Source organism: Mesorhizobium sp. M1252, assembly GCF_040318265.1.
GTDB lineage: Bacteria > Pseudomonadota > Alphaproteobacteria > Rhizobiales > Rhizobiaceae > Mesorhizobium.
This window is the reverse complement of sequence record NZ_JAMYLX010000002.1, coordinates 56,529-113,621: the sequence shown is the minus strand read 5'-3', so window position 1 is coordinate 113,621 and position 57,093 is coordinate 56,529. Positions and strand designations below refer to the sequence as shown.

General features: G+C 63.0%; 50 protein-coding genes and 1 pseudogene (2 of these 51 running past the window's edge). 30 read left to right on the top strand and 21 right to left on the bottom strand.

Annotation, left to right across the window (positions count from 1 at the left end):
• From dnaA to NKH22_RS04090, 5 genes are all read right to left on the bottom strand, one after another.
• Positions 1–62: the 5' portion of a chromosomal replication initiator protein DnaA gene (gene dnaA, locus NKH22_RS04110; protein WP_031198220.1), read on the bottom strand. The gene continues 1,483 nt to the left of window position 1, outside the view; only the first 62 of its 1,545 coding nucleotides appear in the window; the start codon lies at positions 60–62; its stop codon lies off the left edge, out of view.
• A gap of 843 nt (positions 63–905) precedes the next feature.
• Positions 906–1,172, bottom strand: coding sequence for a 30S ribosomal protein S20 (gene rpsT / locus NKH22_RS04105; RefSeq protein WP_023681995.1), 267 nt, complete (start codon positions 1,170–1,172; stop codon positions 906–908).
• 159 nt (positions 1,173–1,331) lie between these two features.
• Positions 1,332–2,105 (bottom strand): enoyl-CoA hydratase, encoded by a 774-nt coding sequence (locus NKH22_RS04100; RefSeq protein ID WP_023745278.1) that lies wholly within the window; start codon positions 2,103–2,105, stop codon positions 1,332–1,334.
• Between the two features lie 40 nt (positions 2,106–2,145).
• Complete coding sequence (mutM, locus tag NKH22_RS04095; protein ID WP_023821534.1) at positions 2,146–3,036, bottom strand: bifunctional DNA-formamidopyrimidine glycosylase/DNA-(apurinic or apyrimidinic site) lyase; 891 nt, start codon at positions 3,034–3,036, stop codon at positions 2,146–2,148.
• Positions 3,029–4,267 (bottom strand): phosphopentomutase, encoded by a 1,239-nt coding sequence (locus NKH22_RS04090; RefSeq protein WP_023821535.1) that lies wholly within the window; start codon positions 4,265–4,267, stop codon positions 3,029–3,031. Before NKH22_RS04090 ends, mutM begins: the two co-directional genes overlap by 8 nt.
• A gap of 176 nt (positions 4,268–4,443) precedes the next feature.
• Between NKH22_RS04090 and NKH22_RS04085 the strand changes: the two genes are divergently transcribed.
• A complete protein-coding gene (locus NKH22_RS04085) occupies positions 4,444–5,397 on the top strand; it encodes a PhnD/SsuA/transferrin family substrate-binding protein (protein ID WP_023821536.1) in 954 nt (317 codons plus the stop codon).
• Positions 5,398–5,422: 25 nt separating this feature from the next.
• On the opposite strand, the gene NKH22_RS04080 is transcribed toward NKH22_RS04085, so the two are convergent.
• The 3 genes from NKH22_RS04080 to NKH22_RS04070 form a co-directional block, all read right to left on the bottom strand.
• Positions 5,423–6,058 carry a TadE/TadG family type IV pilus assembly protein gene (locus NKH22_RS04080; protein ID WP_023821537.1) on the bottom strand — a complete coding sequence of 212 codons (636 nt, stop codon included), beginning with the start codon at positions 6,056–6,058 and terminating at the stop codon, positions 5,423–5,425.
• A 30-nt stretch (positions 6,059–6,088) separates the two neighbouring features.
• Positions 6,089–6,706 carry a TadE/TadG family type IV pilus assembly protein gene (locus NKH22_RS04075; protein ID WP_050587055.1) on the bottom strand — a complete coding sequence of 206 codons (618 nt, stop codon included), beginning with the start codon at positions 6,704–6,706 and terminating at the stop codon, positions 6,089–6,091.
• 154 nt (positions 6,707–6,860) lie between these two features.
• A complete protein-coding gene (locus NKH22_RS04070; RefSeq protein ID WP_023681988.1) occupies positions 6,861–7,283 on the bottom strand; it encodes a pilus assembly protein N-terminal domain-containing protein in 423 nt (140 codons plus the stop codon).
• 347 nt (positions 7,284–7,630) lie between these two features.
• On the opposite strand from NKH22_RS04070, the gene NKH22_RS04065 reads away from it, so the two are divergent.
• The 9 genes from NKH22_RS04065 (at position 7,631) to NKH22_RS04025 (ending at position 16,983) form a co-directional block, all read left to right on the top strand.
• Positions 7,631–7,819 (top strand): Flp family type IVb pilin, encoded by a 189-nt coding sequence (locus NKH22_RS04065; RefSeq protein WP_023688723.1) that lies wholly within the window; start codon positions 7,631–7,633, stop codon positions 7,817–7,819.
• Positions 7,820–8,030: 211 nt separating this feature from the next.
• On the top strand, positions 8,031–8,549 hold the full coding sequence (locus NKH22_RS04060) for an A24 family peptidase (protein ID WP_023699481.1): 519 nt from the start codon (positions 8,031–8,033) through the stop codon (positions 8,547–8,549).
• Positions 8,550–8,752: 203 nt separating this feature from the next.
• The gene (gene cpaB, locus NKH22_RS04055; protein ID WP_023688721.1) at positions 8,753–9,565 is read left to right on the top strand and encodes a Flp pilus assembly protein CpaB; all 813 of its coding nucleotides are present in this window, start codon (positions 8,753–8,755) and stop codon (positions 9,563–9,565) included.
• Complete coding sequence (locus NKH22_RS04050; protein WP_023726848.1) at positions 9,562–11,073, top strand: type II and III secretion system protein family protein; 1,512 nt, start codon at positions 9,562–9,564, stop codon at positions 11,071–11,073. Before cpaB ends, NKH22_RS04050 begins: the two co-directional genes overlap by 4 nt.
• A 13-nt stretch (positions 11,074–11,086) precedes the next feature.
• On the top strand, positions 11,087–11,824 hold the full coding sequence (locus NKH22_RS04045; RefSeq protein ID WP_352597476.1) for a CpaD family pilus assembly protein: 738 nt from the start codon (positions 11,087–11,089) through the stop codon (positions 11,822–11,824).
• Between the two features lie 54 nt (positions 11,825–11,878).
• Positions 11,879–13,162 carry a CpaE/TadZ family protein gene (locus tag NKH22_RS04040; RefSeq protein WP_352805263.1) on the top strand — a complete coding sequence of 428 codons (1,284 nt, stop codon included), beginning with the start codon at positions 11,879–11,881 and terminating at the stop codon, positions 13,160–13,162.
• Positions 13,163–13,248: 86 nt separating this feature from the next.
• Positions 13,249–14,757 carry a TadA family conjugal transfer-associated ATPase gene (locus NKH22_RS04035; protein ID WP_352805194.1) on the top strand — a complete coding sequence of 503 codons (1,509 nt, stop codon included), beginning with the start codon at positions 13,249–13,251 and terminating at the stop codon, positions 14,755–14,757.
• Positions 14,758–14,912: 155 nt separating this feature from the next.
• Positions 14,913–15,926 (top strand): type II secretion system F family protein, encoded by a 1,014-nt coding sequence (locus NKH22_RS04030; protein ID WP_023669592.1) that lies wholly within the window; start codon positions 14,913–14,915, stop codon positions 15,924–15,926.
• 40 nt (positions 15,927–15,966) lie between these two features.
• On the top strand, positions 15,967–16,983 hold the full coding sequence (locus tag NKH22_RS04025; RefSeq protein WP_023696714.1) for a type II secretion system F family protein: 1,017 nt from the start codon (positions 15,967–15,969) through the stop codon (positions 16,981–16,983).
• Positions 16,984–17,097: 114 nt separating this feature from the next.
• Here NKH22_RS04025 and NKH22_RS04020 read toward each other — a convergent pair whose 3' ends face one another.
• Positions 17,098–17,919 carry a tetratricopeptide repeat protein gene (locus NKH22_RS04020; protein WP_023669594.1) on the bottom strand — a complete coding sequence of 274 codons (822 nt, stop codon included), beginning with the start codon at positions 17,917–17,919 and terminating at the stop codon, positions 17,098–17,100.
• A gap of 237 nt (positions 17,920–18,156) precedes the next feature.
• Here NKH22_RS04020 and NKH22_RS04015 point away from each other — a divergent pair, with 237 nt between their 5' ends.
• The 3 genes from NKH22_RS04015 (at position 18,157) to NKH22_RS04005 (ending at position 20,821) form a co-directional block, all read left to right on the top strand.
• Complete coding sequence (locus NKH22_RS04015; protein ID WP_352909004.1) at positions 18,157–19,518, top strand: leucyl aminopeptidase family protein; 1,362 nt, start codon at positions 18,157–18,159, stop codon at positions 19,516–19,518.
• Between the two features lie 62 nt (positions 19,519–19,580).
• Positions 19,581–19,931, top strand: coding sequence for a MarR family winged helix-turn-helix transcriptional regulator (locus NKH22_RS04010; RefSeq protein WP_023669596.1), 351 nt, complete (start codon positions 19,581–19,583; stop codon positions 19,929–19,931).
• Between the two features lie 29 nt (positions 19,932–19,960).
• Positions 19,961–20,821: a C40 family peptidase gene (locus NKH22_RS04005; protein WP_023688713.1), complete on the top strand. Its 861-nt coding sequence runs from the start codon at positions 19,961–19,963 to the stop codon at positions 20,819–20,821.
• Between the two features lie 141 nt (positions 20,822–20,962).
• Here NKH22_RS04005 and NKH22_RS04000 read toward each other — a convergent pair whose 3' ends face one another.
• Entirely contained in the window at positions 20,963–21,157 is a 195-nt protein-coding gene (locus tag NKH22_RS04000) for a hypothetical protein (protein ID WP_245260071.1), read from the bottom strand.
• On the opposite strand from NKH22_RS04000, the gene NKH22_RS03995 reads away from it, so the two are divergent.
• Positions 21,065–23,569 (top strand): ligase-associated DNA damage response DEXH box helicase, encoded by a 2,505-nt coding sequence (locus NKH22_RS03995; protein ID WP_245262675.1) that lies wholly within the window; start codon positions 21,065–21,067, stop codon positions 23,567–23,569. The genes NKH22_RS04000 and NKH22_RS03995 overlap by 93 nt on opposite strands.
• Positions 23,566–24,282, top strand: coding sequence for a ligase-associated DNA damage response endonuclease PdeM (pdeM, locus tag NKH22_RS03990; protein ID WP_023669598.1), 717 nt, complete (start codon positions 23,566–23,568; stop codon positions 24,280–24,282). The genes NKH22_RS03995 and pdeM overlap by 4 nt, the downstream gene beginning before the upstream one ends.
• A 4-nt stretch (positions 24,283–24,286) precedes the next feature.
• Here pdeM and NKH22_RS03985 read toward each other — a convergent pair whose 3' ends face one another.
• On the bottom strand, positions 24,287–25,258 hold the full coding sequence (locus NKH22_RS03985; protein ID WP_352909003.1) for a quinone oxidoreductase family protein: 972 nt from the start codon (positions 25,256–25,258) through the stop codon (positions 24,287–24,289).
• Positions 25,259–25,352: 94 nt separating this feature from the next.
• Here NKH22_RS03985 and NKH22_RS03980 point away from each other — a divergent pair, with 94 nt between their 5' ends.
• Entirely contained in the window at positions 25,353–26,231 is an 879-nt protein-coding gene (locus NKH22_RS03980; protein ID WP_023821543.1) for a LysR substrate-binding domain-containing protein, read from the top strand.
• 12 nt (positions 26,232–26,243) lie between these two features.
• On the opposite strand, the gene NKH22_RS03975 is transcribed toward NKH22_RS03980, so the two are convergent.
• From NKH22_RS03975 to NKH22_RS03965, 3 genes are read right to left on the bottom strand one after another with little or no spacing between them, the layout of a single operon-like run.
• Complete coding sequence (locus NKH22_RS03975; RefSeq protein ID WP_023821544.1) at positions 26,244–27,179, bottom strand: dimethyl sulfoxide reductase anchor subunit family protein; 936 nt, start codon at positions 27,177–27,179, stop codon at positions 26,244–26,246.
• Positions 27,180–27,182: 3 nt separating this feature from the next.
• On the bottom strand, positions 27,183–27,911 hold the full coding sequence (locus NKH22_RS03970) for a 4Fe-4S dicluster domain-containing protein (RefSeq protein ID WP_023821545.1): 729 nt from the start codon (positions 27,909–27,911) through the stop codon (positions 27,183–27,185).
• On the bottom strand, positions 27,908–30,838 hold the full coding sequence (locus NKH22_RS03965; protein WP_023821546.1) for a molybdopterin oxidoreductase family protein: 2,931 nt from the start codon (positions 30,836–30,838) through the stop codon (positions 27,908–27,910). Before NKH22_RS03965 ends, NKH22_RS03970 begins: the two co-directional genes overlap by 4 nt.
• A 278-nt stretch (positions 30,839–31,116) precedes the next feature.
• On the opposite strand from NKH22_RS03965, the gene NKH22_RS03960 reads away from it, so the two are divergent.
• On the top strand, positions 31,117–32,016 hold the full coding sequence (locus NKH22_RS03960; RefSeq protein ID WP_023711418.1) for a LysR substrate-binding domain-containing protein: 900 nt from the start codon (positions 31,117–31,119) through the stop codon (positions 32,014–32,016).
• Positions 32,017–32,020: 4 nt separating this feature from the next.
• Here the strand turns inward: NKH22_RS03960 and NKH22_RS03955 are convergent, their stop codons facing one another.
• The 4 genes from NKH22_RS03955 to NKH22_RS03940 form a co-directional block, all read right to left on the bottom strand.
• Positions 32,021–33,277: an Hsp70 family protein gene (locus NKH22_RS03955; protein ID WP_023821547.1), complete on the bottom strand. Its 1,257-nt coding sequence runs from the start codon at positions 33,275–33,277 to the stop codon at positions 32,021–32,023.
• Between the two features lie 175 nt (positions 33,278–33,452).
• A complete protein-coding gene (locus NKH22_RS03950; RefSeq protein WP_023821548.1) occupies positions 33,453–34,244 on the bottom strand; it encodes a TIGR02186 family protein in 792 nt (263 codons plus the stop codon).
• Positions 34,244–35,167 carry a sulfite exporter TauE/SafE family protein gene (locus NKH22_RS03945; RefSeq protein WP_023669608.1) on the bottom strand — a complete coding sequence of 308 codons (924 nt, stop codon included), beginning with the start codon at positions 35,165–35,167 and terminating at the stop codon, positions 34,244–34,246. Before NKH22_RS03945 ends, NKH22_RS03950 begins: the two co-directional genes overlap by 1 nt.
• A 193-nt stretch (positions 35,168–35,360) precedes the next feature.
• Positions 35,361–39,335, bottom strand: coding sequence for an SEL1-like repeat protein (locus NKH22_RS03940; RefSeq protein WP_023821549.1), 3,975 nt, complete (start codon positions 39,333–39,335; stop codon positions 35,361–35,363).
• 482 nt (positions 39,336–39,817) lie between these two features.
• On the opposite strand from NKH22_RS03940, the gene NKH22_RS03935 reads away from it, so the two are divergent.
• The 8 genes and pseudogenes from NKH22_RS03935 (at position 39,818) to NKH22_RS03900 (ending at position 49,247) form a co-directional block, all read left to right on the top strand.
• Positions 39,818–40,276 (top strand): MerR family transcriptional regulator, encoded by a 459-nt coding sequence (locus NKH22_RS03935; RefSeq protein ID WP_023669610.1) that lies wholly within the window; start codon positions 39,818–39,820, stop codon positions 40,274–40,276.
• A gap of 272 nt (positions 40,277–40,548) precedes the next feature.
• Complete coding sequence (locus NKH22_RS03930; protein WP_023821550.1) at positions 40,549–42,357, top strand: acyl-CoA dehydrogenase; 1,809 nt, start codon at positions 40,549–40,551, stop codon at positions 42,355–42,357.
• A 232-nt stretch (positions 42,358–42,589) separates the two neighbouring features.
• Entirely contained in the window at positions 42,590–43,759 is a 1,170-nt protein-coding gene (locus NKH22_RS03925) for an acyl-CoA dehydrogenase family protein (protein ID WP_023821551.1), read from the top strand.
• A gap of 31 nt (positions 43,760–43,790) precedes the next feature.
• On the top strand, positions 43,791–44,999 hold the full coding sequence (locus tag NKH22_RS03920; RefSeq protein ID WP_023669613.1) for an acetyl-CoA C-acetyltransferase: 1,209 nt from the start codon (positions 43,791–43,793) through the stop codon (positions 44,997–44,999).
• Positions 45,000–45,021: 22 nt separating this feature from the next.
• Positions 45,022–47,241 (top strand): 3-hydroxyacyl-CoA dehydrogenase NAD-binding domain-containing protein, encoded by a 2,220-nt coding sequence (locus tag NKH22_RS03915; protein ID WP_023692546.1) that lies wholly within the window; start codon positions 45,022–45,024, stop codon positions 47,239–47,241.
• Positions 47,242–47,279: 38 nt separating this feature from the next.
• Positions 47,280–47,409: pseudogene (locus tag NKH22_RS03910) on the top strand (thioesterase family protein); the annotation flags it as partial.
• Positions 47,410–47,715: 306 nt separating this feature from the next.
• Positions 47,716–48,366, top strand: coding sequence for a S24 family peptidase (locus NKH22_RS03905; RefSeq protein WP_023692544.1), 651 nt, complete (start codon positions 47,716–47,718; stop codon positions 48,364–48,366).
• Between the two features lie 8 nt (positions 48,367–48,374).
• The gene (locus NKH22_RS03900; protein WP_023692543.1) at positions 48,375–49,247 is read left to right on the top strand and encodes a thermonuclease family protein; all 873 of its coding nucleotides are present in this window, start codon (positions 48,375–48,377) and stop codon (positions 49,245–49,247) included.
• Here NKH22_RS03900 and NKH22_RS03895 read toward each other — a convergent pair.
• Positions 49,210–50,859 carry a lysine--tRNA ligase gene (locus NKH22_RS03895; protein ID WP_023692542.1) on the bottom strand — a complete coding sequence of 550 codons (1,650 nt, stop codon included), beginning with the start codon at positions 50,857–50,859 and terminating at the stop codon, positions 49,210–49,212. The genes NKH22_RS03900 and NKH22_RS03895 overlap by 38 nt on opposite strands.
• A gap of 156 nt (positions 50,860–51,015) precedes the next feature.
• Here NKH22_RS03895 and NKH22_RS03890 point away from each other — a divergent pair, with 156 nt between their 5' ends.
• On the top strand, positions 51,016–51,429 hold the full coding sequence (locus NKH22_RS03890) for a tellurite resistance TerB family protein (protein WP_023692541.1): 414 nt from the start codon (positions 51,016–51,018) through the stop codon (positions 51,427–51,429).
• An 85-nt stretch (positions 51,430–51,514) separates the two neighbouring features.
• On the opposite strand, the gene NKH22_RS03885 is transcribed toward NKH22_RS03890, so the two are convergent.
• The gene (locus tag NKH22_RS03885) at positions 51,515–52,330 is read right to left on the bottom strand and encodes an ABC transporter substrate-binding protein (protein WP_050589145.1); all 816 of its coding nucleotides are present in this window, start codon (positions 52,328–52,330) and stop codon (positions 51,515–51,517) included.
• 296 nt (positions 52,331–52,626) lie between these two features.
• Here NKH22_RS03885 and NKH22_RS03880 point away from each other — a divergent pair, with 296 nt between their 5' ends.
• Positions 52,627–53,358, top strand: a complete 732-nt coding sequence (locus NKH22_RS03880) for a helix-turn-helix transcriptional regulator (protein WP_023692539.1) — start codon at positions 52,627–52,629, stop codon at positions 53,356–53,358.
• Positions 53,359–53,633: 275 nt separating this feature from the next.
• A complete protein-coding gene (locus tag NKH22_RS03875) occupies positions 53,634–54,272 on the top strand; it encodes an acyl-homoserine-lactone synthase (RefSeq protein ID WP_023692538.1) in 639 nt (212 codons plus the stop codon).
• 202 nt (positions 54,273–54,474) lie between these two features.
• Here the strand turns inward: NKH22_RS03875 and ppk2 are convergent, their stop codons facing one another.
• Entirely contained in the window at positions 54,475–55,380 is a 906-nt protein-coding gene (gene ppk2, locus NKH22_RS03870; protein WP_023692537.1) for a polyphosphate kinase 2, read from the bottom strand.
• Positions 55,381–55,481: 101 nt separating this feature from the next.
• On the opposite strand from ppk2, the gene NKH22_RS03865 reads away from it, so the two are divergent.
• Both NKH22_RS03865 and phoU read left to right on the top strand, forming a co-directional pair.
• On the top strand, positions 55,482–56,750 hold the full coding sequence (locus NKH22_RS03865; RefSeq protein WP_023692536.1) for an ATP-binding protein: 1,269 nt from the start codon (positions 55,482–55,484) through the stop codon (positions 56,748–56,750).
• A 115-nt stretch (positions 56,751–56,865) separates the two neighbouring features.
• On the top strand, positions 56,866–57,093 hold the start of the coding sequence (phoU, locus tag NKH22_RS03860) for a phosphate signaling complex protein PhoU (protein ID WP_352909000.1). It continues 495 nt past the right edge of the window; 228 of the gene's 723 nt are visible here — the first part of the coding sequence; the start codon lies at positions 56,866–56,868; its stop codon lies beyond the right edge, outside the window.

Below are 57,093 nucleotides of genomic sequence, written 5' to 3'. Positions count from 1 at the left end.
CCGATCAATGTTCCGGGAAATGGCAGGTCGCCTGTAAGCTCCCGCTCGATGCCGCTCTGCATGATTGTGCGTCCCTTTTCCTTTGTACCTTTTTTCCGCCGGGAGTGCGCCTCCTGCACCCATGTTTCCGGCGACCGTATCTTCGCTACAACACCACCGCCGCCGCCGGCGGATGACGTTGCCTCGCCAGAATGGGATCGGTCCCGGCTGCTTAAGGCCAGTCCGTCTGACATGTTCGGGCAAAGCGGTGCTACCCGGCGAAAACGCCGGTGCGCCATCAAGCTGCCATGTACAATTACGCCAGTCCCCTATCGTATCGAAAAGGCAAGCCATACCCGTTCGCGGAATTGATCCACGTCATGAATTCTGCCACTGTTAGCTGGCCGATTCAGGCTGGGTTAAGGGCTAATGGCCCGTCCCTTTCGATAGATCGACATTACCGAAATCGCTGTGGATAGGGCAAGGCCACCTCTAACGGATTTTTAAGGAATCTGGTTAGTGAACAACGGTTCGGGCTCCGTGCTGGAAGCGCATATTTTGACAAAGCCATTGGGATTCAAACCCTTTTGCCGCGAATATGAAAATGGCTGTGCGGTTTGAAATTTTCTGAAATAATTCGCTTGACACCAACTTGCTGCCTATCGCCCACAGGCGATGTGAACAAGCTGTGGATCACTTCCAGCAAGTCGTTGAAAAATATCAGCAATTTGTGACAGCCAAATTTATTGGCGTGGGCCGTTTCGGCGGATTGGAATATCAGTGGGAGTGTATGTGCCGGCAAAGCATTCCAGACTCTGGAATGCGGCTCGGGCGTGCTTTGCGGCCGTTCTTTTTAAGTGCCGGCAAACGAAAAAACCCGGCGCGATTGGCCGGGTTTGAAAGAACGACAGTTCAGGAACGGTCGATCAGGCCGACAGCACCTTGAGGCGGTGAGCCAGACGCGACACCTTGCGCGATGCCGTATTCTTATGGATCACGCCCTTGGTCGCGGCGCGCATCAATTCCGGCTCTGCGGTCTTGAAGGCTTCCAGCGCGGCTGCCTTGTCGCCGGCAGCCAGTGCCTCTTCGACCTGGCGGACATATGTACGCACGCGCGAGCGGCGGTTCTTGTTGATCGCTGCGCGGCGGGCGATCTTGCGCGTTGCCTTTTTGGCCGAGGAGGTATTGGCCATGATGCCTCTCTTCTGATCTGGTGGGCGCATGCGGGATGCCGCAGGGCGCAAAAAACAAACGGGCAGCCAACGGCCGCCTCGGTTGGAGCGGCTTATAGTTCAGCTTTTCCGGCGCGTCAACGCCGCTTTGGCTTCTTTTTGGTCCTCGCCGCCGCCACTCTAGCGATTGGTGAAATTCGGCTTCCGCTTCTCGGCAAAGGCGGCCATCCCTTCCTTCTGGTCGTCGAGCGCAAACAGCGAGTGGAACAGCCGGCGTTCGAAGCGCAGTCCCTCCGCCAGCGTCGTCTCGTAGGCGCGGTTGACTGCCTCCTTGGCCATCATCACCGATGGCAGCGAAAACTCTGATATCCTGGCCGCGGCCTTCATCGCCTCCTCGATCAACTCGCCGGCCGGCACGACGCGCGACGCCAGGCCGCTGCGCTCGGCTTCGGCGGCATCCATCATCCGTCCGGTCAGGCACATGTCCATGGCCTTCGACTTGCCGACAAAGCGGGTCAGCCGTTGCGACCCGCCCATGCCAGGAATGACGCCGAGCGTGATTTCGGGCTGGCCGAATTTCGCCGTGTCGGCGGCAATGATGAAATCGCACATCATCGCCAGTTCGCAGCCGCCGCCCAGTGCATAGCCGGCGACCGCCGCGATCATCGGCTTGCGGGTGCGGGTAAACTCTTCCCAGCCGACGAAGAAATCCTGCACATAGGCCTCCGCGTAGGTGACGGCCTGCATTTCCTTGATGTCGGCGCCCGCCGCAAAAGCCTTCTCGGAACCGGTGATGACCATGGCGCCGATGCCGGGATCGGCGTCGAACCCCTTTGCCGCCGTCAGCAAATCCGCCAGCACCTGCGCGTTCAGCGCGTTCAGCGCCTTGGGCCGGTTCAGCGTGATCAGGCCGACCTTGCCGCGCGTCTCGACGATGATGGTTTCATAGCTCATGGGCTGGCCTCCTGGTTGCGGCACTGAAGGACCGTCTAGCTTACCGCTGGCAGGTCCGGCAATAAAAGGTCGAGCGGCCGCTTTGCACGATGCGCTCGATGTGGCCGCGACAGCCGGGCGTCGGACAGGGCTCGCCTTCGCGATCGTAGACCGCGAAGGAATGCTGGAAATAGCCCAGCGACCCGTCTGTGTGCACATAGTCGCGCAGCGAAGACCCGCCGGCGGCGATCGCATCGGCGATCACCGAACGGATTGCCTCGGCCAGTCGTTCGCTCTGTTCCTTGGCCTTCTTGCTGGTCCCGGCGATGGTGCCTGCCTCGCGCAATGGCGACAGGCCGGCGCGCCACAGCGCTTCCGACACATAGATATTGCCGAGCCCGGCAATCAGCTTCTGGTCGAGCAGCGCCGCCTTCAACGGCGATCTGCGGCCCTTCAGCAGCGAGGCGAGCAGGGCGCCTTCCAGCGCATTGCCGGTCGGCTCGACGCCCAGTCCCGCCAGCATCGGATGCGCCTCGGCCAGGCCTTCCGCAAACAGCATGAAGCCGAAGCGACGCGGGTCGTTGAAGACCACGCGAGACTGGACGCCGACAGGCGACAAGACATGGAACACCACATGGTCGTGCTTGGCTTTCTTCGAGCGCTCTTGATGGAACGTGCCGGGCGTCTCTTTGTCATCGGCGGTCTCGATGCGGAACGAGCCCGACATGCCGAGATGGCAGATCAGCACCGGGCCACCGTCCAGGTGTATGGTGAGATATTTGGCGCGGCGGCCAAGCGCGGTGACGGTCTTGCCGGTCAGCCGCAGCGCAAATTTCGCCGGAAACGGAAATCTGAGATCGGGCCGGCGCGCCTCGACGCGCACGATGCGCGCGCTTTCCAGAACCGGCTGCAGCCCGCGCCGGACCGTTTCGACCTCGGGCAGTTCAGGCATGGCCGCCTATCGCTGCATGGAAGGAAGCGCCGTGGCGGCCGCGCGCCAGCTTGAGGTGTTCGGCGACCGTCTCGCCGATATCGGCGAAGGTGGTCCTGAGCCCGATGTCGCCGCCCGTGAGACCTGGTGCGGTGCCGATGACCGGGACGCGTTCGCGCGTGTGGTCGGTGCCACGCCATGTCGGATCGTTGCCATGGTCGGCGGTGAGGATGAGCAGATCGCCCGGCTTCAGCTTTGCCAGTGCCTCCGGTAGCCGGCGGTCGAAGGCTTCGAGCGCCGCAGCATAGCCGGCGACGTCGCGGCGATGGCCGAACTCGGTGTCGAAGTCGACGAAATTGGCGAACACCAGGTCGCCGTCGCCGGCATCGTCCATCGCGCCCAGCGCCTTGTCGAACATTGCCATGTTGCCGGGCGCCTTGCGTACTTCCGAGATACCGCGGTGGGCGAAGATGTCGCCGATCTTGCCGACCGCGATCACCCGGCTGCCGCGCCCGGTCAAGCGGTCGAGCAGCGTCGGCTCAGGCGGCGGCACGGCGTAGTCATGGCGGTTGTAGGTGCGCTCGAACGTGGCTGATGTTTCGCCCAGGAAAGGCCGTGCGATCACCCGTCCGATTTTCAGCGGATCGACCAGCCGGCGTACCGTCTTGCAGAACTCGTAGAGCCGCTCCAGGCCGAAATGAACTTCGTGCGCTGCTATCTGCAGGACGGAATCGACCGAGGTGTAGCAGATCGGCTGGCCGGTGCGGATATGCTCCTCGCCGAAGCGCTCGATGATCTCCGTGCCGGGTGCATGGCAGTTGCCGAGGATGCCCGGCACCTTACCCTCGCGGATCATCGCTTCGGTCAGTTCGGCAGGGAAGGCGGGCACCCTATCCGGGAAATAGCCCCAGTCGAACCGCACGGGCAGCCCGGCGATTTCCCAGTGACCCGACGGCGTATCCTTGCCGCTCGAAATTTCCTGCGCGGCGCCGTGGAAAGCGGAGGCTGAAACAGCGGTTTTGCTGTCGAATTGGAAGCCGGTTGCGGTTTCTGCTGCGCGGCCGAGACCGAGCGAAACCATGGTGGGCACCTTCAGCGGTCCCTCGCGCAGGCCCTCGCGATCGGCGCGGGCTTCCGCGCAGGCCAGCGCGATATGTCCGAACGTGTTCGAGCCGGCGTCGCCATAGCGTTCGGCATCGGCGGCGCCGCCAATGCCGAAAGAATCGAGAACGAAGAGGAAAGCGCGTGACATCGGTGCCGTCATTGCCAGTCTGGTTGACCAGACATAAGGTCCCGTCGCGGCATTGGCAAATCGTAAACCAGGCGGCAACGGCCTGACGCGATGGTCGCGAGGTCGGGCAGGCGCGCTGTACGCATCCTTGAGACATGCGATGCGCTTCAAGGAAACGGTGTGCGGGGCATGGATCGATGAGACGGGCTGACCTCGGTTGGAGTGCACTGGCGACCACTGTAGCGCTCCTGGCCTCGCAGCTCGCCGCGCACGCCGACTGGCGCGACCAGATCGGCACGTTTCGCATCGGCATCGTTGCCGACCCGGGCGCCGGCAACACGGTTCCGGGTCTGGCCTTGCTGACTGACGCCTACGGCAAGGCGCTCGGCATGAAGGTGGAATTCGTCGTCGCGCATGACTATGCGGCGCTGATAGAGGCACAGGCCAATGGCCGGATTCAGTACGCGGTCTATTCGGCGACCGCCTACGCCACCGCCTCGGAGCGCTGCGCCTGCGTCGAACCTCTTGTGGCGCCGGTCGATGCCGACGGTGCCACGGGCATCCGCTCCGTGCTTTTGACGCGCGACGGCAGGCTTTCCGATCTCGCGGCCCTGGAAACGCACCGCATCGCCATGGCGCCGTCCGGCAATGTCGGCGGTTCGCTTCTACCGCTCGCCGGGCTGGCGGCCGACGGCATCAAGATCAGCCAGAATGCGCCATTCCTCGCTCATGCCGGCTCGGCTGCTGCCGCAGAAGCGATGCTGGTCGATGGCCAGGCCGATGCCGTGTTCGGCTGGGAGCGGGCCACGGCGGAAAACCGGACGGGGATTGCTGGCGATCAGCCGGCTGATCCGGACGGCACGGCGGCGCGACTGGAGGCGGCGGGCATTCCAGAAGCCGCGCTCCAGATCATCTGGACCTCCGGCGTGCTCAGATACGGCCCTCACGCCGTCCGCAGCGATCTCGACCCCGAAGCCAAACGCCGACTGACCGTCTTCCTCACCAATCTCAGATCGCAGTCGCCGGAAGTCTACGATTTCGTGGAATCGAGACATTCGGGAGGGTTCGCGCTCGCCGCTGCGAGTGACTATGCGATGGCCGCTTCCATCGTGCGCCTGGTGTCAGCCAGCACCGACAGCAGCGCGCAATGAACCGGGTTGAATGGGTAGAACTGCTTCAGCAATTGCTGCAGGGGATCGACGTGGCCCGGCGCGGCCTGAGATAGTAGGTTTCGCTCATCGTTATCTTGCCTTCGTTGAAGGCCGAGATAAATCCGAGCGGCTTTTCGGAGCCTTCCGACCAGGAGATGATCGGTTGGTATGCTAGAGTGGTTTTGACACGAATGAGGAAAGTCCCCGCAACATTGAGCGTCGCCGGGACGGTGGTGGAAGTTGTCGGGTTGGAGTCGCGGCCAGTCTTCCCATCCAGCACGCTCCAGGACCACGCCACCTTTGCTTGCGGTGTCGGATTGTTCGGGTCGGTTCTGATGTCGATTGCCGTAATGGAGATGTTGGCGACCGAGCGGTTGTAAGGCTGAAGGCTGGAGTTTCCGATCTTCATGATGTCGGTGAGATCTGCGTTGACCACCGACGTCTGCTGCGTGACGAGGTCGGCAACCATGGAGCTGATGCGGCTGACCTTCTTGCTGGCCTCGATGGCTTGCGAGGCCTCCATGGTAATGAAATACATGATCAGCAAGACAGGCACGATGAGGGCAAACTCGACGGCCGCTATGCCGCGCCGATCGGAAAAAAACCGCGCCGCTCTCTTCCAGCTAACCGACATCCCCGGATGTGCCCCCGCACGAAACATGCACTTTTCCTTTTGCTTACACGTGCAATTTCAGTTGTCGAATGGCTCGTTCTGCCACGTTGTCGTCGCGTAATGCAGAGTCTTGCCGCCATCCATATTCGACATGTATTGAGCCATGAAATCGGTCATGACCGGCCAAGGGTAAAAGACCCGCAGCATGTTTTTTGATTCTGCCGGACCTATTGTAGGGGTCCCGAAAGCCGGGTCCTTGCCTGTATCCGGATCCTTGCCCGTCAGCGTGATGGTCGAGCCGGAAATCGTGAAACCCGCACTGGCTGCCCCGGCAAAGGTCTTGAACGGGCGCAGATCCACCAGCAAACCGGGGCAACCCTTCGCGACAATGATCTCGAGTCTGGCGCAGACCAAGCCCTTCAGCTTCTCTTCCGTCACATCGGCTTGCCTCAACTGGCCAGTACGCAACTGACGGGCGATATCATCGGTGATGTTGGCCATCACCTCCTGTCCGGCAAATGAAACGCAGCTCTCGAGGATGGCGAAGACGAGAGCCGCAAACGGTAACGCAAGCATCGCGAATTCTATCGCCGTGCTGCCGCGCCGATCACGAAGGAAACGACGGGCAAACGTCACGCGCCCTGCCTTGGCCTTGCAGATCTCGCGTTCTGAATCCTCGTCCAAAACGTCGCCCATATCCCGTTCCTGCCGATCCTGATGCGGTGCCGTCAGCACCACTATCAAGAACCCATTTAGCTCCGGTTTGAATGACCGTTAAATTCGACCAGGCGACATTAACCGGCCGCTAACCGACGCGGCTTTCCCGAGACAATCGAGCCAACTGAGGCGCTTACTGCCCAGCGCTCATCTCGGCTTCGGACGACTTTTCCGAGTCGCTCTTGTACGAGCTTTCGCAATAGGGCGTGCAGGACATGGTCTGTACCGAGGCGCGCCTGTAGATACGCACGGACGACGCGTCCTGGCGCACCACGGTCACCTGCTCGTCGACGATCGGGCTGCCATCGTGGTCGAGGACAACCAGATTGGTGACGCCGAACCCCTTGCCAGTCAGTACGATCGTCGATGCATCCTGGACGGAGGCGTCGGCAATCGCCGGATTGCCGACGACTATCGTGTCGGCGGGGCGTGTCAGTTTGACGATCTTGGCCTGATTCATCGTCACTTCGATGCCGGCTCCGGCCTTGGCCGGCAGCACAAAAGCCGGGACGGCGAGAAGCGCGACAAGCAGGAATGACGATTTCATGGCAGTCATCAAGGCGCTCCACGGCGGCAAAACTTGTTCAAAGAAACATGAAGGAGATTGGTGAACCAACGGTTAAACCCTTGACCGGCGCCGGGGTATTCGCACCAATCCTGCTGCCAGCTAATATAACAATGCATCCTGCCGATAGCCGTGAAATTACAGCTCTTCACGGGCAGGCGAGCTACTGTCCAGCGTTTAGTTTACGGTTAACCACGCAAGCTGTTCGGAGCGGGAAAGGAATCGGTAAGGCTGTTTATTAAGCCGATTGAAAGAGCTTCTCCGTAGATTGGCAGCATCCGATCAACCACCACAGAAGTTGACGGAAGTGCTGTAACACGTGGAGTAGGAGCTCTCGAATGTCTAATCTCATCGCACGTTTCGCGAAGGACGAATCCGGCGCGACCGCTATCGAATACGGTCTGATCGCCGCTCTCATCGCGCTTGCCATCATGGTTGGCGCTGGTCAGCTCGGCAATGCCCTGAACGCCAAGTTCACGACCATCGCGGATTGCGTGAAGGATCCGACGAACGCTGCTTGTAAGTAATGATCTAGCATCCTGTTTCGACGGGTAGACTGGAAGGGCCGCCTCGCTGGCGGCCCTTTTGTCTTTTGAAGATCGTTTGGCTTTGGTCTTGCTGCGCCGCTTAGCGTGCTGACATTTCCCAGGATTTGGCCCGGATGAGCAGAACTCACCAATCCTTAACCCAAGCCGCCTAACCTGCAGCCATCGTTGCCTTTCCAACCATGAGAGACCGATGCTCAACGCACTGATCTTCGTTGTCTTTCCGTTTTGCATGCTTTTTGCGGCGATCTCCGACGCGCTGTCGATGACAATCTCCAATCGGGTGCCGGCGCTGCTTGTGGCCGTCTTTGCCGTGGTTGCGCCACTGACGGGTATGGACTGGGCAACTTACGGCTGGCATTTCGCCGCCGGCGGCCTGGTGCTGGCCGTGACTTTCGGTCTGTTTGCGCTCGGCGGCATGGGCGGAGGCGATGCCAAGCTTTTGGCAGCCACGTCCATCTGGATGGGGCTCAACATTCACCTTGTCAATTACCTCGTCGCTTCGACGTTCATCGGTGGCATGCTGACGCTCGCCATTCTCTTCTATCGGAAATCGCCGCTGGCGACCTACACCAGTCACAATCCGGTCCTGCGCCATTTCGCCGACGAGATGAATGGCGTTCCCTATGGCATCGCACTCGGCATTGGCGGGCTGCTGACCTATCCCGATTCGCCCTTGATGGAATGGGCATTGGCAAGGTTGGCGACCTGATGTAGCGAACCTCCTCTGCCCTTTCGGCATCGATCCTGAAGAGGCGGCTTAGCCGCCTTTTTCATTTGTTGGAGCATGGTCGTGTAATTATGTAAACCTTGAATTAATCACGATCGTAAGCATTGTATTAACCTTGTTTTGACGATTGCCGCTGCAAAGTCCGGCCTGGCTAGGTGGTTGCCTAAAGGCGAGGGTTCGGACAGATGCCAGCATCCCGACTGATCATTCTGGGCGTGGCGGTGGCCGCGGCGGGTGGTGCAGGTTATGTTGCCAAGAATATGGTGGCGGTCCCGCCCCAGCAGGTCGTCGTCGATGCCCCGCAGGCGCCGGCCATCGCCTTGCAGGATGTGCTCGTGCTTTCCGGCGACGTGCCTATGGGAAGCCCGCTTGAAAACAATCTCAGCTGGGAGTCCTGGCCGTCCGATGGCATCAATGCGAATTTCATCACCCGTGCCGCCGAACCCGAAGCGCGGGAGAAGCTGAAGGGCTCCGTCGCCCGCATGGCGATGTACACCGGTGAGCCGCTGCGGCGCTCCAAGCTGATCGGCGAGGGGCAGAGCTTCATGTCTTCGATCCTGCCCACCGGCATGCGTGCCGTCGCCACCGCGATCTCGGCCGACACGTCGGCAGGCGGCTTTATCCTGCCTAACGATTTTGTCGACGTCATCATGACCCGCAGATCCGACACCGGCAACGCCGGTAGCGGATTCACCACCGAGACCATCCTCAAGAACATCCGCGTCCTGGCGATCGATCAGACCATCCAGGAGGACGAGGAAGGCAAGAAGACCAGGGTCGGACAGACGGCGACGCTGGAGCTGACGCCGCAGCAGGCCGAGATCATCACCGTCGCCCAGCAGATGGCCGATCGCCTGACGCTGGCGCTGCGCTCGATCACCGACAACAAGGAAAAGGGTACCGATGAAGCCGACTACCTCGTTTCCGGCAATGGGCGACGCGGAACGGTGCGGTTGATCAAATCGGGCGAAGTTTCCGAAGTAGGGGCAAGGAAATGAGGTTAGTCGCTAGACTGCCGGTCACCACGGCTGCGGCCATCGGCCTGCTTTTTCTCGGAGCCCATGCAAGTGGCCTTGTCTACGCCAAGGCCGCCGGAAAGAGCGTCGGGGTCACGGCCTCGTCGGCCACGCAACGTGTCAAGCTTGGCCTCAACAAATCGGTGGTCATCGATCTGCCGAGCGACGCCTACGACATCCTGGTCGCCAACCCCGCGGTCGCCGATGCGGTGACCCGCACCGCAAGGCGGATCTATCTGTTCGGCAAGTCGGTGGGCGAAACCAACATCTTCGTCTTCGGTCCCAATGGCAAGCAGATCGCCAGCCTGGATCTGGCCGTCGAACGCGACGTCGCCGGATTGGAAGATTATCTCAAGCGCTTCCTTCCGAATGCCGAGATCAAGGTCGAGTTGCTGAACGACAACGTCGTCCTGACCGGGACGGTGGACACGCCGCTCGATGCCAAGCGCGCCGTCGATCTGGCAACCATCTTCGTGTCCGGCGGTGAAGCGACGACCGGTCAGTATTCGCAGACCGCGGCGGGCGGCAATGCCAATGGCGGCGTCGACATCAACAATCCGGATGCCGAACGCCGGGTCTCGAAGATCGTCAACCTGCTGCAGATCATCGGCGACGACCAGGTGACGCTGAAGGTGACCGTGGCCGAAGTCAGCCGCTCGGTGATGAAGCAGCTCGGCGTCAACATGGTTGGCAAAGGCAGCTCCAACGGCATCAGCTTCAATGCGACCAGTGACACCTTCCCCGGCCTAGGCAAGCCGTTGTCGAGTTCGGGGGTCAATTTCGCCACCTCGGCTCTGCAGGGCTACATCACTGCGATGGAGCAGTCCGGCGTCATGAAAACGCTGGCCGAGCCTACTTTGACGGCCGTCTCCGGCGAGAAGGCGACCTTCAGGGTCGGCGGCGAGTACAATATGGTCAGCGCCGTTACAAACGCCAAGTCGGACGCCAATCAGAATGCCGACAGGGTTTGGACGGCTCAGAAAATCGAATACGGCATCGGCCTGGAATTTCAGCCTGTGGTGCTGTCGCCCGGTCGCATCAGCCTGAAGGTCAGGACGTCGGTTTCTGAACCGACCACCGAAGGCGCGGTCTCTTTCGGAGACACCAACGTCATATCGCTGCGCAAACGTTTGGCCGACACGACCGTGGAACTGCCTTCGGGTGGATCGATGATGATAGCCGGCCTCGTCCGCGACGACGTCAGGCAGGCGGTTAACGGCTTGCCCGGACTGACCAAGATCCCGGTGCTCGGCACGCTGTTCCGCAGCCGCGATTTCGTCCGCAACGAAAGCGAGTTGGTCATCATCATCACGCCTTATCTGGTGCGGCCGGTGGCGCGCAACGACCTGGCCAAGCCGGATGACAATTTCAACGCCGCTGGCGATGGCCCGGCCATGTTCCTTGGCCGCGTCAACCGCGTCTACGGCACCATGCAGACAGACAAGCCCAACGGCCGCTACCACGGCGTTGTCGGCTTCATCTACAAGTAAGCGGGGAGCGGACATGTCTCAGTCAGCATCGAAGGCAATGGCGGTCGCCGCGACAGTGCGGTCCGGCCGTGCCCGGATCAGCCGATCGGCAATGCCGATCCTGGCGATCGCGATCGCCGCCTCGCTCGCCGGTTGCGCCAAGCGCGACAGCATCACGGTTGGGGCGATTCCCGATGATTATCGCACCACGCATCCGATCGTGATTGCCGAGAAGAACCAGAAGCTGGACCTCCCGGTCGGCGCCGGCGATCGCGGCATGACCGGCTCGCAGCGCGACACGCTTCTGGGCTTCCTTGACGGCTACGACAGGAGCGCTGCCCCGGCGCTGACGATCGCAATCCCGATCGGCTCGGCCAATGAGGTGGCGGCGACTGCCGCGGCGCGCGATTTCGCCAGGCTGGCGGTTGCCGGCGGCATCAAGCGAAACCGGATCGTGGTGACCTCCTACCAGTCGGTTTCCCCAGAAGCCTCGGCGCCTATCCGCGTTTCCTATATTTCGGTGAGAGCCCAGACCGACAAATGCGGGCGCTGGCCCGAAGACATCCTCGCAACCTCCGAAAACAAGCACTACGCCGATTACGGCTGCTCCTCTCAAAACAACCTCGCTGCGCAACTCGCCAATCCGGCCGATCTGCTCGGGCCAAGAAAGTCGTCCGATATCGACGCCGAGAACCGCGGCGCGGTGATCGACGTCTATCGCGGCAGAGGTATTTCGGACGAGTTCCTCGGCAGTTCGGAAGTGACGTATTAGGAGCGCCGGTCCCGCGTAGAGCCGGAACGAGAAGTTACGGAAAAGAGCATGACGATGAGCAATCTTGCCTACGACACGCCCGGAGACGGCGGCGACAGCTCCCAATCGGATGTTGCAGCGATGCAGGCGCTGCGGCCGGTGCCGCGTATTTCTATCCAGGCATTTTGCGAGACGGAAGGTGTCGCGCATCCGGTGGAGCGGGCCGGCGAGGATCGCCGCATGGCCAAGGCGCATCTGAAAGTGCATATGGGCGGCATCGCCACGGCGATCGAATTCTATCAATCGGCGCCGACGCCGAACCTCATCCTGCTGGAATCGCGCAGCGAACCGAAGCAATTGCTGGAGCAGCTTGCCCAGCTTTCAGAATATTGCGATCCCTCCTCCAAAGTCGTGGTGATCGGCCACTACAACGATGTCGGTCTCTACCGCGAACTCATTCGCTTCGGTATTTCCGAATATGTCATCGCACCGGTGTCGATGGCCGATATCGTCTCCGTGGTGTCATCGATCTTCGTCGATCCGGAAGCCGAGCCGATCGGCCGCTCGATCGCCTTCATCGGCGCCAAGGGCGGCGTCGGCTCCTCGACCATCGCCCACAATGTAGCGTGGGCGATGTCATCGCTGTTCAAGTCGGAAGTGGTCGTCGCCGATCTCGACCTGGCTTTCGGGACGGCCAACATAAATTTCGACCAGGACCCTGCGCAAGGCATCGCCGAAGCCGTATTTTCGCCCGAACGCGTCGACGAGGTCTATCTCGACCGTCTGCTTGCCCAGTGCGCCGAACATCTGTCGCTGCTCGCCGCGCCCTCTACACTGGAACGTGTCTATGATTTCGATCCCGATGCCTTCACGCAACTCATCGATACCGCCCAGCGCAGCGTGCCGCTGCTGGTGCTCGACGTCCCCCATATCTGGACGGGCTGGACCAAGAACACACTGATCAAGGCCGACGAGATCGTCATCACGGCGACGCCGGAACTGGCCAATCTGCGCAACACCAAGAACCTGGTCGATATGCTGACGAGGCTTCGCCCGAACGATCCGCCGCCGAAGCTGATCATCAACCAGGCCGGCGTGCCGAAACGGCCCGAGATTTCCGCTTCCGACTTCGCCGAGCCGCTCAGCCTCACGCCGATGTCGGTCATCGCCTTCGACCCGTTGTTGTTTGGAAATGCCGCCAACAACGGCCGCATGCTGGGCGAGATGGATGCCAGGAGCTCGGTCGTCGGCATGATCAACGAAATCGCGCATGTCCTGACCGGTCGCAGCGAAATCAAGGCCAGGAAGAAGGCAGGCCTTGGCGGCCTGCTCGGCAAGCTCTCGCGTAACAAGAAATGACGCTCCCCTCCAAATCAAGAAGTAGAGCATGATGTCGTTCGAAAACCGCTTCGGCATCATGTTCTGGACGGAATTGGTAGTCGATCATGTTTGGTAAAAGAGGCTCCGACGACGGCGGCCGGTTCACCCCGGAGTTCCGTCAGCCAGCACCGGCGCCAGCGGCGCCGGCCACTGCAGCGCCTGCGGACATGGCGGTACTTGCCCGGCCCGCGGCAGCGCCGCCTGGAGCGCCGGGAACACCGCCAACTCGCCGTGCCGTTGAGGCGCCGTCGATGGCGCCGGAGCCGCCAAAAAAGATCCAGCGCGAAAAAAGTGAAACCTACTACGACACCAAGAGCCAGGTCTTCTCCGCGCTCATCGACACCATTGACCTGTCGCAACTCGCCAAGCTCGATCCCGAGAGCGCGCGCGAGGAAATCCGCGACATCGTCAACGACATCATCGCCATCAAAAATTTCGCAATGTCGATTGCCGAGCAGGAAGAGTTGCTCGAGGACATCTGCAACGATGTGCTGGGCTACGGCCCGCTGGAGCCGCTGCTCGCCCGCGACGATATCGCCGACATCATGGTCAACGGCTCCAAGAACGTCTACATCGAAGTCAACGGCAAGGTCGAGCAGACCGGCATCCGCTTCCGCGACAATCAGCAGCTGCTCAACATCTGCCAGCGTATCGTCAGCCAGGTTGGCCGCCGCGTCGACGAATCGAGCCCGATCTGCGACGCCCGCCTACCCGACGGCTCCCGCGTCAACGTTATCGCCCCGCCGCTCTCCATCGACGGCACCGCGCTCACCATCCGCAAGTTCAAGAAGGACAAGCTGACGCTCGATCAGCTGGTCAAGTTCGGCGCCATCTCGCCGCAGGGCGCCGAGATTCTCAAGATCATCGGCCGCGTCCGCTGCAACATCGTCATCTCCGGCGGTACCGGCTCTGGCAAGACGACGCTGCTCAACTGCCTGACCAACTATATCGACCGCGAGGAACGCGTCATCACCTGCGAAGACTCGGCCGAACTGCAACTGCAGCAGCCGCACGTGGTGCGTCTCGAAACCCGCCCGCCCAATCTCGAGGGCGAAGGCGAGGTGACAATGCGCGACCTGGTCAAGAACTGCCTCCGCATGCGGCCCGAACGCATCATCGTCGGCGAAGTGCGCGGACCGGAGGTTTTCGACCTGCTGCAGGCGATGAACACCGGCCATGACGGGTCGATGGGAACGATCCACTCCAACAGCCCGCGCGAATGCCTGAACCGTATCGAATCGATGATCGCCATGGGCGGCTATTCGCTGCCGCAGAAGACCGTGCGTGAAATCGTCGTCGGCTCCATCGATGTCATCATCCAGGCAGCACGCCTTCGCGACGGCTCGCGCCGCATCACCCACATCACCGAGGTGATCGGCATGGAAGGCGACGTCATCATCACGCAGGATATCGTGCTCTACAACATCAAGGGCGAGGACTCGAATGGAAGGCTGCTTGGCGAGCACGTGTCGACCGGCATCGGCCGTCCGCATTTCTGGGATCGCGCCCGCTACTATGGCGAGGAACAGCGCCTCGCCAATGCGCTGGAATCGATGGAGAAACGCGCTGACTGACGCATATCGAGGTTGGAAGCAATTCCAGGAAAAGTGTGAAGCGGTTTTCCCGGGAAAAGCGCGTAGCGCTTTCCCTTGGGAATTGCGTCAAAACAAAGCGATAGCGCATATCGCCGTTTCCTTGAAACGGCGATATGCGCCGGGGACCGAGGTCGATGTTCGGAATTGACACCACCGTACTGGCGTTCATCGTGCTCGCCGGCTTCAGCGCCGGTGCGGTCGCCTATGCCTTCCTGTTCACCAAGATGAGCAACGAGAAGCAGGCCGGCAAGCGGCTCGAGACGATCAAGGCCGCCGAGACCGATCGTTCGGTCGTCAAGGCTTCGCGCGACCGTGTCGCGGAGGCGGTCAAGCGGCGTAAATCTGTCCAGGACACGCTGAAACAGCTCGACGAAAAGCAGAAAACCAACGAACTCGCCGTCAAGAAGCCGCCGTTGAAGGCCCAGATTCGTCAGGCCGGCATGCAGGTCTCGATCGAGCGTTTCTATATCTACTCCGTCATTTGCGGGATCGCGCTGACGGTGCTTGCCTATCTCGCCGGCGCGCCGCTTCTGGTCCTGCCGGGCGCGCTGCTGGCGGGGGCGCTCGGCCTGCCGCGCTGGTTCGTCTCGTTTCGCCGCGCGCGCCGGGTCAAGGCGTTCCTCAACGAATTTCCCAACGCCCTCGACATCATCGTGCGCGCCGTCAAATCCGGCCTGCCGCTCAACGACGCCATTCGCCTGATCGCCAGTGAATCGCCGGAGCCGGTCAAGACCGAGTTCCGCCGGATTGTCGATTCACAGCAGATTGGCATGTCCATCCCCGATGCCACCTTGCGCATGGCTGAAACCATGCCGTGCAGCGAGGCAAGCTTCTTCGGCATCGTTATCCAGATCCAGTCACAGGCCGGCGGTAATCTCTCCGAGGCGCTTGGCAACCTGTCGCGCGTGCTTCGCGATCGCAAGAAGATGAAGGCCAAGGTCCAGGCGCTTTCCATGGAAGCCAAGGCGTCGGCCGTCATCATCGGCGCGCTGCCTTTTGTCGTCGCCCTTCTCGTCTATCTGTCGAGCCCGAACTACATCATGCCGCTGTTCACCACCAGCACCGGCAATCTGATCCTCGGCTGTTCCGGCGTCTGGATGTCGATCGGCATTCTGGTGATGCGCAAGATGATGAACTTTGAAGTTTAGGCCGACCTTGGAAAGCTCGAAACGAAAAGACTGAAAACGAATGACCGACCAAGTCGTAAAATCGCTGACCGATCCTGCCTTCCTGATAGCGTTGCTGGTTGGCATTGCGGTGTTCGCGACCGTCTTCACGGTGCTGCCGGCCCTTGGTGGCAATCAGCTCAAGACTCGCATGAGATCGGTGGCGCTGGAGCGTGACGAATTGCGCGCCAAGCAGCGCGCGCGGCTTGCCAATGAAGCCGATCGTCGCCGCAAGGGGCTGCGCGAAGAGCAGTCGATCGGCATGCGCAACATCGTCGACAGGCTGGACCTGCGGCGTGCGTTGGCCGATGAAGGCACGTTGCAGAAGCTCAAGGTGGCGGGCTTTCGTGGCCAGAACCCGCTGACCCGCTTCCTGTTCTTCCGCCTGATCCTGCCTTTTGTCGGTTTCGCGCTGGCAGCGATCTATCTGTTCGTGCTCGGCGGACTGCCTGACCGGCCGGCCTTCGTGAAACTGTTCGTCTGCATCCTTGTCGCCTACGCCGGTTTCTACGCGCCGATCCTTTACGTCAACAATCGTGCCGCCAAGCGCAAGCAGTCGATCCAGGCGGCGTGGCCGGATGCGCTCGACCTGATGCTGATCTGCGTCGAATCGGGCATGTCGGTCGAGGCTGCCTTGCGCAAGGTCTCCGAGGAGATCGGTTCGCAGTCGGTGGCGCTGGCGGAGGAATTCGTGCTGACCAACGCCGAACTCTCTTATCTGCAGGAGCGCAAGCAGGCTTATGAAAACCTCTCGGCTCGTACCGGCCTGGAGTCGGTGAAGTCAGTGTCCCAGGCGCTGGTCCAGGCCGAACGCTACGGCACACCCGTGGCGCACGCATTGCGCGTGCTGGCCTCGGAAAGCCGTGACATGCGCATGAATGCCGCCGAGAAGAAGGCCGCCGCCCTGCCGCCGAAGCTTACCGTGCCGATGATCCTGTTCTTCCTGCCGGTTTTGTTCGCTATCATTCTGGGCCCGGCCGGCATTCAGGTCAGTCAGCGCGGCATCTTCGGCGACCAGCACAATTCCTCAAGCCAGTAGGCCTCGGTTGCAGCCGTACAAAAGAGCCGCACTGCCAATGCAGTGCGGCTCTTGGTTTTCAGCGTTGATGCGTGGACGGATTTGCGCTGTGCGGAGCCGGCGCCCATGCGGCGCTCAGTTGGTCGCCGGCTTTGCCTTGTCCTGATCCTTGAGCTGACTCCAGGCGTTCTGCTGGGCAAGCATCTGGCGAAGATAGGCTACATTGGCTTGCGCCTGTTCGGGTGAAAGCTCCTGCGACGCGATCTTCTCGGCCTCGTCGAAGCGGCCCTGCAGTCCCACGACCAGCGCAAGGTTCTGGCGCACCCGGCTGTCGGCATTCGGTTGCTGGGCTGCCGAGCGCATATAGGTCTCGGCGGTGCGCAGATCGCCTTCCAGCACATAGGACATACCGAGATTGGAAAGGATCGAGGGTTCGTTCGGCTTTAGGTCCAGCGCCTTGCGGTAGTTCTGGCGCGCTTCATCCTTCTGGCCAAGCTGGTCGAGAATGGCGGCCTCGGCCGACATCAGCCGCCAGTCCGGATATTCCGGCGTCTGCGCCCGGCGCACGGCGTCGAGCGCCGGCTCGAACTGGCCGTTGGCGGCCAGCGCCTTGCCGTAGGCGGCAAGCACGTCGCGATCCTTGGGGTAGGCGATCGCCAGCTTGCGCATCACGGCAAGCGACTGGTCGGCATCGCCGTCCATCTGGAGCGCCGCCGCAAAATTTGTCGCCAGCCGCTTGTCGTTGGGGTTCTTTGCGTAGGATTCGCCCAGCCGCCCGGTCGCCCCGTGCAACTCGCTGGCCGACATGGTTTCCAGCGGTTTGCCGCTGGTGCGCCCGATCGAGCCGGTCGTGAGCTTGCTGGTTCCGCACCCGGCAACACCGGCCGCCAGCGCCATCAGCAGTGCCGTGGTGACCAACCGTTTGCCCGTGACGTTCATCCTGCGGTTGGTGGGCATCGGCACGGGGCTCTCCATTCCTGCGCGTGGCCATTCACGTGGCCATCTTCATCCCCGCAGAAATATTCTGTTAACCCTAACGGACAGTTAAAAAGTGAGCCGTCGGATCGGTGAACGGCCCGCCGGAAGCCTTTGGCCTGGCAGTCCCATGCCGGCCCCTGTGCATAGATGTTGAAATCATCCGACGTCCCTGTCACTTGACTGAGGACGACCTGCAAGCCTCCCGGAGACCATCGAATGCCCGTCGAACTCATCGAGACACTAAACACTGCCCTGCCGGTCCATCTGGTCGCGAGGGATGGACTGGAGGCCTTGGGGCTTTCGCCTTCCATGACCGCATGGGCGGCCGCCAACGGCTTTTCCGGCGAAGCCGGTAGGACGCTCGCCGTCCCCGGCGACAACGGTTCCCTTGCCGGCGCCTTGTTCGGCGTCGGTGATGGCGAGGGCGCGCTGGCCGTCGGCATGCTGGCGAGAGCCTTGCCGGAAGGCGACTGGCATTTTGCCGCCGCTCCAGCCGAGCCGGAACTCGCGGCCATAGGCTTGGTGCTCGGCGGTTACGTCTTCACTCGCTACGGAAAGAAATCAGGCAAGACGCTGCGTTTTGCGCTGCCGCTCGGCGTAGATGCAGGACGTGTCCGGCGCATCGCCGACGGCGTCTTCCTGGCGCGCGACCTCGTCAACACGCCGACCAGCGACATGGGACCGGACGAGTTGGAGAAGGCCGTGCGGACCCTGGCGGCCACTCACGAGGCCGAGGTATCGGTGATCAAGGGCGATGATCTCCTGAAGCAGAATTTCCCGATGATCCATGCGGTCGGCCGGGCCTCGGTCGGAGCGCCGCGCCTGATCGACATGGTTTGGGGACCGGAAGGCGCGCCGAAGGTGACGCTGGTCGGCAAGGGTGTCTGTTTCGACACTGGCGGCCTCGACATCAAGCCGTCCTCGGGCATGCTCTTGATGAAGAAGGATATGGGCGGCGCCGCCAATGTGCTGGGCCTGGCCTCGATGATCATGGCTGCCGGGCTGAAGGTGCGGCTGCGCGTCCTGATCCCGGCGGTCGAGAATTCGATTGCCGGCAACGCTTTCCGGCCTGGAGATGTACTGACCAGCCGCAAGGGCATTACCGTCGAGATCGGCAACACCGACGCCGAAGGGCGGTTGGTGCTGGCCGACGCGCTGGCGCTGGCCGATGACGAGGAGCCGGAACTGCTGATCGACATGGCGACGCTGACCGGGGCAGCGCGTGTCGCGCTCGGGCCCGATCTGCCGCCTTTCTACACTGGCGACGAAGCGCTGGCGTCCGAACTGGCTGCGGCCTCCATGGCCGTCGAGGATCCGTTGTGGCGCATGCCGTTGTGGCGGCCCTATGACGCCAGGCTGGCGTCGAAGATCGCCGACATCAACAACGTCACCACCGACGGCTTCGCCGGTTCGGTCACCGCGGCGCTTTTCCTCAAGCGCTTTGTCGAACGGACAACGGGCTGGGCGCACTTCGACATCTTCGCCTGGAACCCGTCCGATCGCCCCTACGGACCCGCCGGCGGCGAGGCGCAAGGCATCCGTGCACTGGAGCGGGTCATTTCGAGGCGCTATGCCTGACGCCCTGAGACGGCCACCAAAACTGAAACGGAACCGAAACAATTTGCCGTCATGCTCGGGCGATGTCGATTTCGATGCGTCCGAGCCAGGCGATGCGGCTGTGGCAGCAGGTGATGCTGTCGCAGGTGCGCGCCGGCGCGCCAGATCTCACCATGCGCCAGACGGCGATCCTGTTCACCATCTATCTCGACCCGCCGCCGCACACGGTGCGCGGTCTAGCCGCCCGCCTCAATGTTACCAAGCCGGTTATCACCCGCGCCCTCGACACGATGGGTGCGCTGAAACTGGTGTCACGCCATCGCGACGAGCTCGACAAGCGCAATGTGCTGATCCGGCGCACGGTCGAAGGCGCGCTCTTTGTCGAGCGCTTCGGGGATGGTATCGTTGCCAGGGCTCATGAACTGCCCATCTGATCAATCCATGAATTAGAACGAGTACCGATTTGACTGCCAGGGATGCCCGCCTCCACGCCTTCCGTTCCGACCTCGCCGATGCAAGGCTGAAAGGGGAGGTTTCGGCCGATCGCTTCGTCACCGGCCGTCGGGCTCGGATCACGGCCTCCGTGGCTGACGTGCGCAAGGCACCGCGCCCGGATGCCGGCGTCAACACGCAGGTACTGTTCGGCGACGATGTGCTTGTCTTCGAGGAAGCCGAGGGATGGGCCTGGGTCCAGGCCGAACGTGACGGCTATGTCGGCTACGTCGGCGCCACCATGCTGGGCGCACCCGAGCATGCGCCAACCCACATCGTCACGGCGCCGCGCACTTTTCTCTATCCAGGCCCGGATCTGCGCTTTCCGATCAGCGGGCAATTGTCGATGGGCTCGACGGTGACGGTGAGGGGCGCTGCCGAAACGCGCGGCACGCACTATGCGCTGTTGCCTTCCGGCGAGGCGCTGATCGCCGGCCATGTGCGCCCGGTCAGCGATATCGCCGCCGACTATGTCTCGGTCGCCGAGATGTTTATCGGCACGCCCTATCTCTGGGGCGGCACCTCCGGCTTCGGCATCGACTGTTCTGGCCTCGTGCAACTGGCCATGCGCATGGCCGGCCGCAATGTGCTTCGAGATTCCGACATGCAGGCGGCAGGCCTGGGCGAGCCGCTCGATCCGGGATCCGATTATGCCGGGCTAAAACGCGGTGACCTCGTGTTCTGGAAGGGGCATGTCGCCGTTATGGCCGACGCCGAGACCATGATCCACGCCAACGGCCACACCATGCTGGTCTCGCGCGAAGGGCTGAAGGATGCGGTTGATCGGATTGGGTATCTCTATGGCGGGCCGACTGGGTTTCGGCGGCCTTAGCGCCTCTTCCTTCGCCCCGTTCACGGGGAGAAGGTGCCCGAAGGGCGGATGAGGGGCGGCGCCAGCGATTGAAAGCTCGCGCTGTCCCTCACGTGCCTGCCGGCATCCTCTCCCCGTACGGGGTGAGGGCAACTCACCCGATCACCTTTTGTTCCGATTTTCCTTGGCGATCGCGCGCCGTCGCGCTACCTCTTTCGCGTGACCGAGCAGCCGCGCCTTGCCAAACAAAATGCCGCCGTCCTTCTGCCCGAGCCATTCATCAGATGGTTTGGCGAAAAAGGCTGGTCGCCGCGCGCTCACCAGATCGAGCTGCTGGCGAAGGCTCAAGCCGGGCAATCGGTGCTCTTGATCGCACCGACCGGCGCCGGCAAGACACTGGCCGGCTTCTTGCCATCGTTGACCGAACTGGCCAACCGCCCCAGACGCAAAGCCGGTATGGCACGGCGCGGCATCCATACGCTCTACATCTCGCCGCTGAAGGCGCTGGCCGTCGACATCGAGCGCAACCTCGGCAAGCCGGTGGAGGAGATCGGCCTGCCCGTCACCATCGAGACGCGCACCGGCGACACGCCTTCCCACAAGCGGCAGCGCCAGAAGCTGGCGCCGCCCGATATCCTGCTCACCACGCCCGAGCAATTGGCGCTGCTGATTGCGGCCGGCGATGCCGGGCGCTTCTTCGAGGATCTGCGCTATGTCGTGCTCGACGAGTTGCATTCGCTGGTGACATCGAAACGCGGCCATCTGCTGGCGCTCGGGCTGGCGCGGCTGCGCAGCATCGTGCCCGGCCTGCAGACGATCGGTCTGTCGGCAACGGTGGCCGAGCCCGACGAGTTGCGGCGCTGGCTGGTGAGCCAGAATCCGCCCAAAGGCCTGGCAAGTCCCGATATGTCTGAGCTCATCGTCGTAACCGGCGGCGCGAAGCCCGAAATCTCGATCCTCGATTCGGAAGAGCGCGTGCCATGGGCCGGCCATTCGGCGCGCTATGCGACGCCGGAAATCTACCGCGAGATCAAGCGCCACAAGACCACCCTGCTGTTCGTCAACACCCGCAGCCAGGCCGAGCTGCTGTTTCAGGAATTGTGGCGGGTCAACGAGGATACCTTGCCGATCGCGCTGCATCACGGCTCGCTCGATGTCACCCAGCGCCGCCGCGTCGAGAAGGCGATGGGAGACAATGCCTTACGTGCCATCGTTGCCACCTCGACGCTCGATCTCGGCATCGATTGGGGCGACGTCGATCTGGTCGTGCATGTCGGGGCGCCCAAGGGCGCCAGCCGGCTGGCGCAGCGCATCGGCCGTGCCAACCACCGCATGGACGAGCCGTCGAAGGCGATCCTCATCCCGGCCAATCGTTTCGAGGTGCTGGAGTGCCGGGCAGCGCTGGACGCCAACTATCTGGGCGCCCAGGATACGCCGCCGCTGGTCAATGGCGGGCTCGATGTGCTGGCCCAGCATGTGCTGGGCTGCGCCTGCGGAGCGCCGTTTCGCGCCGACGATCTCTACGAGGAAGTGCTGACAGCAGCGCCCTATGCCAGCCTCGACCGGCCGACATTCGACCGCGTCATCGATTTCGTCGCCACCGGCGGCTACGCACTGAAGAACTACGAGCGCTACGCCCGCATCCGCCTCAACAAGGACGGCATGTGGCGGGTCTCCAATCCCCGCGTCGCGCAGCAATATCGGCTGAACGTCGGCACCATCATCGAGGTGCCGGCGCTCAATGTGCGTTACGTCAAGGCCGGCAGCAAAGGCTCGGCTTCGCACGGCGGCCGGGCTCTGGGCAAGATCGAGGAGGCCTTCCTCGAAACGCTGACGCATGGCGACACCTTCATGTTTGCCGGCAAAGTGCTGCGCTTCGAAGGCATCCGCGAGAACGAATGCTTCGTCTCGAATGCGCCGGGAAGCGACGCCAAGGTTCCTTATTATGGCGGCGGCAAATTTCCGCTTTCGACTTACCTCGCCGAGCAGGTGCGCGCCATGCTGGACGACCCGCAGCGCTGGAAGAAGCTGCCCGAGCAGGTATCGGACTGGCTGCGGTTCCAGGCCGACAAATCGGAATTGCCCAAACGCGACGACCTCTTGATCGAGACCTTTCCGCGCGGCAACCGTCACTATCTCGTCGCTTATCCTTTCGAGGGCAGGCTGGCGCACCAGACGCTCGGCATGCTGCTCACCCGCCGGCTGGACAGGGCCGGCGCCAGGCCGCTTGGCTTCGTCGCCACCGACTACGCATTGGCCATCTGGTCGCTGGGCGATATGGGCGCGATGTTCAAATCGCGGAAACCTTCGCTTGGCGCTCTGTTCGACCAGGACATGCTGGGCGACGACCTCGAGGCTTGGCTGGCCGACAGTTGGCTGCTCAAGCGCACCTTCCGCAACTGCGCGCTGATTTCAGGCCTGATCGAGAAACGTCACCCCGGCCAGGAGAAAAGCGGCCGCCAGGTCACCGTCTCGACCGATCTGATCTATGACGTGCTGCGCAGCCATGAGCCCGACCACATCCTGCTGCAGGCGACGCGCGCCGACGCGGCGACCGGTCTGCTCGATGTCAGCAGACTTGCCGACATGCTCTCGCGTATCCAGGGTCGAATCGTGCATAAGGCACTCGAACAGATATCGCCGCTGGCCGTGCCGATCATGCTCGAAATCGGCAAGATGCCGGTGAACGGCGAGGCCGACGAAACGCTGCTGATGGATGCCGCGACTTTGGTCGAGGAAGCCATGGGTCCTGGGATGGTTGAGGAATGAATTTTTCGCTGGCGCGGGCATCGCTGATCGCCGAGGCCGACTTTGTCGGCATCGCGGGCGAGCGCGCGGTCTGTGATTCGCGCGGCGTGCTCTATTTCCCCGATCTGAGGCTGCTCGCGGTCTCCGACCTGCATCTGGAAAAGGGCTCGTCCTTCGCCAGGCGCGGCGCACTGATCCCGCCCTACGATACCGGCGCCACTCTGCTCCGGCTGCAGGCGGTAATCGCGGACTATCAGCCGGCCATCGTCATCAGCCTGGGCGACTCCTTCCACGACGGCGGCGGCGCCGAGCGCATGCATCAAACCTTCCGCGATCGGCTGGAAGCATTGATGGCCGGCCGCGACTGGTTCTGGGTCGCCGGCAACCATGACCCGGAAGCGCCGGCGGATTTGCCCGGCGAGACGGTGCGCGAACTCGCCATCGGCTCGCTGCTGTTCCGCCACGAGCCGTCGAAGATAAGAACCGAGGGCGAAGTTGCCGGCCATCTTCACCCTTGCGCCCGCATCGTCCAGCAGGGCCGCTCGGTGCGGCGGCGCTGCTTTGCCGGCGATGGCGGCCGCATGATCATGCCGGCCTTCGGCGCTTATACCGGCTCGCTCAACGTGCTCGACCGCGCCTATGCCGGCCTGTTCCGCCGCGAGACGTTGATAGCTTATATGATGGGCGCCGCGCGCATCTTCGCCATTTCCGGTTCGATGCTGCGGCCGGGCTGAGTTTCTAGGGTATAAGCACGGTTGCGCCTGTCGTCTGCCGTGCTTCGAGCCGGCGGTGCGCCTCCGCCACTTCGGCAAGCGGCATGCTTGTGTGCACCGGGATTTTCACTGCGCCGCTGAGGACGACGCTGAACAGATCCTCGCTCATGGCGACGACGTCCTCACGCCTGGCGAGATGATGGAACAGCAACTGCCAGGTGGCGAACAGCGAACCCTTTTGCATCAAAAGCATGATGTCGAAGGGCGGGATCGACCCCGACGCTGTGCCGTAGCTGACGAAGGTGCCGAACGGCCGCAGGCAGTCGAGCGAGGCCGGGAAGGTCGCGTTGCCGACGCCGTCATAGACGACGTGGCAGCCTTCGCCGTTGGTGACCTCTTTCACCCGTGCGGCGAAATTCTCTTTGCAGTATTCGATGACATGGTCGCAGCCATTGGCGCGCGCAAGTTCGGCCTTTTCGGGTGAACCGACCGTGCCGATGACGGTCGCGCCGAGATGCTTTGCCCATTGCGTCAGGATGAGTCCGACGCCGCCCGCCGCGGCATGCACCAGGATGGTATGGCCCGCCTCGACGCGAAACGTGCGACGCAGCAGATATTGCGCCGTCAGCCCCTTCAGCATCATGGCCGCGCCCGTCTCGAAATCGATGGAGTCGGGCAGATGCACGACGAAATGCGCCGGCACGATGCGTTCTTCGGCATAGGCGCCGAGGGTCTCGACATAGGCCACTCGGTCGCCAGGCGCGAAGCCGCTGACGCCTTCACCGACGGCGACGATTTCGCCGGCGCCTTCATTGCCGAGAATGAATGGCAGAGCGGGCGGCGCGTATTCGCCGGTGCGAAAATAGATGTCGACGAAATTGAGACCGACCGCCCGGTTGCGCACGCGCACCTCGCCCGGTCCGGGCTGGCCGATGTCGACATCTTCGTAGGCGAGCACATCTGGCCCGCCATGGCGGTGAACACGGATCGCTTTCATGGTTTTCTCCCCTGCGCTGTTCCCTTGAGTGTGAGATAGCGCGTGGCGGGATATCATTGTAGACTGATACCGGTGACATCAGAGTTCAAACAAAATGATATCTGAACAGATCGGCCTCGACCTTCTCCGCACCTATGTCGCGGTCTGCCGGCAGGGTAGCCTGAGCAGGGTCGCCGCGCAGACCGGCAAGACCCAATCGGCGCTGAGCATGCAGATGCGCCGGCTGGAGGGCCTGCTCCAACGGCACTTGTTCCAGCGCACCGGCCGCGGTGTCGTACCGACTGCGGAGGGAGAGCTCTTTCTGGGATACGCCACCCGCATCCTGGCTCTCGGCGATGAAGCGGTGGCGCGTCTGCAGCAGACCGGCATAGGCGGCGGCGTGCGAATCGGTCTCGCCGAGGAGGTCACGACGGCAGCGCTTTCGGCCGCGCTCGGGCGGCTGCATCGCACCTATCCCGACATCAGCCTTGGCGCGATGGTCGAGCACAGCGTCTCGCTCGGACGGCTATGGAGCGAGGATGCGCTGGATGTCATGATTGCCCCGACATCCGTCGTCGCGGCCGATGCCGTGACGACATGGAACGTCGAACTGCAGTGGGTCTGCGCCCAAGACTATGTGCTGGACCATGACCGGCCACTCGATCTCGCCGCCTTCGGCGCAACCTGCCCTTGGCGCAGGCGGATGATCGAGGCGCTGGTCGCCGCCGGCCGGGAGCACCGGATCGTCCTGTCGTGCCAGAGCGTCACCGGCCTTCAGGCCGCCATCGAGAACGGACTGGGCGTTGGACTGCTTCCGCCCGAATCGGTGCGCACCGCTTCGATGCGGGTGCTGAAGACGTCAGCCGGTCTGCCCGAGCCGCTCACGGTCCAATACGGCCTTTACGCGCACGACCGCAGGACAGCTGTTGTCGATGCCGCGATCGAAATCCTCCTTAAGGATTTGCCCGTCGCGCCAGAAGCGCGAGCCGCCTGACGGCGGGACGCTCTACCGGCCGTAATAGAGGGTGACGGTGTGCTTCGCCTCGGCGAAGAACAGCCAGCGCTCGACCAGCATGCCGGCAAACTGGACGATTGCCGCAAGCACCGACAGCGCCGCTGCGAACGGCCAGGGCAAAGCGAACAGAACAGCAAGCAGCAGGGCAGGCAAGGCGAAAGCCAGCACCTGCGTGATACGACGCAGCCTGGCGCCGTGCTTGCGCGCGATGCGAAAGCCCATTTCCTTGAGCAGGTAGTTCTCTTCGGTGTGCGGCCATTCCAGTGAGCGCACTGTACCCCCGGCGAGCCCCGTTGCCGTGTTGGCGGTGCTCGCAATCTCCAGCGCGTCATTGTATCGCCACGTCGCCAGCTTCCAGCCCCAGCCGAGCAAGGTCAGCAGCAGGGCGGCTACCGCAACGGCGGTCGGGCTGATGGCGAAAGCCTGCAGCAGCGCGTTCAACAGCACGCTGCCGGTCATCGCCGAAAAGATGAGATAGCCCGGCAGCGTATACGGGCTATGCCACTGCGCGATCGGCTTCAGCGAGGCATAGATCATGCCGGTGGTGCAGACGGTGACGATTGCGCCGATAGTTGCGAAAAACCCGGCGATGGCCATCCAGCCTCCGGTGCGGCCAAAAAACACCCAGCCGATGCCGAACAGCCCGGCGGGAATGAAGGTCGCGACCGAGGCCACTCCTTCGCGCGACAGCCAGGAACTGCGCCATTGCGAGAAGGCGCGCCATGCACGTTCGGGGCGGCCGAGATGGCCGGTCGAGGACAATAGGCCGGCGGCGATCAGGCCGAGCGACAGCCCCATGCCGATAAGGCCGAGCCAGAAATGGGCCGGGATAAAACCCAGTCCGCCAAGCACGCCGAGCAGCGCCAGCAGTCCGTAGCCCGCTCCTGTAGCAGTGGTGAAGAAAACGACGGAAAAGGCTGGATGCATTGGTCAGTTCGAAAGCATGCGGTCGATCCAGCCAAGAAAACCGCCTTCGACCGCGACTGGCTCGAGCCTTGGCGCCGGCACCGATGCGGCGCGCTGGGCGCGCGGCGGCAGATATTTGTTGGTCGGCTTGTAACCCATCTCCGGCATCAGGTCGACGCCGCCACGCTCCGCCACCAGTTGCGATACCGCCGAGGTGGGATCGCCGAGGTCGCCGAAATGCCGGGCGCTGGTCGGGCAGGCGGCAACGCAGGCCGGCACGCGGTCTTCCTCGGCCAGATTGTCGTTGTAGATACGGTCGACGCACAGCGTGCATTTCTTCATCACGCCGACGTCGGTATCGAATTCGCGCGCGCCATAGGGGCAGGCCCAACTGCACAGTTTGCAGCCGATGCATTTGCTTTCGTCGATCAGCACGATGCCGTCCGATGCCCGCTTGTAGGAGGCGCCGGTCGGGCAGACGGTGACGCAGGCCGGCGTCTCGCAATGCAGGCAGGAGCGCGGAAAGTTGACCGTGCGCCCGCCCGCCTCGGTCGTGTGCTCGTAGCTGTGCACGCGGTTGAACCAGACGCCGTCGACACGGCCGCCATAGGGGTCGATGTCGGTCAGTGGCGCCATGTGGCCGCCGGTGTTCCACTCCTTGCAGGCGGTGACGCAGGCCTGGCAGCCGACGCAGGTGTCGAGGTCGATGACCAGGCCAAGCTTCTTGTCTGTATGGGCGGGAAGGCAGGTCATTCCACGGCTTCCCTATGGACGCGGAACTCGGCGCCGAAGCGAAGGATGTCGGGCGAAGGCTCGACATTTGGCGGCTGGCTGAACCGCTCGAATTGCGGTTCGGTGAAGCCGGCTTCCTCATCAGAGCATTTGACAATGCGTACCCTGAGGTCGAACCACGCCGCCTGGCCGGTCACCGGATCGGAATTCGAATAGCGTTTGCCTTTCGCGTCAGCCGATGTCTGGTCGCCGATAATGTGGTTGAGCAGGAAGCCGCGATTGCTCTCGGCAGCGTTGTCCTTCAGACCCCAGGCGCCGCGCCTTTTGCCGATGGCGTTCCAGGTCCAGACCGTATCCGCATTGACCCCGTCGACCAGCTTGATCTGTCCCTTCACCCGGCCGTTGATACTTTCGATCCACACCCAGTCGTCGTCGGCCAGGTCGAGAACTGCCGCGGTCTGGTGGTGCACGAACAGGCGGTTCTGGCTGGTGATTTGCCGCAGCCACGCATTCTGCGAGCCCCAGGAATGATACATGTGCATAGGCCGCTGCGTCAGCGCATGCAGCGGGTATTTCTGCGGATCGACCGCGGCCTCTTCGAACGGGGTAAACCAGAACGGCAGCGGATCCATATAGGTCTCGATGCGCTGGCGTTCGCTCTCGGGCGGCTGGACGCGACCATGACCGCGCGCGGCGAGGCGAAAGCGCTGCATCGGTTCGCAATAGAGCTGGAACACGATCGGCTCGGCCTTGGGGATGAACCCCATCTGCTCTGCGAAGTCGAGATAGGAGCGGTTGGCCATCTTGTAATAGCGCTGGTCCTCAGCAAAATCCTGGTGCCAGAAGCCGCCATTGTAGATGTAGCGCTGCAGCTGGTCGGGATTGACTTCGCCCTTGCCGACAGACGTGCCGTCCTTGCCGCGCCAGCCGGCGAGCGGGCCAATGCCGGGCGTGCGTTCGTGATTGACGATGTAGTCGGCATAATCGGCATATCTGGCCGAGCCATCGTCCTCGACGAAGCCGGGCAGGCCAAGCCGAGCGCCAAGTTCGATCAGCACCGATTGGAACGGCCTGACATCTCGGTCCGGTTCTACCACCGGATGGCGGATCGCGTCGCCCGGCCCGTCGGCATGGCTGATCGGCCGGTCGAGCAGGCTGATGCAGTCGTGACGTTCGAGATAGGTGGTGTCGGGCAGCACCAGATCGGCGAACGGCACCGTCTCGGAATAATAGGCGTCGGAATAGATGATGAAGGGGATCTTGTAGTTACCCGCTTCGTCATGGTCGGTGAGCATGGCAATGGTCTCGACGGTGTTCATCGAGGAATTCCAAGCCATGTTCGACATGTACATCATCAGCGTGTCGATCGGGTACGGGTCACCGGCCCACGCATTTCGGATGACCGTATGCATCAGCCCATGCGCGGCGAGCGGCGCATCCCAGGAATAAGCCTTGTCGATGCGCAAAGGCGTGCCGGCCTCGTCGACCAGGAGATCGTCCGGCCCGCAGACGAAGCCGAGCGGCATACCGCCCAGCGGCGTCATCGGCTTGACCACCTTGCCGGCCGGCTTCGGTCCCGGCGGCGCCGAGCGCGGGTAGGGCGGCTTGAAACGGAAGCCGCCGGGCACGTCCACCGTGCCGAGCAGCACCTGCAGCAGGTGGATGGCGCGGCAGGAGTGAAAGCCGTTGGAGTGGGCCGAGATGCCGCGCATGGCATGCATCGACACCGGCCGTCCCTTGATCGTCTCGTGCCGCCGTCCGGCCCAGTCGGTCCACGCAACCGGCAGTTCGATCGTCTGTTCGAAGGCGACGTGGGCGAGTTCGGCGGCGATCCGGCGGATGGTGTCGGCCGGAATGCCGCATCGTGCCGCGACCGCATCGGGTGCGTAGCTGTCGTCCATGTAGCGGTCGGCGATAAGCCGAAACACCGGCACGCAGCGGCGGCCGGCGAACGTGAAGCTGCCGGTCAGCGCCGGCTTCGCATCCGCATCGGCTGCGTTGACGGTTGTCTTCGCCACTCTGTCCCACGCGAGAATATTGTTGTCGCTGTCGCGCAGGAATAGCCCGTCATCGACCGCGCCCGGCTCCTGGATGACCAGCACATGGGCGTTGGTGTAGCGGAGCAGATAATCGAGATCGATGCGGCCTGCCTTGAGCAGTTCGTGGATGAGGGCGAAGACGAAGAGGCCGTCGGTGCCGGGCCGGATCCCGATCCAGTCGTCGGCAATCGCGTTGTAGCCCGTGCGGCACGGGTTGATCGACACCACCTTGGCGCCGCGCGCCTTGAGTTTACCCAAGCCGATCTTGATCGGGTTGGAATCATGGTCCTCGGCGACGCCGAACAGCATGAAGTATTTCGCATTGTCCCAGTCCGGCTCGCCGAACTCCCAGAACGAGCCGCCGATCGTGTAGAGCCCGCCGGCCGCCATGTTGACCGAGCAGAAGCCGCCATGGGCGGCGAAGTTCGGCGTGCCGAACTGGCTCGCCCACCAGCCGGTCAGCGACTGCGACTGGTCGCGCCCGGTGAAAAAGGCGAGCTTTTTCGGATCGGTCCGGCGGATATTCGATAGCCGCCCGGTCGCAATCGAAAACGCTTCCTCCCACTCGATCTCGCGGAATTCGCCCGAGCCGCGCAGGCCGCTGCGCAACAGCGGCTTCTTCAGCCGCGCCGGGCTGTAGTGCTGCATGATGCCGGAGCTACCCTTGCCGCAGATTACGCCGCGGTTAACCGGATGGTCCTTGTTGCCGTTGATGTAGCGCACCTTGCCGTCCTTGATGTGGACGTCGATGCCGCACCGGCAGGCGCACATATAACAGGTGGTCTTGGCGATGCTGTCGGAGATAGCGGGCGAGGTGTCGACGCCGTCGCCTTCATCAGGCGCGCGTGTATAGCCAAGCGGCCGTTGCGACGGTGCGGAATTGGCTCCGCGCGGCGCAGCTGGGTTCATGATGCCGGCGTGCTTTTGCTACCTGCGAATTTGGCCCGCGTCTTCGGTCCGGGGCCACGCATATAGTGTTCTTCAGGATGATAGCGGTCGCCGGCCAGCCGCCGCCTGAGGGCACGGGTCCAATGCGCAAACAGGGATCTGAACCGCCCGATCATTTTGTTGGCCGCGACTTGTTGGCGAAGTTTTGCTAACTTCGGCAGAAAAAGTAGAATAAACCTATCGATCCGTCTAATTAGTTGTTCTTGTAAATTCGATCGGAATTGGTTCTTAATGCACACATGACGCTGGACCAGTTGCGCATTTTCGTTGCCGTTGCCGAACGCGGCCATATGACCAAGGCGGCGGAGCTTTTGGGCATCTCCCAGTCGGCGGCGTCGGCGGCCATCCGCGCGCTCGAAGAGCAGCATGGCGTTCATCTGTTCAACCGTGTCGGCCGCAACATCGAGCTGGCTCAGACCGGCCACCGTTTCCTGCCCGAGGCCAAGGCGGTGCTGGAACGTGCCGCCGCCGCCCGAAATGTGCTGGAGCATGTCTCGCAGACGGTCGCCGGCAGCCTGTCGATCGCCGCCAGCCTGACCATCGCCAGCTACTGGCTGCCGCGCAGGCTGGCCTCTTTCCACGAGGCCTACCCGGCGGTGCGCTTAAGCGTCAGCATCGGCAACACCAGGCAGGTCGAGGCCAATGTGCTCGACGGCACCGCCGATCTCGGTCTGGTCGAGGGGCGCACCGAGTCAGACATCCTCCGCCGCACCAAGGTCGACGTCGACAGGTTGATGCTGGTCGTCGCCGCCTCGCATCCGGAAATCGCCGAGATCGCGCCGGGCCGCCCGGATATCAGAGGGCTGCGCTGGATCATCCGTGAGGGTGGTTCGGGCACGCGCGAGGTGCTGGAGGACCTGGCCCGCCGCGAGGGGATATCGCTTGGCGACCTGCAGATATTTCTGGTGCTGCCGAGCAACGAGGCGGTTCGCCAGGCGGTCGAGGCCGGCGCCGGCGCCACCATCATCTCGGACCTCGTCGTCGGACGCGCCGTCGCCGAGGGCAGTCTCCGGTCGGTGCCGCTCGAACTGCCGAAGCGCGACTTCGCCATGATCACCCATCGTGACCGCCAGGCAAGCCTGGCCCAGATGGCGCTCAAGGCGCATCTCGGCGCTGGAGCCGTCAGCAATCCGGCGTAAGCGATCAGGCGAACTTCCGCTGCGCATCCAGCGCCAGGCCAAGGCCGACCGAGCCGAACATGTCGCCCTCGATAACGGCGGCTTGCGGCACCAGCGACAGGATTTCACGCCGTGCCAGCGGGATCGCGGTCGAACCGCCGGTGAGGAATACGGCGGTGATCGCAGAGGCCGTTATGCCGGCATCGGCAATCGTCTGCCGCACCGTAGCGGACACCCGCTCGATGTCGGCTGCAATCGTTTTCTCCAGGCCAGTGCGCGTGATCTCGGCTGCAAAACGCGCGCCGGGCAGCGCCACCGTCACATCAGCCGAAGCCTGATCCGTCAGCGCGATCTTGGCTCGTTCGACGAGGCCGGCCAGCGCATGGCCGTAACGGTGCTCGACAATATGGATGAAGCGGTCGACTAGGTCGGCGCGGACGGCCTCGAAGCGGACTTGCCTCAGATGCGTCATCGCCTTGGCGGTGTAAACGAGGTTGATGCGTTGCCACGTCGCGAGATCAATGAAATAGCTCGCCGGCAGGTTGCGCTTGCCGTCTTTTGTCGACGTCAGATAGCCGAGCTTGGGCATGACATGGGCAATGCTGAGCAGCCGGTCGAAATCGGTGCCGCCGATATGGATGCCGCGGTTGGCCAGGATATCGTCCTTGCGGTCGCGTGAGCGGGCGCGTTGCGGCGAAACGCGCACGATCGAGAAGTCGGACGTGCCGCCGCCCATGTCGACGATCAACGCCAGTTCCTCGCGCTTCACGTCCTGCTCATAGTCGAGCGCTGCCGCGATCGGTTCGAACTGGAAGGCGATGTGCTTGAAGCCTTGCGCGCGCGCCGCCTTTTCAAGCTCGCTTTGCGCCTTGGCATCGGCTTCCACATCGTCGTCGACGAATTGCACCGGCCGGCCGAGCACAACGTTCTCCACCGGAGCGCCGGCATCTTCCTCAAGCCGCTTCTTCAAATGGCCGACGAACATGCCGACAATGTCGATGAAACCGATCTGCCGGGCCTTGATCCGCGTCTTCTCATGCGCCAGCGAACTGCCGAGCACGCTCTTCAGCGACCGCATCAGCCGGCCTTCGATGGCATCGGTGTAGTCGGCAATGGCGCGGCGGCCGAAATAGGTGTGACCGTCCTCGAAGTTGAAGAAAACCGCGCTTGGCAATGTCGGCTGTTCACCTTCCAGCGCCACCAGCCGTGCCTGGCCGTTGCGGATCACTCCCACCGTAGAATTGGACGTGCCGAAATCGATGCCGCCAAATGCCTGGTGCATTGCAGCCTCCTGTCATTGGGTCGTCGCTGTGGCAGGCGTCGCAAGACGCGCGCCGTCCAGAGGCCGGACCGTTCTGCCGAATGATTGTGCGTGTAACCCGAGGGTTGGGAGGCGGCGGTCTATCGCAAGACTGAGAAAAGGGGAACCCCCTTTCCCCGGAAATGGGTCGTGCGCGTCAATCCCTGCGGAAGATCAGCCTGCCCAGCCAGCCGGTGATCATGGCCAGCGACACGGAGAAGACGCCGTAGAGGAAGGAGTAATCATGCGCGACGCGGAAGATCGACTGTTCGAAACCCGATTTGCGGATTTCGAGCTGGGCCGAGCTTTCCTTGAGGAACAGGCCGCTCTTGAACAGGAACGCGCGGGCTTTATGCGTTCCAACCGGGACGTTGGGCGCCAGCCGCACCGTGGCGCGAAACAGGTTCTGCGACAGGAACTGCACGCCGCCGACATTCTCACTATAGAGGCCGATCGCCGCCTTGCGCTCGCGCAGCGCCACGGTGAATTCCTCGATCGTCGCCGGACTGTCGGTTACCTCGGCCGGCTGCATGTAAAGGTTGGAGGCGCCGAGCGACAGCTGCTTGTAGCTGTTGGGTTCGGTGATGTCCTGCAGCGGCCGCGTCGTGGCGACGGAGTAGGATACCGGCACGTTCTCGAAGGTCTCGGATTCCAGATTGACCCAGACGCCGAGCACGCGGTCCTTGCGGCGCACCACCACCGGCCGCGGCGGGCCTTCGAGCACGACGATGACGTCGTAGCGCCCCTGTCGCGCGACCAGCGGGTCGGGATTTTCCAGCGAACCGAAAATGGTCAGGTCGGCGCCGGAAAAACCGGCGGTGATCGACACGGCGTCGGTGGAGAGACCGATCTGGATGCCTTCCGGCAAGGGGTTCGGCGATTGCGCTGCCGCCGGCAGAGCGAGGGCGAAAAGCAAGGCGGCGGCCGAAAAAATCCCCCACCGCGGCATCAGTTCAGGCCCGCGGCGGTCAGCGAATAGAGGTTTGGCGGCGTGACGAAGAGATCGATGGCAAGCCGGATGGCAACCGCCAGCACCAGCAGCGCCAGCAGTGCCCTGAGCTGTTCGCCGCGCAGCTTCTGTCCTGCCTTGGCGCCATATTGCGCGCCGGCAACGCCGCCCGCCATCAGCAGGAAGGCAAGCATGACGTCGACCGTCTGGTTGGTGGTGGCGTGGACCAGCGTGGTGTAGGCCGAGGTGAAAATGATCTGGAACAGCGAGGTGCCGATGACGACGTTGGTCGGCACTTTCAAGAGATAGATCAGCGCCGGCACCATGATGAAGCCGCCGCCGACACCCATGATCGACGATAGGAAGCCGATGCCGGCGCCGAGCCCCAGCACCGGAATGACGCTGACGAACAGCTTCGAGGCCCTGAAGCGCATCTTTAGCGGCAGCCGGTGGATCCAGTTGTGCTGGCCGGATTTCTTCAAGACCGGCGCCGCACCGCTGCGCGTCGCGCGCAGCGCATTGACGCTCTCGACCAGCATCAGCCCGCCGACGGTGCCAAGCAGCACGACGTAAAGCAGTGAGATAAACAAATCGAGCTGGCCGAGCCGACGCAGGAAGGCAAAGACGAAGATACCGCCGGTCGAGCCGACGATGCCGCCGGCCAGCAGCACCCCGCCGAGCTTGAAGTCGAGCGTGCCGCGCTTCATGTGCGACAGCGCGCCGGAGAAGGAGGAGGCGATAACCTGGTTGGCGCCGGTAGCAACGGCGATTGCCGGCGGGATGTTGTAGAAGATCAAGAGCGGCGTGATCAGAAAGCCGCCACCGACCCCGAACATGCCCGACAGGAAACCCACCGCCGCGCCCATTGCCAGCAGCACGAAGACGTTGACGGAAATTTCCGCGATCGGGAGATAGATGCCCACCCGTCAGTCTCGATCAGTTTGCCTGTCGGCGATTGCAGCCATTCCAGGGCATTGTCGCACCGAAAAGCCAATTCTTTCTTGCACCGCCGGGGCAGTGGGATCAAACCCCGCCGCCCTACCGAAACAAAAAACATCTCAAGCAGTTAACAGGCAAATGTATGGCAAGGGCGTCGCGTTAGCGACGCATCTGCCGTTATTTGTGCGCCAGCAGCGCCTTCACCAGCTTTTCGTCGATTTCGCCGGTCGCCTGCATCTTGTTGTCGGTCTGGAAAGCCATGATTGCGGTCTTGGTCTTGCCGCCCATCACGCCATCGGCGCCGCCGGCATCGTAGCCGTTCTTGTTGAGGATGAGCTGGATGTTCTTGACCGCCTTCTTCATGTCGACGCTGGCGGTGGTCTGCGGCGTGCCTTCCTGCCAGGATTCAGGAATGTCGGCCGAGTTGGACGCCGGGTCGAGCGGCTTCGGCTTCCACAGTTCCGTGGCGGCGCGCGCCCGCTCCAGCTGTTCCGGGCGCAGCGCAGTGGCGACTTCGTCGCGCTTTGCAGCCGCGTCCTTGTCGCCGGTCTTGGCGACGAGCGCGAACCATTTGTAGGATTCCTCCAGGTTCTGCTTCATGCCGACGCCCTTTGCCGCCAGGATGCCGAGATTGAACTGGCTGTCCTTGACGCCGACATCGGCCGCCGCCTGAAACCAGTGCGCGGCCGATTCATTGTCGGTCACGCCGTCGGCGGCCATGGCAAACAGAACGGCCAGATTGTGCATGGCGCTGGCATTACCCTGCGCGGCGGCGAGCTGGTAGAAGGTCTTTGCTTTCTTGACGTCGCGCGTGACGCCGATGCCCTTCTCGTAGAAATTGCCGATGCGGTATTCCGCCGGTGCGAAGCCGAGCTCGGCCGACTTTTCGTACCATTTGGCCGCTGCCGCCATGTCTTCCTTGACGCCGCGCGATTCAGCATAGCGCGAGCCGAGCTCGAACAGCGCCTTGGCGTCACCGCCGGCAGCCGCGTCGCGCAAGGCTTGCGGGCCGGCATCGGCCGGAACGTCTATCTTGGCCACGACAGGTGCTACCGCGGCATCAGCCGGCGGAACGGCGCCGGTAGTATCCGAGGCCGTCGTATCCGAAGCCGAGGGCGCCACGACGGCGGCCGCAGGCTGCGCGTCGGCAGCCGCCGGTTCCGCAGTGGCGGTGGTCGGCAGCATTGCATTTGGCGTGGGGGCCGGATCGGCCAAAGCCATCGGCGCTGGCGCGGGCTCCACCGCCGGCACTTCGGGCGCGGCGACCGAGGCCGCATTCATTGGCGCATCGTTGCCAGCTGCCGGTTCCGTGGGCTCCGCCTGCCTGACGATCCGGGCCGGCAAGTCCTGCACGGCCACCTGCTGTTCTGCCTTGGGTTGGCTGGCAGCGTTGACCGAGGCAGTCTCGACCGGCTGCGAGGCGACGATCGGCGCTGTATCGTTGCTTGCGACCTCGACCGGGTCGGCGAAGAAGGCCTTGCCCAACCGGAGGCCGGCAAGCGCCAGCATGATCGCGACCGCTCCCATCAGGATCGGCTTGCGCCGCGCCTTGAGCAGGTCGCCGATACGAAGCGCCTTGACCGGGCCCTTCATGGTGGACTGGCGTTTCAACGCGTCGGCCTCGGCGGCCGCTGCCTGCGCCGCGCGCCTGGCAGCGGCAATGAAGTCGGATTTCGACGCATCGCCGGAGTTTTGGCGCACCGGCGGGCCGCGCTCGTCGCGCACGCGCTTCATGATGGCGTTGAGGTCGGGCGCGCCGGAGCCCGGCTCCAACGGCCGGTTGGCGAGCTTCGGATCGAGCGGCTCGTCGAGATCGACGCTCGGCATGTCGACATTAGGCCCCGAGCCGGCAAGCGGCGGCAAGTCAGCCGGCTTCTTGCCCCTGAAGGCGCGCGCCAATCCACCGAACAGCGACTTCTTGGCCGTGCCTTCGCCTTTCTCGGCAATCCTGTCGGAACCGAGCGCTGCCTGGGCAGCGGCCGCGGCAGCCTCGGCTGGCGAGCGCCGCACGGGTTCGCTGCCCATGACCGGGTCGCTACGCGTACCCGGATCGCTGCGCATGATGGCGGCGGCGCGGCCGTCCAGGTCGGCCATGTCTCCGGTCAGCGGCAGCGGCTGGTCGATATCCATCGACGGCGCGTCCTGCACCGAAATCTTGGGGGCGCGTGCAGCGCGGGCCCGCCGCGCCGGCTCGGCCTGGGCATCCAGAAGCTCGCTCACCGCCTCGGCCGGTTCGCTGGTCTCCAGCGAGCCCAGACGATCGACGATCTTGAGCAACGTGTCGTGGATAGCCTCGAATGTCCGTGAATTGCGCTCGTCCGAACGGCGCGTCAGCGCTTCCAGCGTCTTCAGATCCTGGGCAAGGCCGGTAACGGCCGCGGTGTTGGCGTTGGAATCTGCCAGCGAGCGCACGGCGCTCTCGGCTGCTTCGCGTGCCGCGCCCATGATGGATTCGCGGGTTCCGGCCAGCGACTTCTCGATTTCGTTGAGGCGCGGGCTGATGTCCTCGAATTCCGGCAGCGGCGTGCCGGGCTTCGACAGGTGAGCCGATAGGCCGGAGACCTGCGCCTCGAGGCTGCGGATCAGTGCCGGATCGATGCCGGCGACCTGCGCGGCCGACGATTCCAGCCTGCTTGAAATGTCTTCGAGCCGGCTTTCCAGGCCACGGATCGCCGCCTCGTTGGCAGGATCGGGAATGCGCGTCTCCATGCGTTGGGCGAGCGCGGTGAAGCGTGCGTCGATGGCGTCCATGATGCCGGCGCTGTCAGCCTGCGGCTGGCGCTGGTCCAGCCGGTCGGCAACCTCGTCCAGCCGCCGCTCGAGATCGCGAAACAGCATGTTGCCCTGTTCGATGGCATCGCCCTGCCGACGTTCCATCATGCCCGACAGCACGTCGAAGCGCTGTTCCAGACCCTGGAAGATATAGTCGGCGTCGGGCATGGCCGGGGCGCGGTCGATCTTGTCGGCGATCATCGCGATCTGCTTTCCGAGGCGCTCCATCGCCTGTTCCGGCAGATTGGCGCGGCCGGCAAGCTCGTCGACCCTGTTCGACAGCGTGCTGAGACGGTCGAGAACCTCGCCGCTCGGACGAACCTGCACGACTTCCTCGATCTGCTGCGCCAGCGAGGCGATCCGCTTCTCGATGCGCTCGAACGGTTCGGGGTCGAAGGAATTGGCCTGTGCGGCGACGGTCGAGGCGACGATGGCGCGCGAAATCTCGTCGAGCCGTTCGTCGATCAGGCCGAGCGTGTCGCCGCCGCGGTTGCTCTGCTGGCTGACGAAATGATCGACGGCGCCGGCAAGCGTGCGGACCTTTTCTTCCATCGAGCGCAGCGACAGCGATTCCGGCAGATTGTGGACCGCATTGCTTATCTGTTCGAGCCGGTCGGTCAGGGCCGAAAATCCGGGGCCGTCGGCGCGGTTGCGCTGGTCGGCGTCGACACGATCCTCGAACGCGCTCCAGCGGCGGTCGAAATCGTCCCAGCGGCGGTCGACCTTCAGCACGCTTTCCTCGCGCGCCAATGTGTCGAGCGCCGTCTTGACCTGCTCGAGCTCGAGCCGCAGCATGTTGACGCTTCGGTCGTCGCTCTTCTCGGCCAGCGTCTGGATGGCGCCGGACAGCCGCTCGAATTCGACGCCGAGTTCGGCGCTGCCCTTGCCGGGCAAGCCGCCTGCCTGACCACCTGATTGGTTGCTCGCCTGGAAGGCCCGTTCGATGTCCTTGCGCAACGCGGCGAATTCGCGCTGCAGGCCGGCCGTCATCTGATGGCGCAGTTCCTCGCGCAGGCCACGCAATTCGCCGGCGATCTTGCCGACCACGGCGACGCTGTCTTCTTGACCGCGCACGCGGTCGATGTCGCGCGCGATCGCCTGATAGTTCTGGTCGAAGCCGGCCGGCGCCGCTCCTTTCGGCCGCGGCGTGGGCTGCGGGTCCTCGTACCAGCGCGGCGGCGGGGCGTAGGGCTGGGCACTTGCGTAGCGCGGCTCCGGAGCGGGCCGGCGCGGATCGAAGCGCTCGGCGGCGTCCTCGCGCTTGCGTTCCAGCCGCTGCTCCAGCGTTTCCAGCGAGCGGTTCAATTCGTCAAGCGTGGTGTTCGGCCTGCGCGGCCTGCCGGCGTTGAGTGTATCGAGATAGGACCGCTTGCTGTTCATCGATGCGTCCGTTTTTCAGAATGGCCGGCTTGCTGCCAGTTTCCCAAGTCCTTGTCGGGAACGAAGGCGGCCGCGCGGCACTGCTGCGGCGGAAGACGAGCTTCCCGGGCCAGGCCCGCTCTCCGAAAAACCGTGAAAAATTCGCTACAGGATAAACACGGGTGACCGACATCCGCACATTTCACCCATCGTGGTAAACAAGGTGTTAACCAAGCTTAAGAAGTTACGGCATTGCTGAAATACAGGCGGTGCCCGTTCGGACCCGGCGCCGGGGGTGCGGCATAAGGTTTCGCAATCCCAGAACGCCCTTGCGTCATGCGGCGGCTATCGTTATAGAATTGACGTAAACGTAAGAGGGGCGCCGTTCGTCGTGCCTTTTGCGATGAATTAGTTGAAACCACGACTGGAAGCATGCCCCCGCTTCCACTCAGGCGTTGCAAGGTCCGAGACCGCGATGCCACGACAGGGGAAAGCCAGTGACTATGAAACTTGTTTCGCCCGGCGAAGCCGCGGCCAACACCAACAATATGTCTGCCGAAGCCAGTGAGGAGCTCGTGCGCATCGGCGAGATGGCCAAGAAATACGGCGTGACGCTGCGCACGCTGCGTTTCTATGAAGACAAGGGCCTGCTCAATCCGAAACGCGATGGGGCAACGCGCCTCTACACGCGCCGCGACAAGGCGCGGCTGAAGCTGATCCTCCTCGGCCGCAAGGTCGGGTTCTCGCTGCGCGACGTCAAGCAGATGATGGATCTCTACGATCCCACGGGATCCAACACCAAGCAATTGCGGCTGGCTCTCGACAAGTCGGAGAAGCAGCTAGCCCGCCTGCAGAAGCAGCGCGCGCTGATCGACGACGCCATCAACGAGCTGAGCGGCTCGATGTCGGCCGTGCGCCAGATGCTGTCCGAGCGTTCGGCCCCGGCCAGCGCCGCCAGCTGATTTTGCTCCGCAGCTCCCGGCGAAAGCTTTGAACTTAAGAGCCGCGCGGCCGCCGCGCGGCTCTTTTTGTTTGACCCCCCTCGCTTTGCACAAAGCCATGCACCGCTCGTGCCGATAGGCTGGCATCGGTAAATTTGTCCCGGCGACAAAATTGACGTTTACGCAAACGTCAATTTTTGCTATCCCGCTTTCAACATTGGCCCGCATGCCGCCCCAACCTCATGTTTCGGGGCTCGATCTCGCGGCCAAGACCCGCATGGTGGAGGAAACACATGCCGATCTACAGGGCGCCGGTCCAGGACACGCTGTTCGTGCTCAACGAGGTGCTGGGTTATCAGCGCTACTCCAACCTTCCCGGATTTGCCGACGCGACGCCCGACGTTGTCGAGGCGATCCTCGCCGAAGGCGCCAAGCTCGCCGAAAACGTTATGCATCCTCTGAACCGCGTCGGTGACATGGAAGGCTGCGTGCGCCATGAGGACGGCTCGGTGACGACGCCGAAGGGCTTCAAGGAAGCCTACGACCAGTATCGCGAAGGCGGCTGGATGGGACTGGCGGCGCCCGTCGAGTTCGGCGGCCAGGGGCTGCCCTATGCCGTGCACACCGCGGTTGCCGAATACATGGTTTCGGCCAACATGGCGCTGATGATGTATCCCGGCCTGACGCAAGGCGCGATCGCGGCGATCATCACCCACGGCACCGACGAGCAGAAGGCGACATGGCTTCCGAAGCTGGTCGAGGGGTCCTGGACCGGCACCATGAACCTGACCGAGCCGCATTGCGGCACCGATCTCGGCCTGCTGCGCACCAAGGCGGTGCCGAACGGCAACAGCACCTACAAGATTTCAGGCCAGAAGATCTTCATCTCGGCCGGCGAGCACGACATGTCGGAAAACATCGTCCATCTCGTGTTGGCCCGCATCGAAGGTGCGCCGGCAGGCGTGAAGGGCATCTCGCTGTTCATCGTGCCAAAGCTGAAGCTCGATGCCTCGGGCAATCCGGGCGAGAAGAACACGCTCTCCTGCGGTTCGATCGAGGAGAAGATGGGCATCCACGGCAATTCGACTTGCGTCATGAATTATGACGAGGCCGAAGGCACGCTGCTCGGTGAGGCCAATGGCGGCCTGAAGGCGATGTTCACGATGATGAACGAAGCCCGCCTCGGCGTCGGCCTGCAGGGCCTGTCGCTGTCCGAGATCGCCTACCAGAACGCGGTCTCCTACGCCAAGGACCGGCCGCAGGGCCGCTCGCTGTCGGGCGCCAAGGCGCCGGACAGACAAGCCGATCCGATCATCGTTCATCCCGACATCCGCCGCTCGCTGATGACCATGAAGGCCTTCAACGAGGCCGGCCGCGCGCTGGCGCTGTGGACGGCGATCAAGTCCGACATCGCGCACCGCTCCGCCGACGACAAGGATCGCCAGGCGGCCGACGACTATACAGGCCTGCTGACGCCGGTGATCAAGGGCGTGCTCACCGACAAGGGCTTCGACCATGCCGTCATGGCGCAGCAGGTGTTCGGCGGCCACGGCTATATCGAAGAACACGGGATGAGCCAGTTCGTGCGCGATGCCCGCATTGCCATGATCTATGAAGGCGCCAACGGCATCCAGGCGCTCGACCTCGTCGGCCGCAAGCTTGGTCTGAATGGCGGCCGCGCCGTGCAGGCCTTCTTCAAGGACGTCGGCGAGTTCTGCGAGGAGAACCGCGCCGACGAGAAGCTGGCGCCTTTCACCAAGGCGCTGAAGAAAGGCCTCAACGATCTGCAGGCGGCGACGATGTGGCTGGTGCAGAACGGCATGGCCAAGCCCGACAATGCCGGTGCGGCCTCGACCGATTACATGCATCTCTTCGGCCTGGTGGCGCTGGGCTACATGTGGGCGCAGATGGCCAAGGCCGCGCTCGGCAAGACCGGCGCCAATGGCTCCCAATCTGTCCACGAAAATGGGGCTTTCTACGACAACAAGGTGGTGACGGCGCGCTTCTTCATGGAGCGGATCATGCCCGAGACGTCGGCACATCTCGCCCGCATTTCCAGTGGTGCGGACACGCTAATGGCGCTGCCTGCGGAAGCGTTCTAGAAATGGCTGGCGTCCCCCTCCCCCTTGAGGGGAGGGTGGCCCGAAGGGCCGGGAGGGGTCCTTGCGTGCAGTGCGCCGGCTGGTTGGCGCTTTGGTAGGAGATGATCGCAATGCCCCAAACCCGCGTCAATTCCGAAGATAAGGTCGAGCACGTCATCGGCGACCCCACCCGACCGCTTCGCGGCCACCCTCCCCTCAAGGGGGAGGGGGACGTTGGCGCGGGAGAAACGGCATGACAAATCCATCAGAAGTGCTCTCTTTGCCGAAGCCAGCCTGGGCGGCGGACGAAGTCGGCATGCTCTACGACATGGCGCATCGCTTCATGTCGGAAGAGATCGCGCCGCGCTACGACGAGTTCGAGAAGAACGAGATGGTCGACCGCGAGAGCTGGCGCAAGGCAGGTTCCGCCGGCCTGCTCTGCGCCTCGATGCCGGAGGAATATGGCGGCTCCGGCGGCACCTTCGCGCATGAGAGCGCCATCATCGAGGCGATCGGCCATGTCGGCGTCGACGGTTTCGGCATCGGCCTGCACAATGCGATCGTTGCCCCTTACATCCTTCATTACGGCTCGGAAGAGCAGAAGAAGAAATGGCTGCCGAAACTGGCGACCGGCGAACTGATCGGCGCCATCGCCATGACCGAGCCGGGCGCCGGCTCCGACCTGCAAGGCGTCAAGACGCGGGCCGAGAAGGACGGCAACCAGTACAAGATCAACGGTTCCAAGACCTTCATAACCAACGGCCAGCTGGCCAATTTCATCATCGTCGTCACCAAGACCGATCCGGCCAAAGGCGCCAAGGGCACCTCGCTGATCGTCGTCGAGACCGACGAGGCCGAAGGCTTCGAACGCGGCCGCAACCTCGACAAGATCGGCCTGAAGGCCAACGACACGTCGGAGCTGTTCTTCAATGATCTGCGCGTGCCGACCTCGAACCTGCTTGGCCACGAAGAGGGACAGGGCTTCATCCAGCTGATGCAGCAATTGCCGCAGGAGCGCCTGCAGATCGGCACCGGCGCGATCGCCATGATCGAACGCGCCCTGGCGCTGACCATCGACTACGTCAAGGATCGCAAGGCCTTCGGCAAAGCGATCATCGAGTTCCAGAACACCCAGTTCAAGCTCGCCGAACTGAAGACCGAGGCCACCATCGGCCGCGTCTTCTACAATGATTGCGTCACCCGCCACATCAATGGCGGGCTGGATCCGGTGACGGCGTCGATGGCGAAATACTGGCTCTCGGACCTGCAGGGAAAAGTCGTCGACGAATGCCTTCAATTGCATGGCGGCTATGGCTACATGAATGAATATCCGATCGCCCGCATGTTCCGCGACGCCCGCGTCCAGCGCATCTACGGCGGCACCAACGAGATCATGAAATTGCTGATCGGCCGCTCTCTCTGAGAGCGACGTCGGCAAAGCAAGGAGCAAGCAAATGGCTGAAGCTTATGTCTATGACGCCGTGCGCACACCGCGCGGCAAGGGCAAGAAGGATGGCTCGCTGCACGAGGTGCCGGCGGTGCGGCTTGCGGCCAGGACGCTTGAAGCGTTGCGCGACCGCAACGGCCTCGACACTGCAAACGTCGACGACATCATCTTCGGCTGCGTCGATCCGGTCGGCGAAGCCGGCTCCGTCATTCCGCGTGCCGCCGCCTTCGAGGCCGGCTACGACAACAAGGCGCCGGGCATGCAGATCTCGCGCTTCTGCGCCTCAGGCCTCGACGCCATCAATTTCGGCGCCGCCAAGATCGCTCAAGGCGCCGACGAGATCGTCATTGCAGGCGGCGTGGAATCGATGTCGCGCGTCGGCATGGGCGCCTCGGGCGGCGCCTGGTTCATGGACCCGTCCGTCGGCCTGCCCGGCTGGTTCGTGCCGCAAGGCATATCGGCCGATTTGATCGCCACCAAATATGGTTTTTCGCGCGACGACGTCGATGCCTATGCGGTCGAGAGCCAGAAGCGCGCCGGCAAGGCCTGGGCCGATGGCCGTTTCAAGAACTCCGTCATACCGATCAAGGACCAGAACGGCCTCACCATCCTCGATCATGACGAGCATATGCGGCCGTCGACCGACATGCAGTCGCTGGCCTCGCTCAACCCGTCCTTCGTCATGCCTGGCGAAATGGGCGGCTTCGACGCGGTCGCCGTACAGAAGCATCCGGAAGTCGAAGAGGTCAACCACGTCCACCATGCCGGCAACTCGTCCGGCATCGTCGATGGTGCGGCCGCCGTACTGCTCGGCTCGAAGAAGGCCGGCAAGACGATGGGCCTGAAGCCACGCGCCCGCATCCGCGCCTTTGCCAACATCGGCTCCGAGCCGGTGCTGATGCTTACCGGTCCGGTCGACGTCACCGAGAAGCTTCTGAAGCGCGCCAAGATGAAGCTGTCGGATATCGACCTGTTCGAGCTTAACGAGGCCTTCGCCTCGGTGGTGCTGCGCTACATGCAGGCATTCGAAATCCCGCACGATAAGATCAACGTCAATGGCGGCGCCATCGCCATGGGCCATCCGCTCGGCGCCACCGGCGCGATGATCCTGGGCACGGTGCTCGACGAGCTGGAGCGGCGTGACCTGAACACCGCTTTGGTGACGCTCTGCATCGGCGCCGGCATGGGCACCGCAACGATCATCGAACGCGTCTGATTTCGGCCGGAAGGAGAGAGACATGACTTATACAAACTTCACGGTCGACACCGACGCAGACGGCATCGCGCTGGTCACCTGGAACATGCCGGACCGCTCGATGAACGTCTTCACCGAAGAGGTGATGAACGAGCTCGACAAGATCATCGACCAGGTGGTGGCCGACGCCGCGATCAAGGGCGCGGTGATCACCTCGGGAAAGGACAGCTTCTCCGGCGGCGCCGACCTGACCATGCTGCAGAAGATGCTGGCCGTATTTGCCAAGGAGAAGACCAAGGACCCGGAGAAGGCGGCACAGCTTTTGTTCGACAATGCCGGCCGCATGGGTGGCTTGTGGCGCAAGCTCGAAACGTCGGGCAAACCTTGGGTCTCGGCGATCAACGGTACCTGCATGGGCGGCGCGTTCGAGCTGTCGCTGGCCTGTCATGGCCGCGTTGCCGCTGGCTCCGAAAAGGTCAAGATGGCCTTGCCGGAAGTCAAGGTCGGCATCTTCCCCGGCGCCGGTGGCACCCAACGCGTGCCGCGCCTGACCGACCAGCAGCAGGCGTTGCAGATGCTGACCACCGGCCAGACGCTGTCGCCGCAGAAAGCCAAGGCGATGGGGCTGATCCACGAGATCGCCGAACCCGGCAAGCTGATCGAGACCGCCAAAGCGATGATCAGGAACGGCCTGAAAGCCGTCCAGCCCTGGGACGAGAAGGGCTTCAAGCTGCCTGGCGGCCAAATCTATACGCCGGCCGGCTTCAATCTGTGGCCGCCGGCCATCGCCATCCTGCGCCGCGAGACCTACGGCAATTATCCGGCCGCCGCGGCCATCCTGAAATGCGTCTATGAGGGCCTGCTGGTGCCGTTCGACACCGGTCTGCGGATCGAACAGCGCTATTTCACCGAAATCATGCAGTCCAAGGAAGCAGCAGCGATGATCCGCTCGCTGTTCGTCTCGCTGCAGGAGCTCAACAAGGGCGCCCGCCGCCCGGCCGGCGTGCCGGAGACCAAGTTCAAGAAGATCGGTATTCTCGGCGCCGGCTTCATGGGTGCCGGCATCGCCTTTGTCACCGCCAAGGCCGGCATCCCGGTCGTCCTGCTCGACCGCGACATGGCGTCGGCCGAAAAGGGCAAGGCGCATTCCGACAGCCTGATCTCCGATCAGGTCAAGAAGGGCCGCGCCAAGCCCGAGGAGAAGGACAGACTTCTGTCGCTGATCACGCCGACGGCCGACTATGCCGATCTCGCCGGCTGCGATCTGGTGGTCGAGGCGGTGTTCGAGGATTCGGCCGTCAAGAAGACTGCCACCGAGCAGGCCGAAGCCGTGCTGAAATCGTCAGCGGTCTTCGCCTCCAACACCTCGACCATCCCGATCACTGCACTGGCCAAGAATTCGGCGCGGCCGAAGAATTTCGTCGGCATCCACTTCTTCTCGCCGGTCGACAAGATGATGCTGGTCGAGATCATCCTGGGCAAGAAGACCGGCGACAAGGCGCTGGCCACCGCGATCGATTTCGTGCGCGCCATCAAGAAGACGCCGATCGTCGTCAACGACACGCGCGGCTTCTACGTCAACCGCTGCGTGCTGCGCTACATGTCGGAAGCCTACAAGATGCTGATCGAAGGCGTTCCGGCGCCGATGATCGAGAACGCCGCCAAGGCCGCCGGCATGCCGGTCGGCCCGCTGGCGCTGACCGACGAGACGGCGATCGACCTTGCCCAGAAGATCATGAAGCAGACCATCAGGGACCTCGGAGACAAGTCTGTCGACCCCAGGCAGATGGCGCTGATCAACACGCTGGTCGACACCCATGGCCGCTTCGGCCGCAAGAACGGCAAGGGTTTTTACGACTATCCGGCCAAGCCTGCCAGGAAGAAGCTGTGGCCGGGCCTGAAGGATCTCTATCCGCAGCTGGAGGCCGAGAAGGTCGACTATGAGGAACTGCAGCAGCGCCTGCTGGTAACCATTGCGCTGGAAGCGGCCCGGGTGATGGAAGAGGGCATCGTCACCGATCCGCGCGAGGCCGATGTCGGCTCGATCCTCGCCTTCGGTTTCGCGCCATTCACCGGCGGCGCGCTGTCCTATATCGACGGCATCGGCGCCGGGGAGTTCGTCAGAATAGCCAAGGGCCTGCAGAAGAAATACGGCGCCGAGTTCAAGGCGCCCAAGCTGCTGCTTGACCTGGCGGAGAAGGGCGAGACCTTCTACCAGCGCTTCGATCCCTATGCGAAAGGCGAAGTGCAGAAGGCCGCTTGAGCTAGCGCCCCATGTACATCTGAGGGCGCCTTGCGCGCATGGCCACGGCAAGGCGCGCCGTGACCCTTACGCGGTCGGCAGCGAAAGTCGGCTGGCTTTTCGCTGCCTGCCGACATCGACTTCAACCTCCATCTCAACAACGCCCGCTACATGATGCTCGCCGACCTCGCGCATGACCCCGAAAACCGGAGTCGATTTTCGGAAAGGATCATGCGCCAAATCAAATGCTACTGCGTCCTTGGCGCGTCCGATAGGACGCTCGCCCGCTCCGTTCAACCGCGGCCGCCGACCGAGGCCGAGCGGGTTTGCATGACCTCCACCAAGGATTGCGCAGCCTGCCCAAGGCAGTTTGAGGCATCCATGACGACTTCGCCGCACGCAGCTTTTTGAGAGATCGGGCCGCGCGCCGGTGGACAATCGGATGACCGCGCGTTAGAAGGAAAAGGTATTTTTTCCTGTTTTGAGGAGAGCGAATTGCTCTCGCATGACCGAGTTTGGGCCGCCATCGACGCTCTCGCCGAGCGCTATTCGTTATCGGCCTCCGGCCTGGCCCGGCGAGCTGGTCTGGACTCCACCGCTTTCAACAAGTCGAAGCGGCTGTCCTCGGATGGGCGGCCGCGCTGGCCCTCGACCGAATCGCTGGCCAAGATCATCGAGGCGACAGGCGCTTCGCTCGACGAATTCACCGGGCTGGTCGAAGGCCGCGCCAAGACAGCTTCGGGCCCGTTAGCCTCGCAGCGTTCGGCGGTGCCGCTGCTCGGCTTCGCCCAGGCCGGCGCCGGCGGCTTCTTCGATGATGCCGGCTATCCCTCCGGCCAGGGCTGGGACCTTGTCGAGCTTCCGGCGCGGGCAACCGAAACCTCCTATGCGTTGAAGGTGCAGGGTGATTCCATGCTGCCGCTGTACCGCAATGGCGATGTGCTGATCGTCGAGCCGGGGGCCGCTACCCGCAAGGGCGACCGCGTCGTCGTCAAGACCAATGCCGGCGAAGTCATGGCCAAGGTGCTGGAGCGCCAGACGACGAAATCGATCGTGCTGATCTCGCTCAACCCCGACCACCCGGACCGCGACATCGCGATGCGCGATGTCGAATGGGTGGCGCGGATCGTCTGGGCAAGCCAGTAGGTCTCGCGGTGCGTCTGCTTCAAATCCTCATAGCCCTCCTGGCGATCCCGGTGATGGTCGCCATTGTCGTCGCCGGCGGTCGCGCGCTGCATCGCGACGGCCCCGCCATTACTGTCGGCCAGATCGACCCGGACACCGAGGCCGTGCCCGAGGAGCCGGCGACGTCGGCGATCCCCGAGGTCCAGCCCGTCAAGCCTCCGATGCACTCGCCTCAGGTGCATTCGAGGGCGATCGATCCCGAGGCCATCGCTCCGCCGCCGCTGCTGGTAGAAGAACTTGAACGGGTTGAGCCACGCGCGCCGCTGAGCGACCTGGCGCTGGCCGGACCGCCCAAGCCGCGTGGGCGCAGAGCGGTCGACGACTGGGGAGGAACAAAGCTGTTCCAGCCGGTCGCGGCCGCCGCCGGCCTGATCGAAGCCAATGGTTATTCCGTGACGGTCTCCGGCATCGACATCGTCAGGCAAGACGAGACCTGCACCGAGGACGGCAAGTCCTGGGCTTGCGGTATCAGGGCGCGCACGGCGTTCCGGTCTTTCCTGCGCGGCCGGGCCGTTGCCTGCAAGGTGCCGCCGGAGGCCGACCGTGCGCTGATCGCCGCCGAATGCCGCATCGGCAAGCTGGATGTCGGCCAGTGGCTGGTCGAAAACGGCTGGGCGCGCGCCACGGCAGGCGGCCCCTATGTCGAAGCGGGCGACAAGGCGCGCGCCGCCAAGAAGGGCGTCTTCGGCGCCGCGCCCGATCTTGGCGGCCTGCCACCGGCGCCAACGCCTGTTGCGGCACCGACGGCGTCGCAACCGATCCTCGATGCCCCGGCGATAGACACGCCGCCGGCCGGGACGGAAATTACGCCGCCAACTGACCAGCCAGCGCCCGCTCAATGAGCGCGCGGGTTTCGGCGATGCCGTAGAGGGCTGCGAACGAACCGAAGCGCGGTCCGCGTTCCTGGCCGATCAGCACCTGGTAGATCATCTGGAAGAAAGCGCCCGAGACACCAGGGCCGCCGTCCGGGCTCTTCTTCGAATGGTCCTGATAGCGTTCGATCTTGCGCGCCACGTTGAGCGAAGCGTTCTGGATCGCTTCGCCGTCGGCGCCGGCCGGCAGGCCAGCAAGCGCGTTGCCAAGCGCTTCCAGCGCCACGCGTTCGACATCGTCGGCCGGCCGGAAGGTCTTCGTCGGCTTCACGAAATCGTCGAAGTAGCGGATAGCGAAACCGACCAGCTGGTCGAGTTCGGGATGCGTCGCCGGCGTCACGCCAGATGCATGGCGCGAGATGAAGCCCCACAGCACATCCTTGTTTTGCGCGTTGGAGGCGCTGACCAGGTTGAGCAGCAGCGAGAACGGCACCGGCATGTCGATGGAAGGCGGCTTGCCGTCATGCATGTGCCAGACCGGATTGCCCAGCCGCTCCTTCCAGTCCTGGCGCGGATAGGCGTTGAGGAAGGTGTAGTACTCGTCGACGGCGCGTGGGATGACGTCGAAATAGAGCTTTTTCGCCTGCCTTGGCCGCTGATACATATAGAGGCCGAGGCTTTCGGTCGGCGCGTAGCGCAGCCATTCGTCGATGGTCAGCCCGTTGCCCTTCGACTTCGAGATCTTCTGGCCGTTCTCGTCCAGGAACAGTTCGTAGACGAAATGCTCGGGCGCGCGCCCGCCGAGAATGTTGCAGATGCGGTCGTAGATCACCGCATTCGTCTGGTGGTCCTTGCCGAACATTTCGAAATCGACACCGAGCGCTGCCCAGCGCATGCCGAAATCCGGCTTCCACTGCAGCTTGACCTTCCCGCCGGTCACCGAAAGCGTGGTCTCGGTGCCCTCATCGTCGAAGGTGATGGTGCCGGCCTTGGCGTCGACATGCTTCATCGGCACGTAGAGCACGCGCCCGCTCTTCGGCGAGATCGGCAGGAACGGGCTGTAGGTTGCCTGCCGCTCCGGCCCCAGCGTCGGCAGCATCACCGCCATGATCTGCTCGTAGCGCTCGGCGGCGCACACCAGCATCGCATCGAAGCGGCCGGCCTTGTAGTACTGCGTGGCGCTGGCGAATTCGTAGTCGAAGCCGAACGTGTCGAGGAAGCGGCACAGCATCGCGTTGTTGTGGTCGGCAAAGCTCGCATAGTCGCCGCCGAACGGATTGGGCACTGACGAAAGCGGCATATGAAGATAAGGCTCGAGGGCTGCGCGATCCGGCACATTGTCGGGGATCTTGCGCATGCCGTCCATGTCGTCGGAGAAGCAGAGCAGCTTGGTCTTGACCTTGTTCCCGGTCAGCACGTGAAAGGCATGGCGCACCATCGAGGTGCGCGCGACCTCGCCGAACGTGCCGATATGCGGCAGACCCGACGGACCGTAGCCGGTCTCGAACAGGACGGTCTCGGGAAAGTCGGCGCCTTTGTAGCGCTCGATGATCTTTTTGGCTTCCTCGAACGGCCAGGCCTTGCTTTCGGCGGCTGCCGCAAGCATTTCGGGGTTGAGATCGGCGATGTTTGATCCCGTCATGTCAAAGTTCCAGTCATGGCCGGCTTTCGCGGCTGGTAAGATTTTTCAACCGGGTCTCTAGGCGCGACAGGGCGGAGCGTCAACGATATCAGGCGTTTTCGTTGCGACGGCGCCGTGGCGTCCCTACTTTCGACCCTCACTATCAAGGAGTTTTGAATGCCGTTGCCGTCCACCCATGAAGCCCTGATCTACCTGATGGTCATCACCTCGGCTTCCGATCGCGACATGACCGATATCGAACTGGCGCGCATCGGCGACGTCGTCCGCAGCTGGCCGGTGTTCGAGGATTTCAAGCAGGACAGGCTGATCGCCATTGCGCAGGACTGCCAGAAGATGCTGCATGAAAAGGATGGATTGGAAGGCGTGCTCGAGCGTGTCGCGGAGACTTTGCCCGAGCGGTTGCGCGACACCGCTTATGCCGCCGCCTTCGAAGTTGCCGCCGTCGATCTCGAAATGCGCATGGAGGAATTGCGGGTGCTGCAGTTGATCCGGCGTGAGCTCGATGTCGACACGCTGACCGCCGCGGCCATCGCGCGCGGGGCGAAGGCCCGCCTGCGCACGCTGACCTGATCCAGTCCGTAGAGGAAGCTGACCGGGGCCGGATCAGAAAAAGCTGACCGGGAACCGGATCAGAAGAAGCTGACCGGGAACCGGATCAGAAGAAACTGACCGGGAAATAGCGGAGGTAGAATTCGGCGAAGGTGCCTTTCACCGATATCTCCTGCAGCGCGTAGTCCATGGCTGCGGCCAGCGCTGGGTCGCTGGCCCGGGTGGCAATGGTCATGCCGGAGCCCAGATATTCCGGCGCCAGGTAGGGTCCACCGGCGAAGCGGCAGCAACCGGCGGCGTCCGTGCCGCCCAGCCAGAAGGAAAAGCGCATGCCGTCGCCGAAGGCGGCATCGATCTTGGCGCTCTTCAAGTCGCTGTAGAGGTCTTCCGGCCGGTCGAAGCGGATGATCTGCACGGTGCCGAAATAATCGCGCAGCATCTTTTCATGCGCCGAGCCGGCCAGCACGCCGACCCGCTTCGAGCGCAATTTGTCGAGGATCGGCTCGGCGAAGGCCTTGGTCTTCGGCATGATGAAGCGCGCCGGAAACTGTAGATAGGAGCGCGAAAAGCTGTACTTCGCCCGCGTCTCCGGCGTTGCGGCGATGCCGGCGATGATCGCCTCGCCTTCGCCCTTCTGCAACGCGTCGTCGAGTTCGGCCCAGGGCAGCGCCTGGATCTGGCATTTGTCGGCGATGTCGAGTTCGGCGCAAATCGCCCGCGCCAGGTCGATGTGGAAGCCGGACAGTCGGCCCGTGCCGTCGAGAAAATTGAAGGGCGGGAAATCGGTTGTGGTGAGGAACCTGAGCCTCGGCAGCGCCGCAAGGTCCGGCTTCGGCAGCCGCTCCTTGGCATCCCAAAGCACCGGCACCTGCGGTTCCGCTGCCCGCACAGCGCCGGCAAACGGCTGCACTCCGATCAGCATCGACAGCAAGGCGATGGTTATCCAGCGTGATGTCACAAAAAACTCCGCCCGTCTTGGCCGTTGGCTTGTGATACGAAAACGGCGCAGGCACAATTGTTTTTGATTTCAAAGGGCAAATTTCGGGTTATGCTTTGGCGAGGTTGCAAATAGCCGCACAGAGTCGGCCCGGGGTTGGCGGTCGCTGGCGTTAGAAAAGCTAAGGATGTGGCTTTGCAATCCGGGGTTGATGGCTAAGTGCGGGGCAGGCACGTAGCATCGGTCTCAAGAGCGGTAGGCAACATGGGGTAGATGTTGCGATGGGTTATTTTGACCGGACACTTGAATATATTGACCGGGTGCAGCGTGCCGACTCGTCGGCTGCGGTGTGCGAGCAGCTACTTAGTGTCACCTCGAATTTCGGATTGACGGCCCTGATAGCCGCAACGGTGCCGCAGCCCGGTACACCAAGCAGCCAGACGAAGGACCATGTGCTGCTCTGCGATTGGCCTAGCGAATGGCTGGAGCGTTACTTATCGCGCAACTACGTCGACCACGATCCGGTCGTCAGCCATTTGAAGCAGTTTCGGGCGCCATTCCAATGGCGCGATGCCGTTCAAAGCATGCCCGCCGACAAGAGCAGCGCCGAGGTAATGCGCGACGCCCGCCAGTTCAAGCTGCGTGACGGCCTCGCCTTCCCGCTGATCACGCTCGAAGGCCAGATCGCGCTGGTCTCGCTGGGCGGTGAGGCGGTCGAACTGTCCGAAGCCGAATTCGCAATGGTCTCGCTGGCCTCCACCTATGCCATCGGCCGCGCCATGCAGCTTCAAACGACGGCCGGCAAATCTATCGATCACATTGAATTGACGCCGCGCGAGCGCGAATGCCTGCAATGGGCGGCGGTCGGAAAATCCGAGTGGGAGATTTCGCAGATCCTCGGCATCTCGGAGCATACCTCTGAGAAACACCTTCTCAACGCCAAGAGCAAACTAGGCGCCGCCAACCGTGTGCAGGCAGTCGCCGAAGCAGTCAGGCACGGCTATATCAGCTAGGCTGGTTCTGGCGGCCCGAAATTTATGGCCGCATTGTTGGCGTCATATCTTCAGAAAAGACCGGCCCCTGTCGTCCTCTTGAGACGGCTAATGCTTTCTTAACGCCAAAAGCAGACTCGGCGTCGCCAACAGGGTGCACGCCATCGCGGAGGCGTTTAGACGCAGCTATATTAGCCATGTCGGCTGTGGCAGCCTGGAAATCCTTGCCAACACCTTCGCGCAATTTTTTCGGGAAAGCCCGGCCGTATCTTCCTCTTAAGCCCAGGAGACGGCTAATGCTATTTTCCCTTACCACTCAACAACTGATGGAACGTCCCGACCTATGGGAGGCCGTCCATCGCCTGCGTTACAAGGTCTTCGTCGATGAGATGCGGTGGACCGATCTCGATCGCCCGGACGGCCTCGAAATCGATCAATTCGACCATGATGAGGCCGAACACCACCTTGTCATACGCAATGGCGAGCTTGCAGGCTATCATCGGATGCTGCCGACCACACGGCCGCATCTCCTTAGCGATGTGATGCCGGAACTCTGCGAGGGAAAGCGCCCTTCGGGACCGAATGTCTGGGAGCTAACCCGTTACGCGGTGGCGCCAGGCTTTCGCGATGGTAAGCGCGGCGTGTCTACGGTCGGCACCGAACTGATCGCCGGCTTCGTCGAATGGGGCCTTGCTCGCAATGTCGATCAGGTCATTATCGAGGTCGAGCCGGTGTGGGTGCTGCGGACGCTGCAGTTGCACTTCCTGGCGACGCCGCTCGGTTACCAGCGCACCTATGGCAACCAGCAGGTCGTCGCCACACTGCTGACCTTCAACGAGCATACGCTGGATGTCGTGCGTTCGCGCCGCAACCATCACGCCCCGGTGTTGGTCAGGGGCACCCCCCACATGCTCGGCATGCGGCAGGCGTCGTGAGACTGTCTTCACCCGACGCGCTTTAATGCATGTCGCTCAAAAGTGGCCCCGGGTTTGAGAGAACGACATGCATGAAACAAAGACCTAAAGCGCGTCGCGTGGATCCGTTCAAATGCGACGCGCTTTAGACAATGGCCACAGAGCCCACCTCCGTGTGGGGGTGGGCTCTGTAATTTCAGCCTCTGCCTATCGAGGCCAGTCTCTACTTCTCGAGAAACGACGGCCCTTCGCCGACGATCTTCTTATCTTCCTTGCCGATGGCGTCGAGATCGCGCCCATCATAGGGCAGTGACAACAGGATGCGCCGCATGACGGCCAGCCGCGAGCGTCGCTTGTCATTGGCCCGCACGATGATCCAGGGCGCGAACTGTTTGTGCGTGCGCTCGACCATCTGGTCGCGCGCCTTGGTGTAGTCGTCCCATTTGGTGATGCCGGCAATATCGATCGGCGAGAACTTCCAGTTCTTCAGCGGCGACCAGCGGCGGTCGTGAAACCGTTCGAGCTGGGTCTCGCGGCCGATGTTGAGCCAGAATTTGAAGAAATAGATGCCCTCATTGGAGATCATCCGCTCGAAATGCGGCGTCTCGTCGAGGAATTTTGCATGCTGTTCCGGTGTGCAGAAGCCCATCACCGGCTCGACGCCGCCGCGGTTGTACCAGGAACGGTCGAAGGTGACGAATTCGCCCGATGTCGGGAAATGGGCGACGTAGCGCTGGTAGTACCATTGCCCGACTTCGGTTGGGGTCGGCTTGATCAGCGCCACATTGCGCGCGGTTCGAGGATTGAGATACTGGCGCAGCACCGAGATGGTGCCGCCCTTGCCGGCGGCATCGCGCCCCTCGAACAGCGACATCACTCTGCTGCCGGTCGCCTGGAGCCAGGCCTGCGCCTTGACCAGTTCGATCTGCAGCCGCTCCAGCGTCTCGTCATACTCCTCGCTCTTCATTTTCTTGTCGTAGGGGTAGTCGCCTGCGGTCAGTTTGTGGTCCTCGATCCAGCTGGGAAGCTCAGGGTTTTCGATGTCGAACTCCCGCTCCTTGCCGTCCACCTTGATCTTCAGCGGCCCCTTTGCCGGCTCTGCGGCGGGACTTTCCTTGGCTTTTTTCATCGAGACGAACCTTTCCAGCTTGCGGACTCATGCTATGGGGGGCCTCAAACCCGGTCCAGCGGAAGTTTCGGAGGGACCGGCGCAGAAGCACGGAAAGCACGATGGCTGACACCGGCGCAGAGCGGACAACCACGGGGCAGGCCGTCGCCGGCCGGCTGTGGAACAGCCGATGGCTGCTGGCCGCCGGTGCGATCGCTATCCTGGCCGTTTATGGTTTTGCCGGTATCTCCGCCTATGTCGTCCTGGCTGCGTTGACGGTGCTGCTGGCTGCCGCGCTTCTGCCAACCGGTGGCGCCAGCCGGTCTGCTGAGAAGACCATTACCACGGTCGAGGCGAGCGGGCTGCAGCGGCTTTCCGGCGAATATCTTGCGGCTGCCGTTGCCGATCCGCTGATCATCTTCGACCGCACCGCCACCATCGTCCACGCCAATGCCGCCGCCTTTGCCGCCTTTGTCGGTATCGCGCCCGGCCTGTCGCTGTCGCTAAAATTCCGCGCGCCGGAAATGCAGGCCTTGCTGGACGGCGTGCTGTCGGGAACCGTCGCCTCCGATGCCGTCGACTACACCGAGAAGCTGCCGGTGGAACGCGCCTACCGGGTCAGCGCGTCCTCGGTCGGCCACGCCACCGATCTCTATGTGCTGGTATTCAAGGACCAGAGTGAGACGCGCCGCATCGACCGCATGCGCGCTGACTTCATAGCCAATGCCAGCCACGAGTTGCGCACCCCGCTTGCTTCGATCTCGGGCTTCATCGAGACGTTGCGCGGCCCGGCCCGCAACGATCCGGCGGCGCGCGAGCAGTTCCTGCAGATCATGCAGAACCAGACCGGCCGCATGGCGCGCCTCATCGACGATCTCCTGTCGCTGTCGAGGCTTGAAATGAAGCCTTACCTGAGGCCGGGAACCGAGGTCGATCTGCGCCAGACCATCGACAGCGTCATCGATTCACTGGGCCCGCTCGCCAGCGAGAACGGCGTCGTCATCGAACGCGACTACGCCGAGGGGCCGCTCGACGTGCCCGGAGACCGCGACGAGCTGTTCCAGGTGTTCGAGAACCTCTTGGAAAACGCCTGCAAATACGGCCAGCCTGGCGGACGCGTCACGGTGTCGATCGCGCGGGGCGAGGCCGGCCCGGAACCGGGCATCGATGTAACCATCAGGGACTATGGCCCGGGCATCCCGGAAGAGCACATACCGCGCATTACCGAGCGCTTCTATCGCGTCGACGTGGAGAGCAGCCGCACCCAGAAAGGCACCGGTCTTGGCCTGTCCATCGTCAAGCATATTCTGACGCGCCACAACGCCCGGCTTTCGATCAAGTCGGAGGTTGGCAAGGGCGCGGCGTTCACGGTCCATTTGCCGGCAGGCTGAGGCGGTACTATCTGCTAACTGCCTGTTTCTTCTTTCTGTCATCCGGCTAGCGTATCAGCACAGGGTCGAGGAAAACGACTCAAAAGGCCAAAGATTTAAGGAAGGCATTTCGCCCATGCAGTCCGTACACATTGTCAGCGCCTATGACGAAGAGCTGAAATACCTGGCGAAGCGCATCGCTGCGATGGGCGGCCATGCCGAGCGCATGGTCGAGCAGGCGATCCAGGCGCTGGTCAATGCCGATCCCGGCCTCGCCCAGAAGGTCATTCGTGACGACATCGTGCTTGACGATGGCCAGCGCGAAATCGACGACAAAGCCATCGTCATCATCGCCAAGCGCCAG

Excerpts from the sequence above, each read along its gene's own strand:
- rpsT (WP_023681995.1), bottom strand. The coding sequence starts at position 1,172 with ATGGCCAATACCTCCTCGGCCAAAAAGGCAACGCGCAAGATCGCCCGC.
- NKH22_RS04100 (WP_023745278.1), bottom strand. The coding sequence starts at position 2,105 with ATGAGCTATGAAACCATCATCGTCGAGACGCGCGGCAAGGTCGGCCTG.
- mutM (WP_023821534.1), bottom strand. The coding sequence starts at position 3,036 with ATGCCTGAACTGCCCGAGGTCGAAACGGTCCGGCGCGGGCTGCAGCCG.
- NKH22_RS04090 (WP_023821535.1), bottom strand. The coding sequence starts at position 4,267 with ATGTCACGCGCTTTCCTCTTCGTTCTCGATTCTTTCGGCATTGGCGGC.
- NKH22_RS04085 (WP_023821536.1), top strand. The coding sequence starts at position 4,444 with ATGAGACGGGCTGACCTCGGTTGGAGTGCACTGGCGACCACTGTAGCG.
- NKH22_RS04080 (WP_023821537.1), bottom strand. The coding sequence starts at position 6,058 with ATGTTTCGTGCGGGGGCACATCCGGGGATGTCGGTTAGCTGGAAGAGA.
- NKH22_RS04075 (WP_050587055.1), bottom strand. The coding sequence starts at position 6,706 with ATGGGCGACGTTTTGGACGAGGATTCAGAACGCGAGATCTGCAAGGCC.
- NKH22_RS04070 (WP_023681988.1), bottom strand. The coding sequence starts at position 7,283 with ATGACTGCCATGAAATCGTCATTCCTGCTTGTCGCGCTTCTCGCCGTC.
- NKH22_RS04065 (WP_023688723.1), top strand. The coding sequence starts at position 7,631 with ATGTCTAATCTCATCGCACGTTTCGCGAAGGACGAATCCGGCGCGACC.
- NKH22_RS04060 (WP_023699481.1), top strand. The coding sequence starts at position 8,031 with ATGCTCAACGCACTGATCTTCGTTGTCTTTCCGTTTTGCATGCTTTTT.
- cpaB (WP_023688721.1), top strand. The coding sequence starts at position 8,753 with ATGCCAGCATCCCGACTGATCATTCTGGGCGTGGCGGTGGCCGCGGCG.
- NKH22_RS04050 (WP_023726848.1), top strand. The coding sequence starts at position 9,562 with ATGAGGTTAGTCGCTAGACTGCCGGTCACCACGGCTGCGGCCATCGGC.
- NKH22_RS04045 (WP_352597476.1), top strand. The coding sequence starts at position 11,087 with ATGTCTCAGTCAGCATCGAAGGCAATGGCGGTCGCCGCGACAGTGCGG.
- NKH22_RS04040 (WP_352805263.1), top strand. The coding sequence starts at position 11,879 with ATGAGCAATCTTGCCTACGACACGCCCGGAGACGGCGGCGACAGCTCC.
- NKH22_RS04035 (WP_352805194.1), top strand. The coding sequence starts at position 13,249 with ATGTTTGGTAAAAGAGGCTCCGACGACGGCGGCCGGTTCACCCCGGAG.
- NKH22_RS04030 (WP_023669592.1), top strand. The coding sequence starts at position 14,913 with ATGTTCGGAATTGACACCACCGTACTGGCGTTCATCGTGCTCGCCGGC.
- NKH22_RS04025 (WP_023696714.1), top strand. The coding sequence starts at position 15,967 with ATGACCGACCAAGTCGTAAAATCGCTGACCGATCCTGCCTTCCTGATA.
- NKH22_RS04020 (WP_023669594.1), bottom strand. The coding sequence starts at position 17,919 with ATGCCCACCAACCGCAGGATGAACGTCACGGGCAAACGGTTGGTCACC.
- NKH22_RS04015 (WP_352909004.1), top strand. The coding sequence starts at position 18,157 with ATGCCCGTCGAACTCATCGAGACACTAAACACTGCCCTGCCGGTCCAT.
- NKH22_RS04010 (WP_023669596.1), top strand. The coding sequence starts at position 19,581 with ATGTCGATTTCGATGCGTCCGAGCCAGGCGATGCGGCTGTGGCAGCAG.
- pdeM (WP_023669598.1), top strand. The coding sequence starts at position 23,566 with ATGAATTTTTCGCTGGCGCGGGCATCGCTGATCGCCGAGGCCGACTTT.
- NKH22_RS03985 (WP_352909003.1), bottom strand. The coding sequence starts at position 25,258 with ATGAAAGCGATCCGTGTTCACCGCCATGGCGGGCCAGATGTGCTCGCC.
- NKH22_RS03980 (WP_023821543.1), top strand. The coding sequence starts at position 25,353 with ATGATATCTGAACAGATCGGCCTCGACCTTCTCCGCACCTATGTCGCG.
- NKH22_RS03975 (WP_023821544.1), bottom strand. The coding sequence starts at position 27,179 with ATGCATCCAGCCTTTTCCGTCGTTTTCTTCACCACTGCTACAGGAGCG.
- NKH22_RS03970 (WP_023821545.1), bottom strand. The coding sequence starts at position 27,911 with ATGACCTGCCTTCCCGCCCATACAGACAAGAAGCTTGGCCTGGTCATC.
- NKH22_RS03965 (WP_023821546.1), bottom strand. The coding sequence starts at position 30,838 with ATGAACCCAGCTGCGCCGCGCGGAGCCAATTCCGCACCGTCGCAACGG.
- NKH22_RS03960 (WP_023711418.1), top strand. The coding sequence starts at position 31,117 with ATGACGCTGGACCAGTTGCGCATTTTCGTTGCCGTTGCCGAACGCGGC.
- NKH22_RS03955 (WP_023821547.1), bottom strand. The coding sequence starts at position 33,277 with ATGCACCAGGCATTTGGCGGCATCGATTTCGGCACGTCCAATTCTACG.
- NKH22_RS03950 (WP_023821548.1), bottom strand. The coding sequence starts at position 34,244 with ATGCCGCGGTGGGGGATTTTTTCGGCCGCCGCCTTGCTTTTCGCCCTC.
- NKH22_RS03940 (WP_023821549.1), bottom strand. The coding sequence starts at position 39,335 with ATGAACAGCAAGCGGTCCTATCTCGATACACTCAACGCCGGCAGGCCG.
- NKH22_RS03935 (WP_023669610.1), top strand. The coding sequence starts at position 39,818 with ATGAAACTTGTTTCGCCCGGCGAAGCCGCGGCCAACACCAACAATATG.
- NKH22_RS03930 (WP_023821550.1), top strand. The coding sequence starts at position 40,549 with ATGCCGATCTACAGGGCGCCGGTCCAGGACACGCTGTTCGTGCTCAAC.
- NKH22_RS03925 (WP_023821551.1), top strand. The coding sequence starts at position 42,590 with ATGACAAATCCATCAGAAGTGCTCTCTTTGCCGAAGCCAGCCTGGGCG.
- NKH22_RS03920 (WP_023669613.1), top strand. The coding sequence starts at position 43,791 with ATGGCTGAAGCTTATGTCTATGACGCCGTGCGCACACCGCGCGGCAAG.
- NKH22_RS03915 (WP_023692546.1), top strand. The coding sequence starts at position 45,022 with ATGACTTATACAAACTTCACGGTCGACACCGACGCAGACGGCATCGCG.
- NKH22_RS03895 (WP_023692542.1), bottom strand. The coding sequence starts at position 50,859 with ATGACGGGATCAAACATCGCCGATCTCAACCCCGAAATGCTTGCGGCA.
- NKH22_RS03890 (WP_023692541.1), top strand. The coding sequence starts at position 51,016 with ATGCCGTTGCCGTCCACCCATGAAGCCCTGATCTACCTGATGGTCATC.
- NKH22_RS03885 (WP_050589145.1), bottom strand. The coding sequence starts at position 52,330 with ATGCTGATCGGAGTGCAGCCGTTTGCCGGCGCTGTGCGGGCAGCGGAA.
- NKH22_RS03880 (WP_023692539.1), top strand. The coding sequence starts at position 52,627 with ATGGGTTATTTTGACCGGACACTTGAATATATTGACCGGGTGCAGCGT.
- NKH22_RS03875 (WP_023692538.1), top strand. The coding sequence starts at position 53,634 with ATGCTATTTTCCCTTACCACTCAACAACTGATGGAACGTCCCGACCTA.
- ppk2 (WP_023692537.1), bottom strand. The coding sequence starts at position 55,380 with ATGAAAAAAGCCAAGGAAAGTCCCGCCGCAGAGCCGGCAAAGGGGCCG.
- NKH22_RS03865 (WP_023692536.1), top strand. The coding sequence starts at position 55,482 with ATGGCTGACACCGGCGCAGAGCGGACAACCACGGGGCAGGCCGTCGCC.